The 57083-nt window shown below is 57.2% G+C and carries 54 protein-coding genes (1 of these 54 running past the window's edge); 15 read left to right on the top strand and 39 right to left on the bottom strand.

All coding sequences use genetic code 11. The features are described 5' to 3' along the window. Positions 1-250 precede the first annotated feature (250 nt). Both ABLU80_RS17420 and ABLU80_RS17425 read left to right on the top strand, forming a co-directional pair. The gene (locus ABLU80_RS17420) at positions 251-526 is read left to right on the top strand and encodes a DUF2574 family protein (protein WP_015368485.1); all 276 of its coding nucleotides are present in this window, start codon (positions 251-253) and stop codon (positions 524-526) included. A 323-nt stretch (positions 527-849) separates the two neighbouring features. Further along, positions 850-1167: a hypothetical protein gene (locus ABLU80_RS17425; protein WP_020079735.1), complete on the top strand. Its 318-nt coding sequence runs from the start codon at positions 850-852 to the stop codon at positions 1165-1167. 28 nt (positions 1168-1195) lie between these two features. Here ABLU80_RS17425 and ABLU80_RS17430 read toward each other — a convergent pair whose 3' ends face one another. Genes ABLU80_RS17430 through ABLU80_RS17440 form a run of 3 tightly spaced genes read right to left on the bottom strand, consistent with a single transcriptional unit; the run spans position 1196 to position 6140 of the window. Beyond that, positions 1196-2320: an ABC transporter permease gene (locus ABLU80_RS17430; protein ID WP_157195085.1), complete on the bottom strand. Its 1125-nt coding sequence runs from the start codon at positions 2318-2320 to the stop codon at positions 1196-1198. Next, complete coding sequence (gene rbbA / locus ABLU80_RS17435; protein WP_348850250.1) at positions 2320-5079, bottom strand: ribosome-associated ATPase/putative transporter RbbA; 2760 nt, start codon at positions 5077-5079, stop codon at positions 2320-2322. Before rbbA ends, ABLU80_RS17430 begins: the two co-directional genes overlap by 1 nt. Continuing rightward, complete coding sequence (locus tag ABLU80_RS17440; RefSeq protein ID WP_063446290.1) at positions 5076-6140, bottom strand: HlyD family efflux transporter periplasmic adaptor subunit; 1065 nt, start codon at positions 6138-6140, stop codon at positions 5076-5078. Before ABLU80_RS17440 ends, rbbA begins: the two co-directional genes overlap by 4 nt. A 370-nt stretch (positions 6141-6510) precedes the next feature. Here ABLU80_RS17440 and ABLU80_RS17445 point away from each other — a divergent pair, with 370 nt between their 5' ends. Then, entirely contained in the window at positions 6511-7905 is a 1395-nt protein-coding gene (locus ABLU80_RS17445) for a diguanylate cyclase (RefSeq protein ID WP_348850251.1), read from the top strand. 47 nt (positions 7906-7952) lie between these two features. On the opposite strand, the gene trpS is transcribed toward ABLU80_RS17445, so the two are convergent. The 24 genes from trpS to dagR form a co-directional block, all read right to left on the bottom strand. After that, the gene (trpS, locus tag ABLU80_RS17450) at positions 7953-8960 is read right to left on the bottom strand and encodes a tryptophan--tRNA ligase (RefSeq protein ID WP_163331744.1); all 1008 of its coding nucleotides are present in this window, start codon (positions 8958-8960) and stop codon (positions 7953-7955) included. 199 nt (positions 8961-9159) lie between these two features. Next, complete coding sequence (locus ABLU80_RS17455; protein ID WP_004204123.1) at positions 9160-9489, bottom strand: multidrug efflux SMR transporter; 330 nt, start codon at positions 9487-9489, stop codon at positions 9160-9162. A 17-nt stretch (positions 9490-9506) separates the two neighbouring features. Next, a complete protein-coding gene (locus tag ABLU80_RS17460) occupies positions 9507-9920 on the bottom strand; it encodes a multidrug efflux SMR transporter (RefSeq protein ID WP_063446271.1) in 414 nt (137 codons plus the stop codon). 31 nt (positions 9921-9951) lie between these two features. Next, entirely contained in the window at positions 9952-10620 is a 669-nt protein-coding gene (locus ABLU80_RS17465; RefSeq protein WP_047080333.1) for a hypothetical protein, read from the bottom strand. A 12-nt stretch (positions 10621-10632) separates the two neighbouring features. After that, positions 10633-11253 (bottom strand): phosphate propanoyltransferase, encoded by a 621-nt coding sequence (locus ABLU80_RS17470; RefSeq protein WP_015368476.1) that lies wholly within the window; start codon positions 11251-11253, stop codon positions 10633-10635. Further along, positions 11250-11648 carry a BMC domain-containing protein gene (locus ABLU80_RS17475; protein ID WP_047080332.1) on the bottom strand — a complete coding sequence of 133 codons (399 nt, stop codon included), beginning with the start codon at positions 11646-11648 and terminating at the stop codon, positions 11250-11252. Before ABLU80_RS17475 ends, ABLU80_RS17470 begins: the two co-directional genes overlap by 4 nt. 12 nt (positions 11649-11660) lie before the next feature. After that, positions 11661-12608: a choline TMA-lyase-activating enzyme gene (gene cutD, locus ABLU80_RS17480; protein WP_063446273.1), complete on the bottom strand. Its 948-nt coding sequence runs from the start codon at positions 12606-12608 to the stop codon at positions 11661-11663. A gap of 85 nt (positions 12609-12693) precedes the next feature. Then, positions 12694-16080, bottom strand: coding sequence for a choline trimethylamine-lyase (gene cutC / locus ABLU80_RS17485; protein ID WP_348850252.1), 3387 nt, complete (start codon positions 16078-16080; stop codon positions 12694-12696). A 25-nt stretch (positions 16081-16105) separates the two neighbouring features. Then, positions 16106-17260, bottom strand: a complete 1155-nt coding sequence (locus ABLU80_RS17490; protein WP_015704260.1) for a 1-propanol dehydrogenase PduQ — start codon at positions 17258-17260, stop codon at positions 16106-16108. A 17-nt stretch (positions 17261-17277) separates the two neighbouring features. Then, positions 17278-17535, bottom strand: a complete 258-nt coding sequence (locus tag ABLU80_RS17495; RefSeq protein WP_015368471.1) for a EutN/CcmL family microcompartment protein — start codon at positions 17533-17535, stop codon at positions 17278-17280. A 24-nt stretch (positions 17536-17559) separates the two neighbouring features. Continuing rightward, positions 17560-19161, bottom strand: coding sequence for an acetaldehyde dehydrogenase (acetylating) (locus ABLU80_RS17500; RefSeq protein ID WP_348850253.1), 1602 nt, complete (start codon positions 19159-19161; stop codon positions 17560-17562). A gap of 53 nt (positions 19162-19214) precedes the next feature. Next, positions 19215-19493 carry a BMC domain-containing protein gene (locus tag ABLU80_RS17505; RefSeq protein WP_348850254.1) on the bottom strand — a complete coding sequence of 93 codons (279 nt, stop codon included), beginning with the start codon at positions 19491-19493 and terminating at the stop codon, positions 19215-19217. 12 nt (positions 19494-19505) lie between these two features. Further along, a complete protein-coding gene (locus tag ABLU80_RS17510) occupies positions 19506-19790 on the bottom strand; it encodes a BMC domain-containing protein (protein WP_002442227.1) in 285 nt (94 codons plus the stop codon). A 17-nt stretch (positions 19791-19807) separates the two neighbouring features. Next, positions 19808-20086 (bottom strand): BMC domain-containing protein, encoded by a 279-nt coding sequence (locus ABLU80_RS17515; protein WP_012542984.1) that lies wholly within the window; start codon positions 20084-20086, stop codon positions 19808-19810. Between the two features lie 446 nt (positions 20087-20532). Further along, positions 20533-21051 carry a FidL-like protein gene (locus ABLU80_RS17520; RefSeq protein WP_015368469.1) on the bottom strand — a complete coding sequence of 173 codons (519 nt, stop codon included), beginning with the start codon at positions 21049-21051 and terminating at the stop codon, positions 20533-20535. After that, entirely contained in the window at positions 21048-21851 is an 804-nt protein-coding gene (locus ABLU80_RS17525; RefSeq protein WP_348850255.1) for a winged helix-turn-helix domain-containing protein, read from the bottom strand. The genes ABLU80_RS17520 and ABLU80_RS17525 overlap by 4 nt, the downstream gene beginning before the upstream one ends. 21 nt (positions 21852-21872) lie before the next feature. Then, positions 21873-22457: a TetR/AcrR family transcriptional regulator gene (locus ABLU80_RS17530; RefSeq protein ID WP_015704263.1), complete on the bottom strand. Its 585-nt coding sequence runs from the start codon at positions 22455-22457 to the stop codon at positions 21873-21875. Between the two features lie 166 nt (positions 22458-22623). Continuing rightward, complete coding sequence (locus ABLU80_RS17535; protein WP_348850256.1) at positions 22624-23370, bottom strand: 2-dehydro-3-deoxy-phosphogluconate aldolase; 747 nt, start codon at positions 23368-23370, stop codon at positions 22624-22626. Then, a complete protein-coding gene (locus ABLU80_RS17540; RefSeq protein WP_348850257.1) occupies positions 23357-24466 on the bottom strand; it encodes a DgaE family pyridoxal phosphate-dependent ammonia lyase in 1110 nt (369 codons plus the stop codon). Before ABLU80_RS17540 ends, ABLU80_RS17535 begins: the two co-directional genes overlap by 14 nt. A 3-nt stretch (positions 24467-24469) precedes the next feature. After that, on the bottom strand, positions 24470-25330 hold the full coding sequence (locus ABLU80_RS17545) for a PTS system mannose/fructose/sorbose family transporter subunit IID (RefSeq protein ID WP_162182316.1): 861 nt from the start codon (positions 25328-25330) through the stop codon (positions 24470-24472). Beyond that, positions 25327-26076, bottom strand: a complete 750-nt coding sequence (locus ABLU80_RS17550) for a PTS sugar transporter subunit IIC (protein ID WP_015368463.1) — start codon at positions 26074-26076, stop codon at positions 25327-25329. The genes ABLU80_RS17545 and ABLU80_RS17550 overlap by 4 nt, the downstream gene beginning before the upstream one ends. A gap of 25 nt (positions 26077-26101) precedes the next feature. Continuing rightward, positions 26102-26587 (bottom strand): PTS system mannose/fructose/N-acetylgalactosamine-transporter subunit IIB, encoded by a 486-nt coding sequence (locus ABLU80_RS17555; RefSeq protein ID WP_015368462.1) that lies wholly within the window; start codon positions 26585-26587, stop codon positions 26102-26104. Positions 26588-26597: 10 nt separating this feature from the next. Then, positions 26598-27026 (bottom strand): PTS fructose transporter subunit IIA, encoded by a 429-nt coding sequence (locus ABLU80_RS17560; RefSeq protein ID WP_020079721.1) that lies wholly within the window; start codon positions 27024-27026, stop codon positions 26598-26600. 119 nt (positions 27027-27145) lie between these two features. Further along, positions 27146-29947 carry a transcriptional regulator DagR gene (gene dagR, locus ABLU80_RS17565; protein ID WP_348850268.1) on the bottom strand — a complete coding sequence of 934 codons (2802 nt, stop codon included), beginning with the start codon at positions 29945-29947 and terminating at the stop codon, positions 27146-27148. Positions 29948-30124: 177 nt separating this feature from the next. On the opposite strand from dagR, the gene fosA reads away from it, so the two are divergent. Beyond that, positions 30125-30544, top strand: coding sequence for a FosA5 family fosfomycin resistance glutathione transferase (gene fosA, locus ABLU80_RS17570; protein ID WP_348850259.1), 420 nt, complete (start codon positions 30125-30127; stop codon positions 30542-30544). A 158-nt stretch (positions 30545-30702) separates the two neighbouring features. On the opposite strand, the gene ABLU80_RS17575 is transcribed toward fosA, so the two are convergent. From ABLU80_RS17575 to ABLU80_RS17585, 3 genes are all read right to left on the bottom strand, one after another. Beyond that, positions 30703-32046 carry an APC family permease gene (locus tag ABLU80_RS17575; protein ID WP_213796628.1) on the bottom strand — a complete coding sequence of 448 codons (1344 nt, stop codon included), beginning with the start codon at positions 32044-32046 and terminating at the stop codon, positions 30703-30705. Then, positions 32036-32953 (bottom strand): acetamidase/formamidase family protein, encoded by a 918-nt coding sequence (locus ABLU80_RS17580; protein ID WP_046883369.1) that lies wholly within the window; start codon positions 32951-32953, stop codon positions 32036-32038. The genes ABLU80_RS17575 and ABLU80_RS17580 overlap by 11 nt, the downstream gene beginning before the upstream one ends. A gap of 443 nt (positions 32954-33396) precedes the next feature. Then, a complete protein-coding gene (locus ABLU80_RS17585) occupies positions 33397-34809 on the bottom strand; it encodes a PLP-dependent aminotransferase family protein (RefSeq protein ID WP_015368456.1) in 1413 nt (470 codons plus the stop codon). Positions 34810-34986: 177 nt separating this feature from the next. Here ABLU80_RS17585 and ABLU80_RS17590 point away from each other — a divergent pair, with 177 nt between their 5' ends. From ABLU80_RS17590 to ABLU80_RS17620, 7 genes are all read left to right on the top strand, one after another. Continuing rightward, positions 34987-35151 carry a DUF1127 domain-containing protein gene (locus ABLU80_RS17590; protein WP_021468364.1) on the top strand — a complete coding sequence of 55 codons (165 nt, stop codon included), beginning with the start codon at positions 34987-34989 and terminating at the stop codon, positions 35149-35151. A gap of 147 nt (positions 35152-35298) precedes the next feature. Beyond that, positions 35299-35763, top strand: coding sequence for a MarR family transcriptional regulator (locus ABLU80_RS17595; RefSeq protein ID WP_015368454.1), 465 nt, complete (start codon positions 35299-35301; stop codon positions 35761-35763). 6 nt (positions 35764-35769) lie between these two features. After that, positions 35770-36837, top strand: coding sequence for an HlyD family secretion protein (locus tag ABLU80_RS17600; protein ID WP_015368453.1), 1068 nt, complete (start codon positions 35770-35772; stop codon positions 36835-36837). After that, on the top strand, positions 36827-37891 hold the full coding sequence (locus ABLU80_RS17605; protein WP_015368452.1) for a DUF2955 domain-containing protein: 1065 nt from the start codon (positions 36827-36829) through the stop codon (positions 37889-37891). The genes ABLU80_RS17600 and ABLU80_RS17605 overlap by 11 nt, the downstream gene beginning before the upstream one ends. A 420-nt stretch (positions 37892-38311) precedes the next feature. Beyond that, the gene (locus ABLU80_RS17610; RefSeq protein WP_348850260.1) at positions 38312-38995 is read left to right on the top strand and encodes a nucleoside recognition domain-containing protein; all 684 of its coding nucleotides are present in this window, start codon (positions 38312-38314) and stop codon (positions 38993-38995) included. Continuing rightward, positions 38988-39455, top strand: coding sequence for a YjiG family protein (locus tag ABLU80_RS17615; protein ID WP_063446285.1), 468 nt, complete (start codon positions 38988-38990; stop codon positions 39453-39455). The genes ABLU80_RS17610 and ABLU80_RS17615 overlap by 8 nt, the downstream gene beginning before the upstream one ends. Positions 39456-39475: 20 nt before the next feature. Further along, a complete protein-coding gene (locus tag ABLU80_RS17620; protein WP_047075879.1) occupies positions 39476-40579 on the top strand; it encodes a M20 peptidase aminoacylase family protein in 1104 nt (367 codons plus the stop codon). Between the two features lie 93 nt (positions 40580-40672). Here the strand turns inward: ABLU80_RS17620 and ABLU80_RS17625 are convergent, their stop codons facing one another. The 6 genes from ABLU80_RS17625 to ABLU80_RS17650 form a co-directional block, all read right to left on the bottom strand. Then, complete coding sequence (locus tag ABLU80_RS17625; protein WP_047080321.1) at positions 40673-40942, bottom strand: DUF3343 domain-containing protein; 270 nt, start codon at positions 40940-40942, stop codon at positions 40673-40675. Continuing rightward, entirely contained in the window at positions 40939-41706 is a 768-nt protein-coding gene (yjiL, locus tag ABLU80_RS17630; RefSeq protein WP_348850261.1) for a putative 2-hydroxyacyl-CoA dehydratase activator YjiL, read from the bottom strand. The genes ABLU80_RS17625 and yjiL overlap by 4 nt, the downstream gene beginning before the upstream one ends. A gap of 9 nt (positions 41707-41715) precedes the next feature. Next, positions 41716-42867 carry a double-cubane-cluster-containing anaerobic reductase gene (locus tag ABLU80_RS17635; RefSeq protein WP_042892564.1) on the bottom strand — a complete coding sequence of 384 codons (1152 nt, stop codon included), beginning with the start codon at positions 42865-42867 and terminating at the stop codon, positions 41716-41718. A 97-nt stretch (positions 42868-42964) separates the two neighbouring features. Further along, positions 42965-43204: a DUF2164 domain-containing protein gene (locus ABLU80_RS17640; RefSeq protein WP_015704280.1), complete on the bottom strand. Its 240-nt coding sequence runs from the start codon at positions 43202-43204 to the stop codon at positions 42965-42967. Between the two features lie 24 nt (positions 43205-43228). Continuing rightward, positions 43229-44473 carry a multidrug efflux MFS transporter MdtM gene (mdtM, locus tag ABLU80_RS17645; protein ID WP_171829956.1) on the bottom strand — a complete coding sequence of 415 codons (1245 nt, stop codon included), beginning with the start codon at positions 44471-44473 and terminating at the stop codon, positions 43229-43231. A 56-nt stretch (positions 44474-44529) separates the two neighbouring features. Next, a complete protein-coding gene (locus ABLU80_RS17650; RefSeq protein WP_161799876.1) occupies positions 44530-45822 on the bottom strand; it encodes a DUF445 domain-containing protein in 1293 nt (430 codons plus the stop codon). Between the two features lie 205 nt (positions 45823-46027). Between ABLU80_RS17650 and ABLU80_RS17655 the strand changes: the two genes are divergently transcribed. Then, positions 46028-46954 (top strand): Rpn family recombination-promoting nuclease/putative transposase, encoded by a 927-nt coding sequence (locus ABLU80_RS17655; RefSeq protein WP_047080319.1) that lies wholly within the window; start codon positions 46028-46030, stop codon positions 46952-46954. Between the two features lie 166 nt (positions 46955-47120). Next, a complete protein-coding gene (locus ABLU80_RS17660; RefSeq protein WP_059305227.1) occupies positions 47121-48491 on the top strand; it encodes an NAD-dependent succinate-semialdehyde dehydrogenase in 1371 nt (456 codons plus the stop codon). 57 nt (positions 48492-48548) lie between these two features. On the opposite strand, the gene yjiA is transcribed toward ABLU80_RS17660, so the two are convergent. The 3 genes from yjiA to ABLU80_RS17675 all read right to left on the bottom strand — a co-directional run bounded on the left by yjiA (position 48549) and on the right by ABLU80_RS17675 (position 51980). After that, entirely contained in the window at positions 48549-49505 is a 957-nt protein-coding gene (yjiA, locus tag ABLU80_RS17665; protein WP_063446289.1) for a GTPase, read from the bottom strand. Positions 49506-49516: 11 nt separating this feature from the next. Continuing rightward, positions 49517-49720: a YbdD/YjiX family protein gene (locus ABLU80_RS17670; RefSeq protein WP_002887451.1), complete on the bottom strand. Its 204-nt coding sequence runs from the start codon at positions 49718-49720 to the stop codon at positions 49517-49519. 109 nt (positions 49721-49829) lie between these two features. Beyond that, a complete protein-coding gene (locus ABLU80_RS17675) occupies positions 49830-51980 on the bottom strand; it encodes a carbon starvation CstA family protein (protein ID WP_348850262.1) in 2151 nt (716 codons plus the stop codon). Positions 51981-52481: 501 nt separating this feature from the next. Between ABLU80_RS17675 and ABLU80_RS17680 the strand changes: the two genes are divergently transcribed. Together ABLU80_RS17680 and ABLU80_RS17685 are read left to right on the top strand one after the other, a co-directional pair. After that, on the top strand, positions 52482-54164 hold the full coding sequence (locus tag ABLU80_RS17680; RefSeq protein WP_047080317.1) for a ShlB/FhaC/HecB family hemolysin secretion/activation protein: 1683 nt from the start codon (positions 52482-52484) through the stop codon (positions 54162-54164). Between the two features lie 87 nt (positions 54165-54251). Beyond that, positions 54252-57083, top strand: partial view of a hemagglutinin repeat-containing protein gene (locus ABLU80_RS17685; protein WP_348850263.1) — the 5' portion only. Its footprint extends 5073 nt past the window's final position; only the first 2832 of its 7905 coding nucleotides appear in the window; it begins with the start codon at positions 54252-54254; its stop codon lies beyond the right edge, outside the window.

Consider the following 57083-nt stretch of genomic DNA (forward strand, 5'->3'; position numbering starts at 1 on the left):
TTACCGGGGCTACAGACCCCGTAGCCCGGAAAAGGTGCGCAGCACCGCCTCCGGGAAAACATCCGGCCCGGTCGCCTGGTTCGTTAACATCAGTAATACCTATCACACTAATAGCTCTCAGTATAATTGTCCTTATTAATTATATGGATTATCTTTCCTGCGTGATGACATCAACGCATCACTTCTCCTGAGGGAGAAAAATAGAAAGCAAATCGCTTATTTCTCATCCTGTTAACTGGTTATAAATTCAATGAAAAAACCGCTAATTGGGATTCTGACATTAGCTTATGGATTGAGCTTGCCTGCATTCGCTGCTGATACCGCTACATTAACGATCTCCGGGCGTGTGGCTACACCTACCTGCAGCACCAATATCATTAACGAAAAAGCTCAACAGCGTTGTGGGCAAAATACTTACCTCATTAACACGCAAAATATGGCAGTCCCATCTCATGGGGTGATTACCCAAACGGTGAATTTACCGAATGATGCAAACAGGAAAATAATTATCAGCAGCTACGATTAATCACCCACTTATTTTTCCGCGCCATTATATTGCCCAGCGGCGAAATAATGGCGCGCTGCTATCAGCCATAAAAATCAGCCAGTTGTGGGCTTGAAAATTTATTCCCGTCGCTTAATACTCTCCTCCCGCTTATTTCCACCAACGACAGGGTTATCCACTCTTTTTGGTGTTGATGTTATACATCATTAACACTTTGTTAACTTGATCTGGTTTAAGTGACGGTAAATTTGATATACAAATAGGGTAGATTGCCTGTATGGATGATGCCCGGAATGCCTTGCGATGAATGTTGCAGGTCATCGGCTGGCAATATGAGAATATAAATGAAAATCCTGCTTAACTGGCCGCCGCTGCGCCAGATCGTTACTTACATTCAGGAGCGCTTTACCTTTCTGGTTCTGCTCTGCTGGCCGGCGATTATCTGGCTGTTTTGCCGGGTTGGCGTGTGGCTTACCGATAGCGCCTATCAACTGCTGGGAAAATCGCCTGCCCATTCTTTCACCGTTTATCTTCAGCCGTTTATGACGCCCGGCACGTTGCTACGCATTTCTATCAGCTGGATTGTGCTGTTATTCATCCTTTTCAGCATGGCAATGGCCTTCACCTGGGGTCTGCGCCGCTTTATGAATCGTCAAAAATAAGCAATCGGCGCAGCGCCTGCTCCAGGTTTTATGCCATCTCACCAATTGTCTTGCGAAAACGCAGCAGCGCAATGGTAAAGAAAGCGCCGCCGATAGCGAACAAAATTAAAAACTGCGGCCAGACGATGGTAAAGCTGGCGCCGCGGTAAAGTATCGCCTGCGCGAGGCTGACGAAATGGGTGGTCGGCATGGTCAACATAATGTCCTGAACCAGCTGCGGCATACTCTCCCGTGGCGTGGATCCGCCGGAGAGCATCTGCAGCGGCAGCAGCACCAGGATCATCAGTAGCCCCAGTTGCGGCATAGAACGGGCGAGCGTGCCCATAAAAATGCCAATGGAGGTGGTGGCGAACAGGCTGAGCGCAACCCCCAGCATAAACAGCGGAATCGACCCCTCAATCGGTACCTGCAAAACTCCCTGCACCATCAGCAGTAGCGACAGCCCGGAGACAACCAGTACCACCAGACCCATCGACCAGATCTTGGCCATCATTATCTCAAACGGCGTTACCGGCATCACAAGCAGGTGCTCAATGGTGCCGTGCTCTCGCTCGCGGATAAGCGCTGAGCCGGTGAGGACAATTGCCAGCATGGTGATGTTGTTAATAATCGCCATCACCGCGCCGAAGCGCTCTTGTTCAAGGTTAGGGTTAAAGCGCATCCTCACCGCCAGCTCTACCGGAAGCGCACTGTTGTCGCGATAACGGGCGACAAAGCTGTTCACTTCACCGCTGATAATATTCTGGATATAGCCGTTGCCGGTAAAGGCCTGGCTCATTCGCGTGGCGTCGACGTTGACCTGCACCTCCGGCTGACGGCCGGCCAGCACATCGCGCTGGAAGTTTGGCGGAATATTGATGGCGAATGTGTATCGTCCCGCATCCAGCCCGGCATCCATTTCATCGGCGCTGATCAACTCCGGCGTTAAAAACCACGGCCGATAAAAGCCGTTAATGATCCGCGATGAGAGCTGTGATTTATCCATATCGGCAATGGCGATAGGCGCCAGGTGCAGAGAGCCGGGCATTACCGTGGCCGAGGAGTAAACCGACACGGTAAAAGCAAACACAATCAGCGCCAGCATCGCTTTATCGCCGAGCAGGCTGCGCAGCTCTTTGACGCCGAGGTTATAAATATTGCGTAATCCGCGCATCACCCCTCCTGTTTTTTCAGCAGCAACACGCTCAGCCCGAGCACCAGCGGCACTGCAATCAATAGTGGAATGAACGAAACCCACAAATCGCTAATATTCAGCGCCTTGGAGAAGGTGCCGCGGGCGATGGTCAGGAAATGACTGGTCGGGTAGATTTGTCCGATCCAGCGACCTGGCCCCTCCAGAGATGCCACCGGGTCGATCATCCCGGAGAACTGGGTGGCCGGAATAAGCGTAATAATCGCGGTACCGAAAATAGCGGCGATTTGGCTCTTCATAAATGTCGAGATCAGCAATCCCAGTCCGGTAGCGATGGTGACATACAGCAGCGCCGCCAGGGTGAGGGTCAGGAAACTGCCCTTATGCGCGACGCCAAATACGAAGACCGATAAAGCGCATAGTAGAAAGAAGTTAAACATCCCCAACACGATGTAAGGCAGCTGTTTGCCGAGCAGGAACTCGCTGCGGGTGGTCGGCGTCACGTACAGGTTGATGATCGAACCGAGCTCTTTTTCACGCACTACGCTCAGCGCGCTGAGCATCGCCGGAATCATCATCAGCAGCAGCGGGATCACCGCCGGGACGATGGCCGGCAGGCTCTTTACGTCCGGGTTATAGCGATAGCGGGTCTCGATGGAAATAAGCGAGGTCTCACGATTCGGGCTACTTTGCTGCCCGGCCATCTCCTGCAGCCAGGCCAGATGCATCGCCTGTACGTATCCGCGCACCGTTTCCGCGCGATTTGGCATTGCGCCGTCCACCCACACGCCAATCTGCACCGGCGTACCGCGAGCGATATCGCGGCCAAAGTTCGGCGGGATTTCTATCGCTACCGCCAGCTCGCCGTTACGCATTCGACGATCCAATTCGTCATAACTCTGCAGTGGCGCCTGCTCGATAAAGTAGCGTGAGCCCGCGATATTCTGCGACCAGTTCTGGCTGCTGATCGTTTGATCGCGGTCGAGGACGGCAAAGCGCAGATCCTCGACGTCCATGCTGATCCCATACCCCATGATAAACATCAGGATCACCGTCCCCAGCAGCGCCAGCGTCGATCGTACCGGATCGCGGCGTAGTTCCAGCGCTTCGCGGCGGCTATAACTAAACAGGCGGCGCAGGCTGAATGACTGGCGTGGGGACGCGTTCTGCTGGTGTGATACGACAGCTGGCAGTGCGGGCGTGGTAGAGACAGAAACGGTCGGTTGCGCGGCATCCGCCGCTTCCTGCAGCCAGGCGATAAACGCCTCTTCGAGGCTGGCGGAGCCACGTTGCTCAACCAGCGCCTGCGGCGTATCGCTGGCCAGCACCTTGCCGGCGTGCATCAGCGAGATGCGATCGCAGCGTTCGGCCTCATTCATAAAGTGGGTAGAGATGAAGATGGTGACGCGATCCTGCCGCGCCAGGTCGACCATCAGCTGCCAGAACATATCGCGCGCCACCGGGTCAACGCCGGAGGTGGGTTCATCAAGGATCAGCATCTCCGGGCGATGGATTACCGCGACCGCTAATGACAGGCGCTGGCGGATCCCCAGCGGCAAATCAGCGGGAAGCGCGTCTTCAACCTCGGTCAGCATAAAGCGTTTGCTCATTTCTGCGACCCGGCCAGCTATTTCATGGTCCGGAATGTGAAACAAGCGGGCGTGCAGCTCCAGGTTTTGCCGTACGCTCAGTTCGCTATAGAGCGAGAAAGCCTGCGACATATAACCCACTCGTTGGCGGGTGGCGATATCTTTCGGGTCGACCGGCTGGCCGAACAGCCAGGCCTCGCCTTCGCTGGCGGGCAACAGGCCGGTGAGCATCTTCATGGTGGTGGATTTGCCGCAGCCGTTAGAGCCGAGGAAGCCAAAAATTTCGCCACGGGCGATACGAAAGTTAACGTGGTCGACGGCGACAAAGTTGCCGAAGCGCATGGTCAGGCCGCGCGCTTCAATAGCGATCTCTTCCTCACTGCTGTCGCGCGGCGGGATGACCACGTCTTTATGCGCCAGGCGCTGCGCTTCCGGCAGCAGGGCGATAAATGCCTGTTCCAGTGTCTGGCTGGCGGTCTGTTTTTTGAGCGCCGCCGCGCTACCGGTCGCCAGAATCTCACCGGCGTTCATCGCCACCAGCCAGTCGAAGCGCTCGGCCTCTTCCATGTAGGCGGTGGCGACCAGCACGCTCATTTCCGGCTGACGCTGGCGAATGCTGTCTATCAGATCCCAGAACTGTGCGCGGGAGAGCGGGTCGACGCCGGTAGTCGGTTCATCAAGGATGAGTAGCTGCGGGTCGTGGATCAGCGCACAGCACAGCCCAAGCTTTTGTTTCATTCCACCGGAGAGTTTACCGGCGGGGCGATCGCGAAACGGCGCCAGCCCGGTGCTCTGCAGCAGTTCGTTGATACGAAGTTCACGCTCGGCTTTATCGTGACCAAACAGGCGAGCGAAGAAGTCGACGTTTTCATAGACCGATAGCGTATGGTAGAGGTTTTTCCCCAGGCCCTGTGGCATCCAGGCGATTTTCGGACATACCTGCTGGCGGTGACGAACGTCGCGCATATCGCCGCCGAGCACCATCACGTTACCCTGCTCGATGGCCCGCGCCCCGGCGATAAGCGAGAGCAGGCTTGATTTGCCGACCCCATCCGGGCCAATCAGGCCAACCATACGCCGCGCCGGGATCGCCAGGTTGATATCGCGCAACGCGATGGTGGCGCCAAACTGCTGGCCAACGTTTTCCAGCAGAGCGACGGGAGGCGAAGTATCCTGCGGCGTCAGTTTCATTGCGGCAACCTCACCGTCAGCGCTTCAGGCCAGCTTTTCTGCTTATCCAGTCGTACCCAGGCCATCCCAGGCAGGCCGGTTTTGACATATTCCAGATGCTGCTCCAGTAGCTCTGGCGGAATGCGCGCCTTGACGCGGAACATCAGCTTGAGCCGCTCGTCGCTGGTTTCTACCGTTTTTGGCGTGAATTGCGCGACGCTGGCGACAAAGCTGATATTTGCCGGGATCACCAGCTCTGGCGCGGCATCCAGGATCAAGCGCGCTTCACTGCCGAGCGCCAGGAGACCCGCCTGTTCCGTTGGCAGGAAGAAGGTCATATAGACGTCAGCCAGGTCGACCATGTTTAATACCCGCCCTCCGGCGGCCAGCACTTCGCCTGGCTCAGCAACGCGATACTGGATGCGGCCGTCGCGCGGCGCTTTTAGTTGGCTATCGTCAATATCGGCGAGGATCCGCCGATGGGTCGCTTCGGCGGCTTCAACGCGGGTTTTAGCCTGTATAATGCTGGTACGAGCGGCTTCAATGGCGGCGAGGGCGGCAGAGACCTGCGCTTTCGCCGATTCCAGCGCCGCGCGGGCGCTTTCAGCGGCCGCGCGATCGTCATCCAGCTGCTGAGCGGAGACGGCGCCTCGTTGCGAAAGGGTACTGGAACGGACGTGGCGTTTAGCGGTGGAATCGAGCTCCGCCTGGCGCTGCTTCACCACCGCTTCGGTGGCCCGCATTTCGCTCTGCCGCTGGTCGAGTAACGCATTGGCGGCGGCAACCGCGCTTTGCGCTTCTTTGATTTGCGCGGCGGCTTCGAGGCGCTGCTCATTGAGTACCCGCGTATCCATCCGCGCCAGCACATCGCCTTTATGGACGAACTGCCCCTCTTTGACCAGAATCGTCTCGATACGCCCGGCAATTTTGGTGGCGATATCGACTTCCGTCGCCTCGATGCGGCCATTACTGGCGGCGAAGCCCGGCGGGAGCCCGGCCGGGCGCAACATCCACCATGCTGCGGCGATAACCACCGCTGCAACTACGATATACCCGGTCCAACGTCGTTTGTTCTTATCCATACGCGACTCGCTCTGTTCCATATTGCTGAGTGGTGCGCGTTTCGCTATTTCGCCCGGCGGGACGATAAAAAAGGGGAGATAAGGCCGTCCGGCGCAAAATCCTGTTACGTTGCCAACCGGTGGGGAAGATGTGCTTTTAGAGTGGTCATCATCAGCAATCCTGGCCTTAAATGAAACACGCATATTTATAATCTGGATACTAACATCGGTAGCGGCAAAGTCCATATATAAACTATGGAATTGCGAACCCCTCATTGTAATGGCTGAGAACTACGCTATCCCTATGATTTTCTTCGTCTGGTTGACCTGCGGCAACTCATGTATGATCGGCAACCCCGAAATAGACTAACGCCCGGCGAGCGCTTTATTCATGAACGATGAAAGCAAAAAATATATCTCTGTTATTTTTAAGGAGTGGCTACCGCTGTATGACAGCCTGACGCCAGCCGTTAAGGAGGTACTTAAAAATATCGCAGAGGAACAATCGGAAGCGTTAGCGGCCCGGTTTTATGATTTTATTTTTCAGGATCCGGATATTGCCCGCCACCTGACTTATGATTTAGTTCAGGAGCGTCTGAGCCGCTCGCTGGCGCTATGGGTGAAGGAGATCCTGACCAGCGACAAAGCGCAGTTGCCGGCGCTGGCGGAACGCCAATATCAGATTGGCAGCATCCACGCGCGGATCGGTATCCCGGCGGAGGCGGTGCTGCGCGGCGCCCGGCAGATTAAGGCCGGGCTTATCGAGTATATCCGCAGCCACGTAAACGACCGCCGGATTGCCGTCGATGCCATTTATTACGCTATTATGGCGATTAATATGGCCGTTGAGATGATGTGCCATGCCTATACCTTATCGCACTATCGGGCGACCAAAAACGAAGAGGCGTATCGCCTGTATAGTTTGATGGACAATGTTCCGATGGAATATGGCAAACAGCAGGCGGCGCTTTCCGGTTGGGAAAATACGGCGATTTTTAATATTGTTAGCGAAAATAAAGCAAATACTAACGCTACGTTATTATCTGAATCGGAATTTGGTCTATGGTTCCGCCATAAATGCGTACGCTATTTTAACAAAAATAGCCAGATGGACGAAATCGCCGCATTAATTTCGCAGGTCGACGACTTATTAATAGGTTGGCGAGCATCCGCCTCTGTCATGGATTATAAAAATACACAAAACCTGGTTCAGGGGATCCATATTCATTGCCAGCAAATAGGCAGCCAACTGGGGGTGATTTTTAGCAGCTTGTCGCAGATGCAAAATGGCAAAGATGCGTTAACCAGCCTACTTAACCGCCGCTATTTGCCGGTAGTGCTGAAGCATGAAGTGACGCTGGCAATGGAGCATGAGCTGCCAATGACGGTAGCGATCGTAGATATCGATCATTTCAAAGGCATTAACGATAACTGGGGCCATATGGTCGGCGACCGGGCGATTAAACATGTCGCGGAACTGCTCAGCGATAATATCCGTTCCAGCGACTATATCTTCCGCTACGGCGGGGAAGAGTTTCTGCTGGTGCTGGTGGAGACCGGCGTGTCAGAAGCGTTTACCATCCTCGACCGCCTGCGCAAGAAAATTAGCCAACTGGCGTTTAACGTTGGCGGCGACACGCAGATCCCGATCACCGCCAGCATTGGCTATGCCGTGCACTCCGGCCATCCCGATTACAACCTGCTGTTGCGCGATGCCGATAATGCGCTGTACGCCGCCAAACGCGAGGGGCGCAACTGCGTGAAAATGCACAAAGGCAGGGTATAAAACCGAGCCCCGGTAAACGTAGCGCGGTCGGGGCAGGGCTCTGAAGCTCAGAACAGTACCGGCAGCCCCAGCCCGCGCTTCACTTCATGCAGCGTCTGCTGCGTGAGCTGGTGGGCGCGTTCGCTACCCTGGCGCAACAATTCCAGCAGCATTCCTTTATCCTGACTGTAGGTAGCCCGGCGTTCGCGGATCGGCGCCAGTAGCTCCTGCAAGCAGGTTTCCAGTTCATTCTTACACTGGCGATCGCCCAGCCCGCCGCGCTGATAGTGGGCTTTCATCTCGGCAACCAGCGCCTTATTGCTATGGAAAGCGTCGAGATAGGTGAACACCACGTTGCCGTCGACATGCCCCGGATCGCTGACTCTCAGGTGTGTCGGGTCGGTATACATCGCGCTGACCGCGCGGTGAATCTCCTCTTCACTGGCCGATAACGTCAGCGTATTGCCCAGCGATTTCGACATTTTGGCATTACCGTCGACGCCCGGCAGGCGGCTCACTTCGCTGAGTAGCGCTTTGCAGTGGCGCAGTACCGGTTCGCCGGTGAGGCTATTCATTTTGTGGACGATTTCATTGGTCTGCTCAATCATCGGTAGCTGATCGTCGCCCACCGGCACCAGCTCGGCTTTGAAGGCGGTGATATCGGCGGCCTGGCTAATCGGATAGGCGAGAAAGCCAACCGGCAGCGAGCGGGCAAATCCCTTCTGGGCAATCTCATTTTTTACCGTCGGATTACGTTCCACGCGAGCGACGGTGACGATATTCATATACAGCGCGCTGAGCTCAGCCAGCGCCGGCAGAGCGGACTGCAGGCAAATAGTGGTGAGTCTGGGGTCGATGCCGACGGCCAGATAATCGGCCATGACTTCGAGGATATGGTGGCTGATTTTTTGCGGGTTGCTGCCGTTATCGGTGAGCCCTTGCAGGTCGGCGATCAGGATAAACTGCTGGTGGTCGTGCTGCAGCGCGACGCGCTGGCGCAGCGAACCGACGTAGTGGCCAAGATGTAGTTGGCCGGTCGGGCGGTCGCCGGTGAGGATGGTTTGTGGATGGTTCATCAGGGACTCCTTATCAGACTGTTCAGCCGAAAGACGTCCTGAAAATAACAAAGCCGCCTTCCGGCGGCTTTGAAAATGGAAACGTGTATCATGCCGCCTGTTATGCAGGCAGCCACCAACGACGGGGGTAGGTAACGATAACGTTTCTGTTCATCTTTTTATCCTGCCACGAAATCACGGCGGGGTAAACCTGCTTCGATTACATGGTCGAGAAGACGTTCATGATCACGCCGCCGGAGATAATCAGCGCCATGGCGATAATGGCCGCCAGGTCCGGCTTCTGCTTATAGAGGATCATGGAGCAGATCGTCACGCCGACGATACCGAAGCCGCACCACAGCGAGTAGGCTACGCCCACCGGAATGGTGCTCATCGCGCGGGTGAGGGCGAAGTAGCACAGGCCATAGGCGCAGACCACCAGCACCGAAGGCGCCAGCTTGCTGAAGCCGTTGGTTTTTTTGATCATCGAGGTGCCGGTGATTTCGGAGCCGATAGACAGCGCCAGCCATAAAAATCCGAGATTAAACATAGGGTGTTCCTTTCCTGTTAGTTGGCGATTTTCTTATCCATGGAGGCGACTGGCGCGGCGGGCGCGGGCTCTTCGCTCTCTTCGGAACCCATCTTCGAGAACAGGTTCATGATAACGATGCCGCTGGCGATCACCGCCATACCGATGATGGCGGCGGTATCCGGGTGCTGGCCGTAGAAGGCCATTCCCAGCGTCGAGACCACCAGGATGCCGGTGCCGGACCAGGTGGCGTACGCCAGGCCGACCGGGATATCTTTCACCGCCCTTGAGAGCGAGTAATAGCAGGTGCAGTAGAGCGCAATCAGCAGGCCGAGCAGCAGCATTTTTGTGCTGCCTTCGCTGTTACCGAACATTTTTAACGTCGAGGTTGCCGAGGTTTCGGAGAGGATAACCAACAGCATCCATAACCAGCATTTTGTTTTCGAAGACATCGTTAAGCTCCAGGTTCATAGTTGGGTAAGGTCATATCTTTCTGTTTTTTAAATAATCAATGGCCGCATCGGTCAGCTGCGCGTGCGGAGCCGCCGCCAGCGCCGGATTATTCACCACGTCTGTGACGGTGAGATAACGGCGCGGTTCGCTGCTGGCGGCGGCTGGCGCGGTGGGCGCGTCCAGCGTCGCCAGCAACTCATTCATGGTGCCGAGGAAGACGCCGCAGGCTTCCAGACGAGCCAGCGTGGCCTGCAGATGCCCGGTATAGGCGCTGTCGGCCTGCGCGCCGCGCAGTTGGTTGAGTTCGCTGAGCGGATCGCAGTGGTAGCGCAGCGCCAGCACTGGAATACCCGCCAGCAGCGCCTCGTGCGCGCAGCGGGCGAGCGGGCTGCTGAGCGTGCCGTTCAGCAGGTCTGAAGCCAGCGGATAATCGAGAAACGGCAGCAGTACCGCCCGCCACGGCGCCGACGGCAGGGCATCCTGCCAGCCCGAAGAGGGAATTATCTCGCCGACCTCCCGCCACGCGGCGGCGTCAGCGAGGCCATCCTCCAGCGCGAGGCGTAGCGGATAGCCGCTTCCCGCCAGGCGTTGGCGGATAGCCGCGCGATAGCCATCAGCGGCGGTCACCATCACCAGTACCGGCGGGCGCAGGCGCTGCAAAACACGCGCAACTAAACCTTCAATCTGTTCGTCGGTCATGGCGAGCCTCCGTTAGCCGATGAGCGTCACCTGCGCGCCGTTTTTCAACCCGGCGGCATTGGCTTCTTCGGTGTCAATGTGAAACTCCAGCGCGAAGTCATCGCGCACCCGCACCACCACTTCATCGAAAGTCAGCTGACGCTCGCCGTTGCTGCGCACGCTGACCTTCTGGCCATTGCTAACGTTGAGTCGGCGTGCGTCCTGAGGCGACATATGAATATGCCGCCAGGCGCAGATCACCTGCGAATGGAGTTCAACGTGGCCAGCGGGCCCAATCAGCAGCGCGCTACCGGCATTCTCCAGCTGGCCGGACTCACGAACTGGCGCCTTAATCCCGAGCGTGAAACAGTCGGCGCGCGACACTTCCAGTTGCGAAACCGGGCGGGTCGGCCCGAGGACACGGACGTTGGTCAGCGAGCCCTTCGGCCCGACAACGGTCACGCACTCCTGGGCGGCAAACTGCCCCGGCTGGCGCAGCGGTTTAAACGGCGTCAGGCTGTAGCCTTTGCCGAACAACGCCTCGACGTCCTGTTGCGCGAGATGGACGTGGCGGTTGGAGATCCCCACCGGGATCGCCGGCGCCGTTGCGCTCAGGCGGGCGGCGATTTTTTCGCGAACCAGGGTGTCGATCATGACTTCTTCCCTTTCTTCAGCGCCGGATGTTTATCTTCCGTTTCGTTCGGGGCGGCAGGGGGGACGATGGGTTCCGGGGCGGCGATAACCACCGGTTCGGCCGTTTTTTGCTCGCGCGGCGGGTTGCCTTTGAGGTTGCTTAACGCTTCAACCACGCAGCGCTCCGGGCGGGCAATCACCAGCGACTTCACGGTGTGCTCGGCGCCAGCCACCGCCACGCCGCGTTCAATGGCGGTGTGGATGGCGCTGATCTCCCCTTCAAAGCAGACGCTCACCAGCCCAGAGCCTGGTTTGCGATAGCCAATGCAGGTCACTCCCGCAGCTTTACAGGCGGCGTCGACGGCCTGAATGGCGGCGACCCATCCTCGCGTTTCAATTACGCCTAAACTTTTCATGGTCGGCTCCTGTTAATGGCGGACTAAGCGAATATCAAAATCAAATTGCTGGAAGAAGGTTTCCAGCCGGTCCAGTTCGTCCGGTGAATAAGACGGGTCCTGGGTAATCGGGTAGGGCATATCCAGGCGTTCGTACTTTTTGCGCCCCAACTGGTGGTACGGCAGCATGTCGATGCGGCGGATATTTCCACGCTTCGCCAGCTTCTGTACGTAATCAATGGCGCCGGTAATGGCGTCGAATGAGTCGTTGTAGCCGCGAATGAGCGGCATACGCACAATGACGTTGGCGCCGGAATCCACCAGCCATTCGAGATTGCGGCGGATCCCTTCGTTGCCGATACCGAGCATCGCTTTGTGGTGTTCGCTGTTAATCTGCTTTATGTCGAACAAGAAGGTGTCGGTGACCGGCGCCAGCTTCTGGTAGTTGGCAAGCGGGGTGGTGCCCTGGGTTTCGACGGCGGTGTTAATCATCATCTTTTTGCATTCGCTGAATAAGGCGACGGCAAAATCGGTCTGCAGGCTCATCTCGCCGCCGCCGATGGTGACGCCGCCGCCGGAGGAGATATAGAAGTCGTAGTCCTGCATGATGATTTCCATCAGCTCGCTGACGGTGACGTCCTTACCCATAATGTCCAGCGCGTTCTGGGTGCAAATCTCTTCGCATTTGCGGCAGCCGATGCAGTCTTTATTGCGGTCGACGAAGTGCTTCATTTCGCCGTTCTCTTCCGCCCGATAATGAATACCCGCCGGACAGACGCTGACGCAGTCGCCGCAGTTAATGCATTTGTCGTGCGAGAACATCACCTGGAACTGGCTGTTCAGCCCTTCCGGGTTGGCGCACCACGGGCAGCGAATGTTGCAGCCCTTAAAAAACACCAGCGTGCGAATGCCATCGCCGTCATAGATCGAATATTTCTGGATATTGAAAATTCGGCCCGTTAATTCTTGTTTTGCGATCACGCTTGCCTCCCGCTCCGTCCCGTTACGGGACGGAGAACTTCCGGTTATTTCTCAAATACAGCTCATTTAATTCTCTTTAAGAGAACTAGAACTTCTCAATCACCGTACGGCTGATGATCTCGTCCTGGACCTCTTTGCACAGCTCAACGAAGTAGGCGCTGTAGCCAGCGACGCGAACGATCAGGTCGCGGTATTTCTCCGGCTCCTGCTGCGCCTTCTTCAGCACTTCGTTATCGACGTAGCTGAACTGCATCTGGCCGTTGCCGAGAATCGAGGCGGTACGCAGCAGGGTAATCAAGCCGTGGCGACCTTCCGGGGTATCCAGCAGCCCTTTGAGGAACTTGAAGTTGTGCACCATACCGATGTTCATGGTTTCCACGTTCATCTTGCTGACCGACTTGATAATCGCCGTCGGGCCTTGTTTATCCGCGCCCTGGGTTGGGCTGATGCCGTCGGAGAGCGGCATCCACGCCAGGCGGCCGTTCGGCGTGGCGTTGGTCAGCTCGCCGATTGGCGTGTTGTTGGAGATAGATAGGGTGCCGTGGCTGAGGGTCGAGTAGAGCATCTTGTACTTACGGCACTCTTTCTCGGTCCATTCGGTAATATCCAGCGCGTACTGGTCGACGTAGTTATCGTCGTTACCGTATTTCGGCGCGTTCAGGCAGTCGCGGCGCAGCGCTTCGTAACCTTCAAAGTTGGCCAGTAGCGCATCGCGGATCTGCTCAAGGGTGTATTTCTTCTCTTCGAACACCAGCTTGCGGATCGCCGCCATCGAATCGACGTAGGTCGCCAGACCGGAGAAAATCAGCCCCGGGCCGTGGTTGACCATCGCGCCGCCGGCGGCGACATCTTTGCCGCTCTCCATGCAGCCCTCGACCAGCAGCGACATCAGCGGCTTCGGCGCCACATCGCGGTGGACGCGCTGGCTGATGACGGTGCCGATGGCCGACAGGCGCACGATATGGGCGATCTGCTGTTTCACCGCCGCATCGAATTCGTCGAAGGTGCGCAGGTCGCGCAGGTCGCCGGTGTCCAGCCCCTGATAGCTATCGAACAGCACCATCCGCCCGCGGTTGAGCACGAACTCGATAGCGATAGGCCACTGGGTGTAGCCGGTGGAGGTCCACTGGTAGATGCGCCCGGATTTCTGCGGCTCAACGCAACCCATCAGGCAGTAATCGCGGGCGTCTTCAAAATCGAAGCCTTTGCGCAGCATCATCTTGATGTGGGAGTCATCGAAGTGGCAGGCCGGGAAGCCCATTCCCGCTTTCACCACGTCGACGATTTTTTCCATGTATTTCTGCGGCGACTGGTTGTGAATACGGCAGGCCAGCGACGGCTGGTAAACCTTCACGAAGCGCACGGCGTCCATAATCAGATAAGTCAGATCGTTACAGGCATCGCCGCCGCTACGTTTCTGGCCGCCAACGGTGAGGTTGATAAACGGCTGATAACCCGCGAAATATTTCGCTCCCAACTCGCTCGACATCCACATCAGTTCGGCGCATTTGATGATGAATGCCTGCAGCAGCTCCAGCGCGGTGTCGTGGGTCAGGCGGCCTTCGCGGATATCGGCTTCGAACATCGGGTAGCAGTACTGGTCGACGCGCCCCAGTGACAGCCCGGTCTGGTTCTCTTCGATTTCAAACAGTGATTCGACGGTCCAGATACTCTGCAGCGCTTCCTGCAAGGTCTTCGGCGGATTGGCCGGCACGTTTTCGTTGACGTCGGCGATGGTCAGCAACTCGGCGCGGCGCTGGGCGTTTTGCTCTTTAGCCGCCAGTTCGCGGGCGTGGGCGGCGATGCGGCGGGCGTAGTTGACCACCCCTTCACAGGTTTCAATCGCCGCTTTGTAGTAGTAGATACGGTCGATATCTTCCGGGTTTTCCATGCTCAGGCTGGCCAGATGCGCTTCGGCATCGGCTTTAATGCCATTCATCCCTTTGGTGAATAGCAGCACGTCGTAGCCCGGACAGGTATCGCCGCCGCCGTTAATCTGGTGATAGGAGAGATCGCTGACGAAGGTCTCGCCGCTGAAGGCCCAGACGCCGGCCTCACGGTATTGCGCTTCGCAAATCTCATCCAGCGAACGCCCTTCCCAGAACGGGACGATCTCTTCGCGAATGGTTTTTTTATCCGCTTCGCTGATTTCAAACGGATCCTGCGGGCGGGTGCTCATGGTGTCGAGCTCGTCGCGCACCCAGCGCCAGGCGATATCCGGCGAGAAGGCGCCCGCGCGCGGCTTGCCGCACGGATGGCCGACGATCAGCTCATCGTCCTGAATCAGAATCGGCGCGGTTTCGCAGGCGTGGCGGAAGGCTTTCGCCCGTAGCAGAATGGTCGGCATGCCAGGGTTGGCTCTGACCACTTCGGTAAAGGCCAGCGCGCGATAAATAGAGACGCTCGGGCGCACCGTCAGGTAGTGGTTACGCAGGCGCTGCATACGCGGGGTTAAGCCTTCCATCGCCGGCGTGTCGGCGCAGGCGGCGAACGGCGCGTGGTTGACCTGCTGTACGCCGCTAAACAGACGTACCGGCAGATTCAGCGCGCTGAGGTTGCGCTGGGCGCTGATAAACATCGCCGAGAGTTCGTTCACTTCGGCGTTGTCAAAAGCGGCGCCGCGCAGCATGGCGTCGAGCATCGGATAGCCGTCAATGGCGCAGGCGGCGCGGACTTCGCTCAGTTCCGCCAGCTTGAACCACAGGCACTCCACGATTTCATAGGCCTGCTGGGTATTCAGCGCGCCGCTGTTGATATCGCGTTGGAAGTAAGGCAGTAGCGTGATATCCGCCCCTTGCGGGTTAACCGCATAGCTACCGTTATCCAGCTGTAGCGCCAGCTGGAACAGATAGAACGCCTGGCAGGCTTCTTTGAAATTACGCGCCGGATGGGCCGGAACGTGGTGCAGAATAGCCGCGCTATCGAGCAGCTCGGCTTTGCGATAAGCATTGGTTTCCGCGGCCGCCAGCTGTTCGGCGCTAGTGGCCAGATTTTGCGCCAACGCTAACAGGGCGTCACAGGCGTAGATGGCGGCGCGGCAGCCGTTGACTTCATCCATCCCGCTGCGGCTGACCGCGCTACCGAGGGCGCGGGTTTTCTCTTCCAACTGGTGCTTAATCGCCAGCACGCCTTTTTCGACGACCAGGTTGTAGTCCGGTGAATCGAGATCGCTGCTGAGGTTGAGGAACTGGAATACGGATGGGCGATGCGCGGCGCTTTCATCATGGAAAATCGCCCCGTGCGGTTTACGGGTCTGGTTACCGACGATCAGTTCGTCGGCGCTGATGGTCAGCGGCAGCTGGCGCATCAGTTCATAGAAACGGCGAGCCGGTTTGACGGCGGCGGGAATGCCCGCGATATCGCTATCCAGCGCGCTGAGGATCGCGGCGTGCTCGGTGCACAGGGTGCTAGCCTGGGAGCGTAAACGGTCTGCCAGCACTTTGACGCGCGGCGTTAAGCTGTAGTGTGCCATGGGTAAGGTTCTCCAAATCTTGTTATCAGTGGCCCTGTACGGGATGACCGGACCAGGCCCGGCGATAAAGCTCGGTTAACGTGTTAGCGTCCGGCGCGCGTGGGTTGGTAGGGGTACAGCTGTCGCGCAGCGCCTGGCCGACCATCTCCGGCAAACGGCGTTCGAATTCAGCCGCCTCAATGCCGGTGTCGCTAATGCCGGAGGGCATGCTCATCTCTTCTTTTAAAGCCTGAATGGCGACCAGCAGGCTGGCGACGCCCTGGCGCGGCGAGGCGGCTGGCAGATCCAGCAGATGCGCCAGACGGGCATATTTCGTTGCCGCAAGGGTGTCGCACTGACCGTCGAAATCGGCGTTCCAGGCGACGACTTGCGCCATCAACAGGGCGTTGGCGCGGCCATGTGGCACTCGGAAGACGCCGCCGAGGGCGTGGGCCAGGCTGTGGGTTATCCCAAGCGACGCGTTGGTGAAGGCCATCCCCGCCATGCAGGAGGCGTTATGCATCTTTTCGCGCGCCTGCAGGTTGTCGCCGCTGCGCCAGCAGGTCGGCAGATAGCGAAATACCTGCTGCACCACTTTCTCCGCCAGCGCGTCGGAAAAGTCGCTGGCGGCGCGGGAGACGTAGGCCTCAAGGGCGTGACACAGCACGTCCATGCCGGTGTCGGCGGTAATCGCCGGCGGCACCGAAGCCACCAGCGACGGGTCAAGAATGGCGATATCCGGCAGCAGCGACGCATCCACCAGTACCAGCTTTTCCGCGTTGGCTTTCACCACCGAAAAGGCGGTGACTTCCGAGCCGGTACCGCTGGTGGTTGGGATAGCGACAAAGCATGGACGCGGGCGGTCAGTCTGCGGACGGGTTTGCGCCAGGGAGAAAATAACCGCTTTGGCGGCATCGATTACCGAACCGCCGCCGAGCGCGATAACCAGATCCGGGTAGTGGTTATCCATTAACTTCATGCCGCGCACTACGGTGGCGATATCCGGATCCGCCACCACGTCGTCCCACATCTGCCAGGCGATCCCGCGCTGGCGCAACAGGGCGGTGACGCGCTCGGCGAGACCAAACTTGACCATCGCTTTATCGGTCACCAGCAGCACGCTGCGGGCGGAAAGTTCGTTCAGCACCGAGAGGGCGTCCTGACCGAAGCAAATCCGCGGTTTCAGTAAAAATTCACTCATTGGGCTACTCACTCCTGTTAGGCGTCCCGAAACACGTTCTCGACAATGGCGACCACCGACATCGCTTTGTAGCGGTCTTTATTGAGCGCGAAGTACTCTTCCGCCAGCACGATGTCGTGCATGCCGGCGCCGACGTTATCGACGGCAACCCAGGTCTGGTCTTTCATCGGCTGCTGTTTGTCATCTAAGCGGGTGATCAACAGCAGGTTGCTGCCGCGTAGCTCATCGCATTTCTGCGTGGCGACGACATGGCCGGTTACCTTTGCGAGAATCATCGTTTATCGCCTTATATCAGTGCGTTACTTAGCGAGGCGCTCCAGCACCTGGCGAATAACGCGTTCCACGTTTTGTTCGTTGATTTCACCTTCCATACTGGCGGCGCCTGCGCTGGCGAAACGGTCATCGTTGCCTGCAGTGCACGCTGGCGCGGCGCTGGCCGGGGCGTTGAAACGCACGTCATCAAGAATGCTGCGCTGCGGATCGCTCGCCGGAGTAACGATGGTCGGCTGGGGTTCAGGGCGGCTGCCCGGCGCGCGAAGCTCGTCAATCGAACGCACGCCATAGCCGACTTTGCGGATATTGAGCAGGTTCATCGGGCCGACGTTGTCGGAGCTGGAGCCGCCGCCGACCGCGCCGCAGCCGAGAGTCAGCGCCGGAGAGATGTTGGTGGTCGCGCCGATCCCGCCGAGCGCCGCCGGAGTATTAATCAGAATGCGGTTGACCGGTTTTTCGAGGCTGAACTGGCGGATGACATCCTGATTACGGGTGTGGATCACCAGCGTATGGCCGAGTCCTTCGTTGGTCAGCAGTTCCACCACGCGGTGGCAGGCGGCTTTCCAGTCCTCTTCCACGTACAGGCCGAGTACCGGGCACAGTTTTTCGCGCGAGTAGGGGTTTTTCGGCGATACGGTGGTCTGCTTGGCGATCAGTACTTTAGTGCTGGCCGGGACGCAGAATCCCGCCATCTGGCTGAGGTACAACGCGGTTTTGCCGACCACTTTCGGGTTGATCGTGCCGTTCGGGCGCAGCAACAGCGCCGCCATTTTCGCCGCCTCATCTTCATTCATGAAGTAGACGCCCTGCGCTTCCAGCTCGCGGTGGACCTCGTCGTAAATGCAGCGTTCGACGATGATCGACTGTTCGGAGGCGCAGATCACGCCATTATCGAAGGTTTTGCTGGTGACGATATCTTTCACCGCGTGGTGGATATCGGCGCTGCGCTCGATAAACGCCGGGCCGTTACCCGGGCCGCCGCTGATGGTCGGGGTGCCGGAGGCGTACGCCGCGCGCACCATGCCTTCGCCGCCGGTGGCGAGGATCAGCGATACGTCTTTGCTGTGCATCAGTTCGGAGGTGGCTTCGAGCGTTAACTGGGTGATGCCGTCGACGCTGCCTGCCGGCGCGCCGGCCGCTTCTGCCGCGCGTTTGACGATTTCAATCGCCTTCCAGCTGCACTGACGCGCGCCCGGATGCGGGGAGAAGATAATGGCGTTACCGGCCTTGAGGGCGATCAGCGCTTTGTAGATAACCGTAGAGGTTGGGTTAGTTGAGGGGACCAGCGCGCAAATCACGCCGAGCGGCACGCCCACGTCCATCACTTTTTTTACCGGGTCGTCATGAATGATGCCAACGGTCTTCATATCTTTGATGGCGTCGTAGACGCGCAGCGAGGCGAAACGGTTTTTCAGCACTTTGTCCTGCCAGTTGCCAAAACCGGTCTCTTCCGCGGCCATTTTCGCCAGCGCTTCGGCGTGGTGCGCTGCTTCCTGGGCCACGTTTTTCACGATGGCGTCGATTTGCTGTTGCGAAAAGGTGGCCAGAATCGCCTGCGCCTTTTTGGCGTTGCGCACCAGTTCCCGCGCGTTCTGCCGGGATTGCAAATCGTTATCCAGTTCAATCATGAGTCTATCCTTCATCAGACGAAAAGAGTGGAGACGGGGCGCGCCCTGTCAGGTCATGCTTTGTGCTGCGCCGCGATTTTTTCGATGTCGTTATGTGGACGCGCAATGACGCGAGAACTGACGACTTCGCCGATGCGTTTCGCCGCTTCCACGCCGGAGTCGACCGCCGCGTTGACCGCGCCGACGTCGCCTTTCACCATTGCGGTGACGAGGCCGGAACCGACGTTTTCATAGCCGATAAGCTCGACGTTGGCGGCTTTACACATCGCATCTGCGGCTTCAATGGAGGCCACCAGACCTTTGGTTTCGATAAGACCAAGCGCTTCTTTCATCAGGTTTCTCCATTAGTCCGCAATTTTGTAATGCGAGACGATTTTGTTGATGTCGTTATGCGGACGGGCGATAACCAGCGAGGTCACCACTTCGCCGATGCGCTGCGCCGATTCCACACCGGAATCCACCGCTGCTTTCACCGCGCCGACGTCGCCTTTCACCATCGCGGTGACCAGGCCGGAGCCGACGTTTTCATAGCCGATAAGCTCGACGTTGGCGGCTTTACACATCGCATCCGCCGCTTCAATGCAGGCCACCAGACCTTTGGTTTCAATCAGACCTAATGCATCACCCATTTGCGTTCTCCTGGCCTTCAGGCCTTGTGTTTAATGACGATTTTGTTGATGTCGTTATGTGGACGCGCGATGACCAGCGAGGTCACTACTTCGCCGATGCGCTGCGCGGATTCCACACCGGAATCCACCGCCGCTTTTACCGCGCCGACGTCGCCTTTCACCATCACGGTGACAAGGCCAGAGCCGACGTTTTCATAGCCGATCAGTTCGACGTTGGCGGCTTTACACATCGCGTCCGCTGCTTCAATACAGGCCACCAGACCTTTGGTTTCGATAAGCCCCAATGCATCACCCATCGTGATTTCCTCCAGAACAGGTTTTGTTATTCGGGAAAACCGTCCGCGTAACGGCATCAACACGCGGAAGCGGCGTTCGGGGTTCACTATAGGGAATGGGGAAAGAAGTGAAATTTAAATCCGTGAGGATGAATATTTTAGGTTTTTACTCTGTGATTTAGCCTTATTTAGCCTTCTGTTTATCTGTTCGTTCTGTTTTATGCGTATTGATTTTTATGATGATATGGCGCTTTTTTAGGCTATTTATCGGCGGGAGATGAATGTTAATAAGATGCTAATTACTTGCCAGCGGTTAGTAATATAGCCACGTGATAATTGTGGGTATGCTCATGTTTTGGCGTCGAAGCTAAATGCAAAACGTGCGCTTTTAGCATCGTGGAAAGAGGGGGCAATAATGGAACGTGAGCGAGGGCGCATTTTCCTCGCGGCAGTTCAGGGGGGACGGGTTAGTTAAGCGTGCTGCCTGACTTCAGCGTGCAGATGTAGAGCGGCGAGTTGATAGAACTCAGCAGGATAGCTTTGTCGTTAAGCTTCTGCGCGTTGAGGAACAGGCCATCGTGGCTGTCGGACATCTCGCGCATGAAGTAGTCGAAGATGACATTCGGCGATTCGTCGATGGATGAGGCGCTGGATTCCCATTTTTTAATGCGGTAGTGGCGTTCGGTTGCCGAGATGCGTTGGCTGGTGTAGCTGAATTTGACGTAGCGCTGCAGGTAGAGCCAGCCGGCGGCGGAATCGGTATAGCCTTCCACCACCATCGAACCGTTGCCGTTGGCGGCAAAATTAAAATGGATATTGCCATTCACATTCTCTTTTTCCATGTTCTCAAAACGCATGATCGCTTTGGTGGAACAGCTCATCACGCCGTCGTTGGCATCCGGCAGCAGGCGCCAGGCGCTAAACCCGGCGGCGGCGATAAATGCGAGGGCGGAGAGGGCGAAAAAGGGGCGGGGCGCGAGTCTCATTGCGGCTTCCAGGAGTAGTAAAAGTAGTTATCGCAATAGCTAAATGGGTTGTCTTCGTGCATCGCGCAGTGGGCGAGAAATACCCGGCCCAGGCCGTTAGTCTCCAGCCGGTCGCCGTAGAAGAAAACGAAACGCTCCCCCGGCTTGCAGCTGAGCTTCAGCCGCTGACGCACCTCATCAAAATTCTTACCGTAGGCCGTGGCGGAAACCGAACGCAGCATCTCATCGCTGGCCAGAAGTTCGCACTGGCTGTGGCTCATCAGCGTCAGATTGATTGGCCGGGCGACGTGGGTGCCGGCGAGACTAAATGCCACCAGCAGCAGGGCGATGAGCAGCAGACAGCCGCCGGCCAGATACCAGCACATACCGCGCGCATGTAGAGATGCGGTGGGCGGCGTTGGCGCCGTAGCGGGGGCGGCTTCATCAGGCGTAGCGCATGTGAGAACGGCATCGGCGAGCGTCGGCTCGGCGTCGAGCAGTTCGATGCTGAGATCCTGATTCAGCTGCAGCATGCCGCGCGACACGGTGACAATAATGTTATCGATATCGTAGTGGCGAAAGGTTTTGCGCAGCATGCTCAGGTATTGATTGAGATTGCTGTTGGATGAGGTTAAGCCGTTATCGTCCCAGACCTTTTTCAACACTTCATCGCGACTGACAACGCCGGTATGGCGAAGAAAAAAATAGAGCAGCGCGTTGGCGGTAATGGATAGCTGGCTATCCGGCTCATTGCCGCCCGGTAATGTTAGGGTGCCGTCCGTTGCGTCATAAATGAGACGGGCATTGATGTTGTAGCGCATCGCGGCCTCACTCTACTCGCTTCACGCGGGAAGCGTCATTTTTGTCAGATCGTTTACCAGCGCCTGGCGGTGTTCGCTGCTCATGGTACGCCCTTCGGTCAGTTCCGATAACCAGATGCCGTCGGCGGCATAGCGCACCAGCGTGCCGGTCGGGCCGTTATCGAGCGCATCGCCCTGCGCCAGATGATCCAGCATCCAGTCGCGCCAGCACTTTCGCAGCACCGGTTCGTCGGGCATCGCCAGAGACAGCACCATCAGTTGCCGGCTTTCGTGGGTATCCGTCAGCTCCGGGTTGGACAGATAGCGCAAATAGGCGCGGGTAAAGCGCCCGTAAGCGATGTTATCGGCGGCCATCAGCTCGCTAATCGCCTTTTCCATAATCGCCAACAGCCGGGCGAACAGGGCGAAAATTAGCGCCTGTTTATTGGGAAAATGGTGCATGAGCCCGCCTTTGCTGACGCCAGCTTCGCGGGCGACGGCGTTCAGCGACAGGGCGGCGATACCGTCCCGGCCGGCAATCATCGCCGCCGATTCAAGCAGTTGACGATGCAAACGGACGGGGTCTTTTTTACGATGCTGGGCTTCCATGTTCATGGCCCGGATCATACCGACCAGACGGTATGATTATTCTTGATCGCTATCAATATGAGAGGGCGCTTTGCACGGCGGGATGCGGTTATTGCGTGGAGGCTCACAGATTGACAGTGACCTTCAGCAGATCAGGCAGTTAGCGCGTGCGGTAATAGTGGCCTACATCGCACGCGCGGGGGGATTAATCGACCAGTTGCTTGACGATGTTCATCAGAGCATGGACATCTTGCGGGCGGGTATTGCCGCTTTGCGGATCGATAATGGAGCTGTACACGTGCGGCATGATCTGCGCGACGCCGGCCTGCAGGCAGGTTTGCAGAATCAGCGCAAAGTTATCGAGATCGATGCCCCCGGTGGGCTCAATCAGCGTCATACCGTTTTCTGCCGCGCTTTGGGCGAGCGCTTTCAGCTCCGCCAGCGACTTTTCGCCCCCCATCGGGAAAAATTTAGCCGCGTGCGCGCCCATATCCTGCATCATTCTGACCGCCGCATCGCAGGAAACCTGGGCCGGGATGCCCTTGGCGCTGCGCACGCCGGTGGAGATACGTACTTCACCGGGCGTGCCGCTGGGGCTGACCAGCGCATTAATAAAGGTTTGCTGGCCTCCGGTCGCCGCCAGCGCCCCGGCGGCAAAGCCGCTGCCGGTGAAGGTCTGGTTGACGTGAGCGGGGTGGAGCTTTGCGGCGATCATTGCCGCTTTGTAAAACTGCGCCGGATCGCCGGCGCCGAGACCGACGGAAATAGAAGGCACTTCCGCCATCCAGCGGCGCACTTCTGCAACGCCTTGCTCAACGTCGGTAAATTGCGCCGAGAGTACGCCAATCACCGCGTGCCCTTCAGCGGCGTCATAGATTTCCCGGGCGTTGGCGATATCCTTCGCCAGCACGTTAATCGCCACCCGCTGGCGATAAAAGTTAATCCGCTGCATGCTGCGTAATCTCCTGTAAGCGCGCGACGATGAGCGACATTTCTCCTTCGCCGACGGTGCGGGGGTCAAGGCTAAAATGGCCCTCATGCAGATAGTAGCGGCGGGCGTAAATAGCGATATCGCCGCCGCGTAGCTGGGCTTCAACCTCACGGGCGCTGAGTCCCAGTTCATTGGCGTCGACGCTGACCCGAATGCGCCAGATGGCGCGACCGGCTTCATCCTGCTCGATATCGGCGCACAGGCCGGGTAGCGCGGAAATCGCCTCGGCGAATGGACGCAGCGCGGCGGCGTCAGGCGCCGGCGCCGCCGTCCGGTAACGGTCCAGCGCGTAGACGAGACCGACCATATTCTCTTTGCCGATTTTCATCGCCCGTGCGATACCGTGGTGCTGGGCTTTACAGGCGGCGATCCAGTTGCGCTTGCCGCTAATAAAGCCTGAGGTTGGGGCGTTAAAGGCTTTCGCCCCGCTGTAGATAACCATGTCCGCGCCGCTGGTAACCCACTGGCGCAAGTCTTCTTCGGCGGCGGCATCGACGATCAGCGGCAGATTATGCTGGCGGGCAACCTGCACGAAATCGTCAATACCGAGCATGCCTTTCTGCACGCAGTGGTGCGATTTCACATACAGAAGCGCCGCCGTGCGTGCGTTCACCGCGCTCTCCAGCTGCCAGCGCGCCGCCAGATTGCTGGAGCCGACTTCGACAATGCGCCCGCCGCCGAGGCGGATGGCGCTGGTGATTGGCGCGCCGTAATCGACATTATGCCCGCGCAGTATCACTATCTCATTCGGGTACTGGCTGCTGTCCGGCATCTGCGCCACCTTTTCCGGCTCACCGCGGGTGATCGCCGCCGCGACGGCGATAGCGATCCCGGCGGAGGCGCAGGAGGTGATATAGCTGTCTTCCGCGCCGGTGTGGGCGGAGACCAGCTCGCCAGTGCGGTCGGTTAATTTATCGATTTCGACGAAGGCCCCCGCCGCCTGCGCGGTGGCTTGCATCACTTGCGGGTCGACGGCGGACACGCCGAGGATAGTCATTTTGCCGCAGGCGTTAATCACCCGTTTTAAGCCCAGTTGCTGGTAGATGTTGCCGTTCATGATTTACAGCACTCCCAACAGCGAGCAGACGATGCTGATAGCGACGATTGACAGTAAAATGGTGGTGTAGCGCGGCCCTTTTTTCAGTAAGTAGAAATAGATAGCGAACACCGCCGCCAGCGGCAGCAGGCCGGGGGCAATCGAGTCGAGGATCTGCTGGACCACCACTTCCGAGCCTTTAAGCGCGCTGATTTTCAGCGGGGTGGTGATTTTGACGTAGCTTGCCGACAGCGCGCCCATCATGATGAGACCCAGCACGTTGGCGCCGTAAATCAATTCTTTAATTCGCCCCCCTTGCAGCAGGCCGATAATGGAGTCACGGCCCAGGGTGTAGCCTTTATGCACCAGTCCGTAGCTTATCGCCATGGTGATCGCCGGGTAGAGGATCAGCGGGGCGATCCCGCCGAACGCGCTGCCGCTGGCTGCGAAGGGGATGAAAATGGCAATCAGCAACGGCATCACCGCGGCCCAGATAATCGAGTCGCCCATCCCGGCTAGCGGCCCCATCAGGCCGGTTTTGATCCCGGTGATTGAAGCATCGCTGATCGGCTCGCCGCGGGTTTTCTGCTCTTCCATGGCGATGGAGATACCCTGGATAACCGAGCCGAAAGTCTGTTCCGAGTTAAAGAAGTTCAGGTGGCGTTTGAGCGCCTCGGTCTGCTCCTCTTTTTCCGGGTATAGCTTTTTGATAATGGGCGTCATTGAGGCGCAGAAAATCAGGCTCTGCAGACGTTCGTAGGAGCTGGATACTTCCGCCCCCAGCCAGTAAATCAGCCAGGCCTTGGTGATATCGGCTTTGCTCAGCGCCTGGGTTTCGCGGGCGCGTTCAACCAGTTCATGTTCCATTACATCGCTACTCATCATGCAGCTCCTTCATTTTTGGCCAGGCCTTTAATCAGGAAGGCGACGCAGGTGCCGAAAATCGCCATCGCCATGATGTCCACCTTCAGGTAGAGCACCGCGAAAAATCCGCCGATAAACCACGGCAGCAGGCTCTTTTTGCCGATCACCATGATGGTGATGGCAAAGCCCAGCGCCGGCAGGATACCGCCCATAATTTCAAACGAGTGGGTCAGCCAGTGCGGCATCAGTTTGAGGAATTTTTCCACTACACTTTGGCCAAAGTAGTTGGCGGCGAAGACCACCGGGAAGCGCAGCACCAGCCCCAGCAGCGCCGGATAGATAAAGGCGCAGCGCATGATGCCCGCCATGTTGGCGCTTTCGGCGTGTTTGTCGGCCATATGCACCCACGCGGCGTTGAGCGTGCGGCGCAGCTGATCGAGGAATACCCCGATGACGCCAAACGGGATTGCCAGCGCGATCGCCAGGTTGGGCTCCATCCCGGCCTTCACGGCGATCGGAATGGCGATACAGGCGGCCAGCGCCGGGTCCGACGGCACGTTGCCGCCAGGCGTGGAGGTCACTCCAAGATAGACCAGCTGCATACCCGCGCCGATGATCATCGCGGTTTTCATATCGCCCAGCAGCAGGCCGACGAATACGGCGATCACCACGGGCTGCAGCAACATGGCGGAGAAGGTATAGCCTAAACGTAAGCGGGCGAACCAGTAATACAACCCCATCAGGCTCGCAAAAAGTAAGGTATCCATAGTTTTTTACCTTTTTATCAACTGGTTAGAATTTTTTCAGGATGTCGTCCAGTGACTGTGGTTTATCTTCCGGGATGGTCTGAAAGAACACCTGAATGCCGCTATCTTTCAGAGCACCGAGGATGCCGACGTCTTTTTCATCAAGGGTGATGTTCTGGAACACGGCCTTGCGGTTCGGCCCGCCGCCCAGCCCGCCAACCTGAATCGTCTGCACGTCAAAGCCCAACTGGACGGCTTCCTGAACGGCCGACAGCGACGGGAACAGTACCAGCACATTGCCATCGCCGAGCTGATTCTCTTTCCAGGCGGCGGCGAAGCTGGCGTTGCCGTAACAGTCGACTTTGATGTTCGGCGGCGCGGCCATTAAATAGATATTTTTCATAAACGGATCGGCATCCAGCTCGTCGCTGACCACGGCGATACGATTGGCCTGCGACTGGCCGACCCATTTGGTGACGACCTGACCGTGGATCAGACGGCTATCGATACGACATAAAACGATTTTTGCCATGATGGGCTCCTTAAGAAGTTAACTGGTTCACGTGAGCGACAACGTCGCGGCAGCTGCTGCGTCCTGCTTCAACCAGCGCATCAACGCAGCCGGTGAGCGGACCCTGTTCGCGCAGATCCAACGCCTCCAGCAGCAGCGAGGCGTTAAGCCCGCAGACGACGGCGATGGGATAATCCGCGCTCAAGCGCGCGGCGACGTTGGAGGTTGTGCCGCCGAGAAAATCGGTCAAAATCAGCGATCCTGCAGGCATCGCCTGCACGGCCGCTTCGACGCGCTGATAAAACTCGCCGAGGGTATCGACCGGCATAAGCGCGATTTCGCTGACGCCGGCGATTTCGCCGGTCACCATGCGCAGACTGTCGCAAAGTTGCGTGCCCCAGCCGCCGTGCGTCAGCAGCAGAATCTGGGGTAACTGGGTGGTAGGTTCAGTGGATGACAAAGTGGCCTCCTGGCGCCGAATCGTTGACGCACTAATAAGAGCAAAGCGCGTGCCACAATTTGTGTCATCTACCAAAGAGGAAAGGGCTGGCGGGCCGCAAAGCCGCGCCAGAACAGGCGTTAACTAAATAATAATTCGTAGATATAAATGTACTCGGCATCGGATAAACGGATGGCGTAGGCCTCTTCAACCGGATGGAAAGCCGATTTGATGACACTAAATGCCTGAGCGTCCATATCCGGCCGCGTTTCCAGCGCCATCTGTAACGGTTTACGGTTAATCACGATACGCTCGACCATACAGCAGCAGTGGATCAGAAAGCGTAGTGTCACCTGGCGGTTAGGCGCGATGGCCAGCGTGTTCCTGAGCTGATTCAGGATCCCTTCCATTTCTTTTAATATGCGCTGCGGATTGAGCACCGAAATATGGTTGATAATGCTTTCCATGGTCAGGGCGCTGATAAACCGTGAAGCGCTGCGCTCCATCTCCAGACGACGTTCACTGCTGGACAAATCGGGGGTCAGCAGGCTGAGCACCAGCTCCGGCCCCTGCTCGGAAAACAGCTCCTCCAGCGAGATAAACGGGATATCGGGCAGCCCCGGCTGGAATGTCCCGACAATACCCGCCAGCCGTTCATGCGCCCTGATCGCCTGCTGCAGGCGCTCCGGGCTGCGAACTTCGTTGTAATCGAGGATAACCATCCGGGTATCCTGCGACATCAGCTCGCCAAAGCTCTCCTCCAGCACCTTTTTGATTTTTTCCGCCGTACCCATGCCGGTAATGCAGGAGATCACCAGCACCTTGCCGGCGTTCTCCTGCTGCGGTGTGCACAGCTGGCTGGCGATGCCTTTTTCCTGCATCAGATTGACCAACCGCGGCAGATCGCCGGTTTCGTAGCTGAGATCGAGACCGATCTCCAGCAGGCTGGTCAGGGTGATATTCGGCATCAGCAGGACATCAATCTGGAACAGTTTGCTGATGGTGCTACCGAAATGGACCAGCGATCCGATGTCAACCATCAGGATCAGCCGCTGCCAGCCTTTGCTGTGGATCAGTTGGATCAGTTTTTCCAGCGTATCGTGCACCGATTGCTCGAACGGCATGTCGATAGCGTTGAACAATTCGCGCTCCAGCACCCGATTGACGTACTGCGCCATGCTGGTGGCCGTGGTGGCGCCATGGGCTATGAGGATCGCCCCGCAGTCCGGGCTGGCGTTGATGCGCTGGCGGTAATGGCGGCACTCTTTGAGGAACAGGCACAGCCAGACCACCTCGGTGGCCGGGCACTGGATATGCAGCAGATCGTTGATCTTCTTGCACAAGAGAGTGGCATTATCGTACTCATCTTTGCAGCGATCGAGGATCAGGCTCGAAGAGTATAACTGCGGGATCAGGCCGCGTTGTACGTAGCTGATGAGAGCGAGAAAGTGTTTACGAAGCGGGTTGACCAGGTTTTCCGGCAGGGCGAAGCCGAGTACCTGCTCAACGTAACCGATCAGCAGATCCACCCGCTCTTCAATCCGATCGCCATAGCGCGGGGCATGGCTGGCGTTATCGCGGCTATAGAGGCCATATTCAAAAATCGAGCTGAGCTTATTTTTAAGGATCGCCAGCGTCTCGGCGGGCGGCACGTTGCTGTTGCGCAGGTTAACGTACTCGCGAGTCAGGAAGCTGTAGAACAGGTCGCTCTCCTCGACGCTGTCATCGGCCTCTGAACTTTTCAACTGCGGAAGAGTACGGGCATCGATGTTTAGCAGGGGACGGCCGTTAAACAGCGCATCGACCAGCTGTCGCTGCTCCGGCGTGGCATTGATTGGGCCGTCCGCCAGTTTGCTATCCAGTAGCAATACTTCGTTATGGGCCGCCATCCCCGAGGCCCATGCCTGGGCGCACAAAAACTGGATATCGCTTTTGAGCTGGCCGATATTGCCCTCCAGCGGCTTGTTCAGCAGCCATAGCAGCAAGGTTTTATCGATACTCACCGTGCGTTCGATCTTGCGGCTTTCACGTTGTAAAAAGCCGATGATCAGCTCAATCTGCTCCTCTACCGAACGCTGGCGAATACCGGGTAGATCGATGGTGACCTGAATACGGCGCTGGAAGGTGCGTAATAGCGATGAACTGATGGGCTCGGTGGTGGCGCAAATCAGACGTACGGCGATATTGCGCGCCGGGCCGCTGGCGCCGAGCGGGCGATATTCGCCTTTATCCAACAGCGAGAAGAGCTTTTCCTGCCCTTCATAGGGCAGGCGATGCACTTCATCCAGCAGCAGATAGCCGCCGTCGGCCTGTTCGATTAGTCCGCTTTTGTTTTCCGTCGCCCCGGTAAAGGCGCCCTGACGGTGGCCAAAGAGATGCGATGACAGCAGTTCCGGGTTGTTGGCGTATTCGGCGCAGTTGAAGTAGACCAGCGGCGGCCGTTTTTCACCGGCATGCTCGCAGGCGTAGCGGTGCATCAGCTCGGCAAAAAAGGTTTTACCCACGCCGGAGGGGCCGGTCAGCAGGACGTGCAACCCATGGGGATACAATACCGCGGCTTTACCCTTTTCCACGGCATCGTGCAGGCTGCGATCGTGGCCGATCAGCATGGCGAACGGGTCGACAGCCTCATTGTTATCTTGTGGCTGCGGCAGGAGATCGGCGAGCGTTGCCGGCTCGCGTTCGCTTTCCGTCAGCGTACGGTCGAGCAGCGTTTCCGTCGTCCGGCGATGTAAAAAGAACACCGGGCGGCCGCGCGTTTTAATCACCAGCCCGTCGCTCCATAGCTGATTGAGATCTTTACTCACCGAGTTGCGCGCCAGCCCGAGGTTAAAGCCGATTTGCTCTGCGGTAAAGGCGTTCGAGCCCCTGGCTAAATCGTCCAGCGTCACGGCCTGGCTCAGCCTCTCCAGCTCCCGCAGTACTATCTCAATACGTCTCATCTCGTTACCGGGTTGTTCAATGTTGATAGTTGAGAACATACACTATTACGCGGCGTCAGAAAGAGACCGGGGGCGAAGTTGCCAGTCTTAGCGGCCAGCAGGATGTCCTTTCGCTGCCACAATGGTGGTTTAGGGTGGGATTGGGTATGGTTAGCGCATCTCACCGGAGGAACAGATATGTTGAGCGGATTAAATCATCTGACCCTGGCGGTCAGCCAGCTGGCGCCGAGTGTGGCGTTTTATCATCAGCTACTCGGCATGACGCTGCACGCGCGCTGGGATAGCGGCGCGTATCTTTCCTGCGGCGATCTGTGGCTGTGCCTGTCGCTGGATCCGCAGCGGCGCGTCACTCCGTCGGAGGAGAGCGACTACACCCATTATGCGTTTAGCATCAGCGAGGCGGATTTCGCCAGCTTTGCCGCCCGTCTTGAGGTCGCTGGCGTAGCGGTATGGAAGCTAAACCGTAGCGAAGGCGAATCGCACTATTTCCTCGACCCCGACGGCCACAAGCTGGAATTGCACGTCGGCAGCCTCGCCCAGCGCCTGGCCGCCTGCCGCGAGCAGCCGTATAAGGGGATGGTGTTTTTTGGCGAGTGATAGAGAGGCTCCCGGAGGCGGCGCTTGCCGCGCCTTGTCCGGGCTACCGGCCCGCAAACGGCTGTGAACCAGTAACCCCGCTAAGCGCAGCGCGAGCGGGGAAATACTCAGGGGCTACCGGGCCCGCAAATAGCGGCGAGCCCGACGCCCGGTGGTGTTTACCCTTCCAGATTCAGCTCCACGCTGCGCTTAAGCACCAGGCGCATAATGGCGTAATACACCACGCCGACGGCCAGCCAGCTCAGGCCGAGCACTTTGGCTTCAACATCCATCTCATAAATGACAAAGCCGATAATGCACAGCCCAATCACCGGGAAGAGCAGGTGCATCACCAGATTGCGCGACTTTTGGCGAATCAGATAGTGGTTGATCACCGCCACGTGCAGCACCAGGAAGCCCATCAGCGCGCCGAAGTTCACCAGCCGACTGAGGTTGTCGATATCGCCGTAGAACCAGAGACCGGAAACCAGTGAAATCAGCGCGACAAATAAGGTACTGACATACGGGGTTTTCAGGCGCGGATGCACCTTCGCCAGCAGCTGCGGGAGCTGCTTATCGCGGGCCATCGCAAACAGGATGCGTGAAACCGCCGCCTGAGCAACCAGCGCGTTGGCGATCCCCCAGGAAATCACCGTGGACCACATGGTGACGTATTTCAGCCATTGGCCGCCGGCCAGATTGGCGGTGTCGTAGAACGCGGTATCGAGGCTGCCAAATTTCATACCCTGCGCCAGGTCCGCGGCAATCCAGGTCTGGACAATGAACAGCGTACCCACCAGCATCAGGGCGCCTAACGAGGCCTTGCCGACGGTATCGACGCCGCCTTTGGTTTCTTCCGACAGCGTCGATATACCATCGAAGCCGAGGAAAGAGAGCACGGCAATCGAGACTGCGCCCATCACCAGCGGCAGGCTGAATTTATCGGCATTATACAAGGGGTCGAGCGTCAGGTGGCCTGCCCCGGCTCCGGAATAAAGCGCAATCAATCCCAGCACCACAAAAATAGTGAGCACCACGATTTCAGCAACCAAAATGGTATTATTCGCCCGCGCGGTAAAGGTAATGCCGCGTAAGTTAATCAGGCTGTTAATCGCGATGAAGCCGATAATCCAGACCCAGCCCGGAACGCCAGGCAGCATCGGCCCCAGCGCCGCCGCGCTGACGATATACAGCAGCGATGGCACCAGAATGTAGTCCAGCAAAATCAGCCAGCCGGCAAAAAAGCCGACGATAGGGTGTATTCCGCGCTGAGCGTAAGCGTATACCGAACCGGAAACCGGGAATGCGCGCGACATCGACCAGTAACTCATGGCGGTGAAAAACATTGCCACCATGCCGATCAGATAAGCCAGCGCCACCATGCCCTGCGCGCCATCCCAGACGTAGCCGAAGACGCCGAAAGGGGCGATGGGCACCATAAAAATCATGCCGTAAACCAGCAGATCGCGGAAGGTCAGCGCTCGATGGAGCTCCTGTTTATAGCCGAACTGTTCAACGCTCATGCTTGCCCCCATCAATCGACAGAGAAAGCTGTTCGGCGACCGTTTTCGGCAGCGCGTAGCGGCAGGTTTTCAGCGGATCAACGACCTGGCAAATTTGTAGGTCTCCGGCGATGCTCAGCACGTTGATCGCCTCAGCCAGCGTTAATGCGGTATTGTCGGCGATGAAATGGGCCATATTACGTGCCGCAAGGGCTGCCGCATCGTCGAGGGTAACGGCGGAGGCGAGGGTGAAAATCGTTTCGTTGTTTTCCAGCATCGGTAAGGGGAGCTGACGGTTTTTAACAACGGTTAACTCAACGAGGACTTCGCCCGGCACTTCCAGACCGCAGACAGACACTTCGCCATCCCCCATCGCGGCGTGTAAATCGCCCAGCCCGAATAGCGCGCCAGGCACGTTGACCGGCAACCACAGCGTGCTGCCGGCGGCGATCATTTTGCAGTCCATATTGCCGCCGTGACTATCCGGCGTGCCGCAGGAAATGGGTTCTCCTGCTGGAGCAACGCCAATGACGCCGATCATCGGCTTCAATGGCACGCGCACGTTCCCCGGGAGGACCGCATGATCCTCGACGATTGGGACGATGGTGACTGTGGGCTCATGCAGTTCATCGCCAATGACGCCGAGCTGCGGCGCGGTCACCATCACCGCCTGTTGAGCCGTCAGGGTGATGCGTTTGATGCTGACTTTTAAGCAATCGCCCGGCTCTGCGCCTTCAATAAAGACGGGGCCGGTTGCTGGGTTAATGCGCTGCCAGTCCAGTTCATTAAAGACGGCATCGGCTGAGGTAATTTGGTCGGAGAAGCAGTCGCAGGTTTCGAATAACACTTCACTTCCACTGTTGACGGTGGCGACAGGAACGTTATCGCGCGACATGGCGTAAACCACCCGATCTTTGGTTATTTTCATTAGATTCATCCCGATAATATTGTTGTGTTTTTTTATTTGGTATTTCCCGTCGGGGAAAGGGTGAATGTATCGGGAATATCGCAGGAAGGCAATTATGAGTGGCCTAAGAGTGTTTGCGGTGATTATTATTTAAAATCAAAACTTTATACTTAGTGTCTTAAATATAATAAAGTGGTGTATCTGATGTTTTTTTGTTTATTGTCTTATTCACTATAGCTAATTTCCTGATTTTTACTGCTCACCTGCTTATTTTGCAGCATATTATGCCAAGTATAATTAAATTGGCGATCCGCGAGATACACCCATAGTAATTATCAATAACTCTTACTATTTTCGCCAGCACTTCGACTGAGCAGAGAAGAAGATAGCACTCTCTTGCCTGGCAACGAACTGGCGCAGGGTGATAAACCCATCGCTCCGGTGAGTACAGCGTCAGCGGAAAATCACTCCATCGCCACCTTCACCGCTTCCCCCAGCTTCACCATCACCTCTTTATGCTTCTCGATCGGCGGCAGGGCGCAGTTGATCCTTAAGCAGTTACGATATTTCCCGGATGCCGAAAACAGCGATCCCGGCGCGACCTGGATCTTCAGCCGACACAGCTGCTTCGCAACGCAGACCATATCAACCTGTTCCGGCAGCTCGACCCACAGCATAAAGCCGCCTTTTGGCCGGGTGACGCAGATGCCGCAGGGGAAAAACTCCCGCAGCCAGCAGGTGTAGATCTCCATATTACGCTGATAGATCTGCCGCATCCGCCGCACGTGGCGGTGGTAATGGCCTTCGCGAATAAAGTTACAGGCCGCCAGTTGGGTGGAAGGGACGTTGGTGCCGCTGGCGGCGTACTTCATCTGTAGCAGGCGATCGTAGTAGCGTCCGGGGGCAATCCAGCCGATGCGCAGGCCGGGGGCGATAGTTTTGGTAAACGAGCTGCAAAGTATCACCCGACCGTCGATATCCCATGAATGAATCGTGCGCGGGCGCGGGTATTCGGTCGCCAGCTCGCCGTAAATATCATCCTCGAAAATCACGATATCGTGGCGCTGGGCAAGAGACAGCACCGCGCGTTTGCGCGCGTCAGGCATGATGTATCCCAGCGGATTGTTGCAGTTAGGCACCAGGATCACCCCTTTGATTGGCCACTGATCCAGCGCCAGCTCTAAGGCCTCAATGCTGATCCCGGATTCCGGATCGGTTGGGATCTCAATGGCTTTCAGCCCCAGGCCGCGCAGTATCTGCATAGTGCCGTAGTAGCAGGGGGATTCGACAGCGACGATATCGCCGGGATGACACACCGATAGCAGCGCCAGCGATAATGCGTTGTGGCAGCCGCTGGTGATCAGTAGATCGTCGGCGGTGACGACTGACCCGCCGTCGAGCATCAGGCGGGCGATCTGTTCGCGCAGTTCGCGACGCCCGGCCAGCTCGTCGTAGTTAAGCACTTCGCTCAGGTTGTGCTGAATTGCCCGGCTCAGTTCGCGCCAGATAGGCTTAAGGCTTGGTTGGGTGACGTCCGGCGAACCGCCGCCAAAGGTGATGATCGATTTATCGTTGCGCGCATCGAGCATGGTCAACACCTGGTCCCACTGGGTGATCTCCACCGGGCGCTGCACCGGGCGCGACATCGGCGGCACCGGCGCCTGGGCTTTGCGCGGGGCGACGAAATAGCCGGAGCGCGGCTGCGGCACGATCAGCTGTTGCTGTTCCAGCGTCTGGTAGGCCTGCTGAACGGTACTGATGCTGACGCCATGCTCCTGGCTCAGGTTGCGCACCGACGGCAACTTTTCGCCGTGGCGATACAGCCCTTGTTCGATACGCTCAGCCAGCAGGCTGGCCAGATGTTGATAACGGGTCATGCTGTATCCTTAATTATCGCCATACAGATAGATAAACCAGTACAGATGGCGGTCAAAAATGGGGCATGGTGTACGTTTTAGCCAATCTGTATGTTAAAGAAAAGTGTTTTGTGAATCTGTATTGTTCTGGCCCGGATCCGTGAAGATAAAGCCTCTGGCAAGGCGAGGAGGTAGAGGATGGAATTTCACGAGAATCGGGCAAAACAGCCGTTTATCGGCTGGGTATTTCTGGTGCGAGCGATTAGAAAATGGTGGCTTCGTGGGCAAACGCGCAAAATATTGCAGCGAATGAGCGACGAACAGCTGAAAGATGTCGGGTTGCGCCGGGATCAGATTAATTAAAAAGTGCGTTTTGTAGCCCCGGTAAGCGTCAGCGCTACCGGGGAATTACATTCACAAAATTTATCAATTGATGCTTCTACATCCTTCGTTTCTTGATACTTACCCTGATAAGTATTATTTTCCCCACAGCTAAGTGAGGAAAGTAACATGACCGAAGACGAACTGTTTGCCCGCCGCCCGATGGGGATGCGTATGGCGATGGTGGTGCGCCAGTGGCGCGCGATTATCGACAGCGCCATTACCGATACCGGCCTGACCCAGTCAAGCTGGACGGTGCTGATGCAGCTGCATCAGCTGGGGTGCAACGTCTCGGTAAGCGAACTGGCGGAAGTGCAGGGTATTGAACTGCCGCCGCTAATGCGCACCCTCACGCAGCTGGAAAAGCAGGGGTATCTACTGCGCTCAACATCGCCATACGACAAGCGCATCCGCCTGCTTACGCTGACGGCAGAAGGCCGTACCATCCTGGAAAAGCTGAACCGCGTCATTGAGACTTATCAACGGCGCGTGACGGAAACCATCCCCGATGCGGATCTCGACACCTTCAGCGCCACGTTAAATCAAATCGCCTGCAACTTGCGGACAATCCGCGAAGAAGATAACAAGATCTAAAACACTATGATGACGCCAGAACAAAAATTTGCCCGCTGGGTAAGGGTAAGTATTGCCGCTTTCCTGGTGATATTCGCCTGGTTTATCGTTGCCGATATCTGGATCCCGCTAACCCCGGATTCCACCGTGATGCGCGTGGTGACTCCGGTCTCGTCGCGGGTCTCCGGCTACGTCTCGCACGTCTACGTGCACAACAATAGCCAGGTGAAAAAAGGCGACCTGCTGTATGAGCTCGATCCCACGCCATTCATTAATAAAGTTGAAGCGGCGCAAATCGCCCTTGAACAGGCCAAACTGAGTAACCAGCAGCTGGATGCGCAAATCGCCGCCGCTCGCGCCAACCTGCGCACCGCGCAGTACACCGCGCGTAATGACAAAGTCACTCTCGACCGCTACCAGCGCCTGAGCACCATGCAAAACGTGTCGCAATCGGATCTCGATAAGGTGCGCACGACATGGCAGACCAGCGAACAATCGGTCAGCGCCCTGAATGCGCAGATTCAGAACCTGCTGATCCAGCGCGGCGAGCGCGACGACAAGCGCAACGTGACGCTGCAGAAATACCGCAACGCGCTGGAAGAGGCGCAGCTCAACCTCGGCTGGACCCAGGTGCGCGCTGAGACCGACGGTATGGTCAGCAACCTGCAGCTTAATCCGGGAATTTACGCCACCGCCGCTACCGCCGTGCTGGCGCTGGTTAACAACAATACCGATATCGTCGCCGACTTTCGTGAAAAAAGCCTGCGCCATACGGCGGTGAATACCGATGCGGCGGTGGTTTTCGATGCCCTGCCGGGTAAAGTGTTCCCGGCGCACGTGACCAGCAGCGACGCCGGGATTCTTGCCGGTCAGGAAGCGGTGAATGGCCAACTGTCGCAGCCTGAGCAGTCCACACGCTGGGTGCGCGATGCGCAGCGCATGCGGATTCACGTCGCGCTGGATCAACCTTTGGATAAGCCGCTGCCGACCGGCGCCCGCGCCACCGTCCAGTTGTACAATAGCGACGGCCCCTTCGCCCGCACCTTTGCCGGCCTGCAGATCCACCTGGTGAGCTGGTTGCACTATGTCTATTAACACCCTGGCGCACGTCTTTACCCCGCACGGCAATATCGTCTATACGGCCAATGATTTTCGTCAGACGGTACGCATTGCCGTCGCCGGGACCATCGCGCTGAGTATTTCGACCTTCTACGACGTGCAGTACGGCGTGTTTTTCGTCGTTTATCCGCTGATGCTGATGTCGTTGGTGCCGGTGTTCAACCGCCACGTCGCCCGGCAGTTTGTGTTCAGCGCGGCGGTCAATTGCGTCGAAATGGTGCTCATCGTTGGCTATCTGTCGCAGTGGCCGGTGATCATGACGTTAGTTGTGTTCGGCCTGTATGTGATGCGTTTTCGCTTCATGAGCCAGGGGCCGCTGTTCCTGCTGGGTTCGATGGGCGTGGTGTGCCAGAGCACGATGCTCAATTTTATGAGCTATCCCACCAGCAACTGGCACACGCTGATGTTCTCCAATATGGAGGCCTGCGTGATGGCGGTGGCGCTGAGCGCGCTGCTGCACTACCTGATCCCGGATGTCGAACCGCGTAAGCCGCCGCCGCGCATAGAGAAAGACGCCGCGCGGATCCGCCATGAATCGCTGCTTTCCGGCACGGTTGCGACCATTATCTTTGTGATCTTCCAGATCTGCGATCTGAGCGATTCGCTATCGGCGCTGATGGCCGGGGTACTGATCCTGTTCCCGATGCATTATCGCGGCGCGGTAATCAGCTCGATCTGGCGTGTGGCGGGGGTGGTACTGGCTTGTCTGTACATTCTGGTGGTGCAGCTGATTATCTATGATTTCAGCAACCACATGATCCTGATGATGCCGCTGATTGGTCTTGGTCTGGCCTTTAGCGCCCGCCTGCACGTGATGGAAAAAGTGGGCGCGGGCGTGGGATTCGCCAGCATCACCACTATCGGTATTATGTTTGGCCAGAATCTGCATCCGAATCAGGATCTGGTGTTCAGCGATCTGTACCGTATTACTTCAGTCACGGTATCGCTGGTGGCGACGCTGACCATGGTGTTTCTGGTCCATCGGGTACTGAACTGCTTCGCGCCGACTCGCTTTGTAGTGAGTGAATGATGTCACATCGTCAGGCCCTGCTGGCAATGGGATGATCGCCAGGGATAGCCCGCAAAATGCCGTGGGCTATCGCTTCCCGGGCGGCAAACTCAGTCATAATAGATCCCCACAATATCGGCTTCCCGGCTAGTTATAGATAATCATTATTCGTGCAGAAAATAGAAAAGGAGAAAAAACGGGAGTAAACCATCATGAAAATAAGGCAGTAGTCGCAGTGGTTGCCAAAAATAAGATATCGATATGCCACAAAAAAGATAAATAAGTAAGGCGCATGCATTCTGATGAATTTTCGGAAAAAGGGACGTGTCTTATTTATTGCAGGGTGTCTTATATCAACGTTATAAATCAAAAAGGCAATACATTAAAAAGCGGCCAAATTGCAAACAACTGAACAGATATTTCATGATGTGAGGATAGGGTATGAGTGAAAATAAAACGTTGGAACGTTCCTCCAACGACGCAACAACTGAGTGGCGGGTTGGGCCGGGAGCATGGATCTCGCTGGTCGTGGTGTTATTAGTCTTCTCCGGGCTGCTTTTTAAAGTGGAAGGAATGGCCTGGCTGGGGGCCTTTGACTTCACCACCTTGGGCGGCGCGTTTGGCACGATGAAGACCCCGGAAACCAATACTTTCATCGGTAGCGGCGGCATCAGCGCTAAGGCCGGTTTCCTGTTTGCGCTGTCGCTGGTTCCAACGGTGATGTTGGCGCTCGGGTTGCTGGAAATTTTTACCCACTATGGCGCAATACGCGCGGCGCATAAACTGTTGACGCCGCTATTACGTCCGTTACTGGGGATCCCGGGTTATACCGGTTTGGCGCTGATTACCGATCTACAAAGCACCGATGCCGGCGCCGCGTTGACCAAAGAACTGTATGACATTAAAAAAATTAGTCGTAAAGATGTGGTGATCATGGGGGCATGGCAATATTCCGGCGCCGGTCTGATTAATAACTATTTCTCAATTGGTTCAGCGCTTTTTGCATCATTAACCATTCCTATTATTATTCCGCTGCTTTTAATGTTTGTCCTGAAATTCGTTGGTGCGGCAATCACCCGTTTGGTTTTAAATACCGCCTACAAAGGGGACTTTGATAATGAATAATTCGCCAAAAGTCGCCAGTAACCCGTTTGATATTTTTGTTATTGGCGCACGTAAAGGATTTAATATCGCCATCAATAACCTGATGCCGAATGTATTAATGGCGTATGTGATTGCCGAAATGCTTAATTTGCTCGGGGTGATGCAGTTAATCGGCCAGCTGTGCGCGCCGCTGATGGGGCTGTTTGGCCTGCCGGGCGAAGCGATTACCGTGCTGCTGACTTCCTGGCTTTCCGCCTCGGCGGGGACCGGGGTTGCTGTCAGCCTGTTGAGTAAAGGCACCCTCAACGTGGTGGACATCACCATCCTGATCCCGGCAATCTTTCTGATGGGATCGCAGCTACAGTATATGGGGCGGCTGCTTGGGGTGGCGGATGTACCGAAAAAGTATTGGCCGCTGCTGATGGCGGTGAGCATTATCAACGCCGTCATCGCCATGTTGGTCATGCGCGTGATTGCATAATAAAAGGCAAGGAGTCAGTCGTGTCGCGAACGTTAGAACATTTCAATTATCTGCATCAAATTCCTGAGCTGGGCTTTGAGGAGTACAAAACTTCGGCTTACATCGGCGATACCTTAGAGGCGGCGGGATTCAGAGTTCACCGCCATGTTGGCGGGACCACCGGGATTGTCGCCGAAATCGATAGCGGCGAACCAGGGCCTGTGGTGGCGCTGCGGGCAGATATGGATGCGCTGGGCCATATTATCGATGGGCGCTTAGAGGCCCGCCATACCTGCGGCCATGATGGTCACTCCTCGGTGGTATTAACCGCCGCTGAAGAGATCCTCGCCGAGAGGCTGGTAAAACGCGGCAAGTTAAAAGTGTTGTTTCAGCCTGCCGAAGAGCTGGGGACGGGGGCGATGGCGTTAACGGAGGCCGGGGTACTGGATGACGTGGAAATGTTATTTGGCTTCCACCTCCGGCCACTGGAAGAGTGTCCGATGGGCAAGGCCGTTCCGGCGATGTACTACTCAGCCTCCGCGACGGTGATGGTTGATTTCCACGGCAAAGCCGCCCACGCCGCTCGCCCCCATCTGGGCATAAACGCGTTGGATGCCGCTTCGCATGCGGTACAGGCGGTGAATGGCATCCACCTGGCGCCTTCACTCACCTGGAGCGCGAAAGCGACGCGTTTTCTTTGCGATGCGGGCGTCACCAACTCTGTGCCGGAGAACGCGCACGTCTGTTGGGATCTACGCTGTGAGGAAAATGACGGCATGGCGACGCTCAAAGAGCGGGTGGTGAGAGCGATTGAGAGCAGCGCCGCAGCATATGGCGCCAGTGCGGATATCCGGATCGTCAAAGAGATGCCGGCGGCGATTATCGATGAAGACGCCACGGCTATCGTGAGCCAGGCGATTCGCGAAACCTTTGGCGAGGCTGGCTTAACGGCCGCGAAAAGTACGCCGGGTAGCGAAGACTTTTTTCACTATCTGCGTTTGCGCCCGGCGGTGAAAGGCGGCTTCTGGGGGCTGGGCTGCAACCTGCAGCCGGGCCTGCATCATCCGGAGATGCATTTCGATCGCGCCGCGCTGGCGGATGGCGTGCGGGTATTCAAATCCTGCGTTCGCCAGCTGTTGGGCTGAGGCTAAGCTGCCAGCCCCCGGGTAGCTGTTGGGCATTTGGTCGGTAGCCCCGGTAAGCGTAAGCGCTACCGGGGAAGAGTCCCGGATGTCGGCTTACGCCTCATCCGGGCTACCGCGGTGCGCATAGGTCGCCAACAGGTGATAGTCATTTCCGGCGACGCGAAACAGGGCTGCCGTTTCGCCGGGTATAACCCATCGTTGCTCATCGCCCGGCATGCAGCTCAGGTAAATGCACAACCCGCAGCCGCTGCGCAGCTGGCGGGGAATATCCTTCACCTCGAAGGTCATCGCTGCCGCCTGCAGGGCTTTGCGCATCCGCACGACGCCCGCCGTTGAATGGAATAAGAATAGATATTTGCTCATTCGCGTCTCCGCTGGCGCTGGCCGATCAGCGCCGCGCCGATCGCCCCGGCAAACTGAGCGTCGGGATGGGTCGCGACCGGCATGCCAACATGCTTCTCCAGCATGCGGGCGAAGGAGACGCAGTGGCTGACGCCGCCGGTAAACAGCAGCGGTCCCTGCGCCGATAAACGGCCAATAAAGTTCGCGCTGCGCCGCGCCATGGCGTTGATCACCCCGGCCAGAATTGACTCCGGCGCGACTCCGGTGGAACGCAGGCTGATGACTTCCGACTCGGCGAACACCGTACACATGCTGGTGATGGCGTGCGGTTCTACACCTTCGGTAATGGCGTCCAACTGGTCGACGCTGGCGCCGAGGGTCCGTGAAATCACTTCCAGAAAGCGCCCGGTACCAGCGGCGCATTTGTCATTCATCAGAAAATCGCTGAGGTTGCCCTGCGCATCCAGCTGAATGACTTTGCTGTCCTGGCCGCCGATATCAATCACCGTGCGGGTTTCCGGCGCCAGCAGGCGCGCGCCGAGCCCGTGACAGGAAATTTCGGTGACCTGTTTATCGGCAAAATCGACCAACTGGCGACCATAGCCGGTGAGGGTTAAGAAAGGCGTTGCCGCGAGGTCCGCGCGCAGCGTCTCCCAGGCCTCATGAATGGCATCGGCGGGGCGAAAGGGCGTCGGGCTGAGGAAACGGCGCACGATGGCGCCGTTTGCCAGCAGGATGCCTTTGGTGGCGGTGGAGCCGGAATCAATACCTACCGAGTAGATCACGCTTGCTCCTTATAGCATTTCGATAAACGCGGCGACGCGGGTACTGAGCTGGCCGAGATCCGCCGTCGAATAATCGGTCTCGATCGCGATATAAGGAATGTCGTGCCGCTGGCGAACGTGACGCTTAATCGCCAGCGATTCCACGGCGTAGGTATGGCAAGCCTGCAGAATGACATCGACCACGCCGTCGGCCTGGTATTCCTCAACCATCTGGCTTAGCAATTGCAGGCGCTGGTCGTTAGGTGAAATACAGGAGCAGCCGATGGCGAGATATTTATCGGTTAAGGCATCGTAGACGTCGCCATCTTCCGCCACGCAGCGCTCGGTGGCCTTCGCGCCGGTACAGTTCTCGTAGCCCACCACCCAGCCGCCGTTTTCTTCGATAGCGCGGACGACTTTTTCCGCCGCGCCGCCGATCGGGCAGCCGGTGATCAGAATGCGCGGGCGGGAGGCTAACCGGTTTCCCTCCTGCCATTGTCGGCGGATGTTTTCCGCCATGGCATTGAGTTCGTCAATCAACGCGGTTTTGTCGAAGCGGAAGGTAGCGCCATAAACCACCTTTAGAATATCGCCGCCGCTAAGCGCCGGCGGATTGAGCTGCCCGAGGCGATAGAAGTTGGCCAGCGCGCGGCGTTCGCTATTTTTCAGTACGATGGCTTCACGCAGCGCCGCTTCGCTAATGGGCGTGGCGAAGCGGGTTTCAATCACCTGCTGCAGGCGTTTGATTTCCGCTTTCCACAACGCGCGGGAGGCGGCATCGCTGGCGCTGTTCGGCAGTTGCATTACGTGTACCGCCTTGAATTCGGCCATGTACTCGTACATCTTCTTTTTGCCGTCGCAGGTGGTTTCGCCGACCACCAGATCGGAGAAATAAAAGTAGGGGCATTTATCGGTTTTGCCAAAGCCGTAGCTGCTTTTAATCAGCGGGCAGAGGTTGCGCGGCAGGTCTTTCTCCGCCTCTTCGATGGTTTCATCAGAAGTGGAACACAGTGAGACGACCACGGCGCCCGCCGCCATGGCTATCTCCTGGGGCATAAAAGTGCAGTAGGTACCGACCAGCGGTACGTTCTGCTCTTTGAGTTCCATTACGCTGAGAAAGCCTTTCTGGCGAGCTTCTGAGAATTGATCGAAGAGGGCGGGTAGATCGGTGATGAGCGACATGATTTTCCTTCCCCGTACACGGGAGATGATGAAAGAGTCGCCATTATAACCATGTTATTTGTATGTGTTTATTGATCTCCCGCCCATCCTGACGGCGTTAATAGACCTTCTTCAAATCCATCTCTTCCTGAATGCGCTCGCTCCATGCCAGATGGGTGCGGATGGCTTCTTCAATACCGGCGTTGTAAAACAAAGGCCCCAGCTCTTTGGCGATAAAGTCGACAAAAAACTCGGCGTCGAACTGTTCCAGCTCCAGGTTAAAGGTCTCTTCGCAGTACTTGCTTAGCCGCTCGCGCAGCAGATCGCGCTGCGCCGGGCTGAGTTCAATATCGCTCATGCGTGGTTATTCTCTGTGGGTTATTCAGGATTGCCGGGCTTCGATGACCGCCTCTGAACGCTGGCGTAAATTACGGAGTAACCCCGCCAGACAACAGGCGGCGACGATCCCGGCGGCTACCGCCAGCAGGTGGAACGGTAATCTGCCGCCATGGAACCACAACCAGCGCGCGCCTTCAATCGACAATGCGCTAACGCTAAGGATCACGATATTCAGCGAGGCGGACACGGTACCTTTCGGCAAATCATTGGAAAAAAGGGTAAAGCGGAACAGCGTCGGGAAAATCAGCCCGATGCCGAAGGCGTAGAAGCAGGTGCCGAGCACCGACCACAGCCAGACGTGCGGCCACGTCAGATTACCGATAATCAGGATCGCCAGGCCAACCATCTGGATGGGGACCGCGCTTAACACAAAGCGCGGGCGAGTCGGGTCTTTCACCCAGCGCGCCACCGACAGATTAGCGATAATCACCGCGCTGAAAACCGGCACCTGGCTCCAGGCAAACTCGCTGGTGGTGAGCCCGCCGGCGTCCATTAAAATCACCGGCGATACCGCCACCCAACTCATCAGCGGAATATAGCTCAGCGCCAGCGTGGCGGCGCCGAGTAAAAAGATGCGGTTGCGAAAGACGTCGCGAAAATCGCGCACCACGCCGAGCGGGCTGAATGGCACATCGCCGCGACGCACCGTCTCCGGCATGTTAAACAGTAAACCCAGCCAGGCCAGCAGCCCCATCGCGGCGATAATGCCAAACAGCGCTTTCCAGTGGATAAAATGCATCAACGCCGCGCCGGACAGCGGGCCGACGATCGGCGCCACCAGCACGATGGAGGTAATCACCGCCATCAGCTTGATCGACCGCTTTTCGTCATAGGCCTCCTGCACGGTGACATAGCCGACGGTGGCGATAAAACAGATGCTGGTGCCCTGCACAAAACGGGCAATCAGGAACTGGGTCATTGAGGTCGTCCACAGGGTGGCGAAGCAGGCGAGGGTAAAAATCAGCGCGCCGCTCAGCAGCACCGGTCGGCGGCCAATACGATCGGAAAGCGGCCCCAGCAGCCACTGTAGCGCCATCCCGCCGGCCATATACAGGCTCACCGAGGCCGGAGCCAGCGCCACATCGGCGTTAAAATCCCGCACTACGTGCAGGATCCCCGGCTGGATGAGATCGGTGGTCAGGTAGGCGGAAAAATCGTACAGGATCAGCGCCATCGGAAAGAACAGCGATGCGCAGTAGCGGGCGCTCAATCGCGAAATCCATGACATAGCCGTCTCCTTGCCGTCGGGTATTCATCGTTAGAATGGTTAAGATGCTACCATTGTCAGCCAATATGCAGATGCAGCAGCGCCGGAATTTGCGATAACAGCCACAGGCCGAGGCCGATAGTGCCGCCGACCAGCGTGCCGTTGATGCGAATAAACTGCAGATCCTTGCCGATGTTGAGCTCGATCTGTCGCGACATATCGCGCGCGTCCCAGCTTTTGACCGTATCGCTGATATGGCGAGTCAGGAAGGCGGCGAATTCCGGCGCGACCCGATGCGCTGCCTGCTCCAGATGCTCATTCAGCGATTCACGCAGCGCGTCGTCGCGCACCAGCGTTTCGCCGAACCACTGACCGGCCTCGGCGATCCGCTGCTTGATGCGCGAATCGTCACTGCTGATATCGTTTTTCACCCAGCCGCGCAGATCCGCCCACACCTCGCCGAGATAGCGATTAAAGGTCTCATCGTTTTTCAGATACGCTTTGATGTTATCGGCTTTTTGCGCCATTTGCGGGTCGGATTTCAGATTGTCGATAAGCTTCTGCGCCGCGCGGTCAAAGGCCTGGCGAATCTGGTGGCTGCGGTCCTGAGTGACCTCATCGAGCAGCGTATTTACCGCGTCGGTGACCATTTCGGCGCTGTGCTCGCCAAGCCACTCGGTGGGTAACAGTTTGGCCTTCAGCGGGTGTTCGGTCTCCAGCCAGTGCACGATACCGCGGGCGATAAAGGCACGTGAGCTGTCGCGCTGTAGCAGGGCGATCAGCTGGCTTATTAGTGAATCCAACAGCTTTTGATGACGGTTGTCGCGGGTTAGTCCCTCCAGCATCATGGCGCTGGTTTGCGTCAGGTCGACCTTATCGATAGCCTTGTGCACCGCGCGCCGCAGCAGACGCTGAATACGGGTATCATCGGTGAGCTCGAGAAAACCGCTCATCACCTGTAGCAGATGTTGGCCCACACGGCGGGCGTTTTCGGGCTGGCTAAACCAGTTACCGAGCATCAAGGCCGGTTCGTAGCGGCGGATCAGCGCCACCAGTGAGGGAGTATCAAGAAACTTCTCCTGCACGAAATGGCCAAGATTATCGGCGATACGGTCTTTATTGCGCGGGATGATCGCCGTATGGCGGGCGACAAACGGCAGCGGAATTCGGCGAAACAGGGCCACCACCGCAAACCAGTCGGCCAGCGCCCCGACCATCGCCGCTTCGGAAATAGCCTTCAGCGCGCTGACCCACGGCGTCGGCGGTAGCAGCAGCGTAGTGATAAACAGCGCCGCCGCAATCAGCAGCAGCGACAGCGCCAGCAGTTTGGCGCGTTTTAATTCAGCGAGTTTTTCCATAGGGTTAAGCATATAACCTGACGGCGAGGTCATGCAAAAATCGGCACAACTTCCTGTACGCGCGGGCCAATTTGCGAGTGGGCTGCCAAAGTCAGGTCACGTATGCAGCAAGCAGAAAATAGCTTTCGGCACGGCTCGTGAAAGCGCGATTTGCCAGGTGTCAGAGGAAAATCAGCAGCGTAAAGTCGCAGCAGAATTGGCTGGCAGAGGCGAACACATGGAAAAGTTCACAACGTCTACGCCGCATGATGCGGTTTTCAAAAAGTTTCTTACGCATGCTGATACCGCCCGTGATTTTCTGGCGATCCATTTACCGCCTGCACTACGTCAGATCTGCGATCTCAATTCGTTACAGCTGGAATCGGCTAGTTTTATTGAGGAGAACCTGCGGGCCTGGTATTCGGATGTGCTGTGGTCGCTAAAAACGGCTTCTGGCGAGGGTTACATATATGTAGTTATCGAGCATCAGAGTTCACCCGATGCGCAGATGGCGTTTCGCCTGATGCGCTATGCTATTGCCGCTATGCAACGTCATCTCGACGGCGGCCATAATACCTTGCCGCTGGTGGTGCCGATGCTGTTCTACCATGGCTGCGTGTCTCCGTATCCCGGGTCGCTTAATTGGCTCGATAGGTTTGCTGACCCGCAGCTGGCGAGGACGCTTTATTCGTCACCTTTTCCGCTGATAGATATCACCGTTATCCCGGACGATGAAATTGTGGGACATCGACGCGTGGCGCTATTAGAACTTATGCAAAAACATATTCGTCAGCGTGATTTAATGGGCATCGTCGAGCAGCTAACGTCAATTTTACTTAGCGGTTACGCTAATGACAGGCAGCTAAAAACGTTATTTAATTATTTGCTGCAAACTGGCAACGTGCGCCGCTTCGGCCGGTTTATTCGCGAAGTCGCGCATCGGGTTCCTCAGCATAGGGAGAGATTGATGACCATCGCCGAAAGATTACAGGAAGTTGGCCGCAGAAAAGGCAAACGTGAAGGGCGGCTTGAAGGATGGCAAGAAGGGCAGCACGCCGAGGCGCAGCGAATTGCGAGGATGATGCTTGCCGACGGTATTGCACCTGAAACCGTACTGAAGATCACCGGTCTGGCTGCCGAAGAGATAGCCACGTTACCACATTGATAAAGCCGTTATGCCGGGGCGCCCTCAAGGCGCCCTTGCTATCCATTCTCATGGAATATTCCGGATATACCTAACTTTACCCGCATCGTCAGCCATCTCGACTACCCTTAATATCCTTAGCGGCATTTTTGACTGCGTTAATAGCGATAACAAGGAGACATGCGATATGGCTTATCAGACAGTGAATCCTGCGAATAACCAGCTTATTAAAAGCTATCCCGCACACAGCGATGCTGACGTGGAGGCGGCGCTGCGGCAGGCCGATGCGCTTTATCATTCTGCGTGGGCGAAAGGCGATATTGCGCAGCGTCTGCCGGTGCTGCATAAGCTTGCCGACCTTATCGACAGCCGGACGGAGGAGCTGGCGAAAATCGCCAGCCAGGAGATGGGCAAGCTGATTAAACAGAGCCGCGGCGAGGTCAAACTCTGCGCGCAGATCGCCCGCTATTATGCCGACAACGCCGAACGGTTCCTGGCGCCGGTGAAGTATCCTTCCGACCTTGGCGAAGCCTGGGTTGAGCACCATCCCATCGGCGTCTTAATGGCGGTGGAGCCGTGGAACTTCCCCTATTACCAGCTAATGCGCGTGCTGGCGCCAAATCTGGCGGCCGGTAATCCGGTTATTGCTAAACATGCCAGCATCGTTCCGCAATGCGCCGAGACCTTCGCGCATCTGGTGCGCGAGGCTGGCGCGCCGGAAGGGGCGTGGACCAACCTGTTTATCTCCCAGGAGCAGGTGGCGAAAATCATCGCTGACGATCGGGTGCAGGGCGTGGCGCTGACCGGCTCGGAAAAAGCAGGGGGGATCGTGGCATCGCAGGCGGCGAAACATATCAAGAAAGCGACGCTGGAGCTGGGCGGCAATGATGTGTTTGTGGTACTCGACGATGCCGATCTGGAACGCGCGGTGAAAATAGGCGTACAGGCGCGGCTGAACAACGCCGGGCAGGTTTGCACCGCCGCTAAACGCTTCATTCTGCATGAAAAAATCGCCGAGTCGTTCCTGAGCAAGTTTAGCGATGCCTTCCGCCAGGTGAAGATCGGCGATCCGCTCGATGAAAGCACTACGCTTGGCCCGCTCTCCTCGAAAGAGGCGCTTGAAACCTTAAGTAAGCAGGTCGACGAGGCGGTGAAGCATGGCGCAAAATTACACCTCGGCGGCAAGCCGGTTTCCGGCGAAGGTAATTTCTACGAACCCACTATTCTGACGGGAATTACCCGTGAGAACCCGGCGTACTTCGAAGAGTTCTTTGGCCCGGTGGCGCAGATATACGTGGTGAAAGACGATGATGAGGCGATTGCGCTCGCCAACGACTCTCACTACGGCCTGGGCGGCGCGGTGTTTAGTCAGGACATTGAGCGGGCGAAGCGTATGGCCTCGGGGATTGAAACCGGCATGGTCTATATCAACTGGTTAACGGATACCGCGCCGGAGCTGCCTTTTGGCGGCGTGAAGCGCTCCGGCTTTGGCCGTGAGCTTTCCGACCTCGGTATCAAAGAGTTTGTGAATCAGAAGCTGGTGGTCGTTCGCCGCTAAACCATCCATCATGAAGTATCCCTCTCCCATCGGGGGAGGGATTCTTCCTTGCGGCGGCTATTTACGGAGCCCGGCAAACGCGGCGCGGATTTCTTCTTCCGGCAGTTGAATGCCGATAAACACCAGCGTGCTGTGCGGCGTTTCATCGCCCCATGGGCGATCCCAGTCGGCGCTGTAGAGGCGCTGCACGCCCTGGAACAGCAGGCGATTTGGCTCGCCGTCGATCCACAGCATGCCTTTATAGCGCATCAGTTGTTCGGCGAAGGAGAGCAGCAGGTTTTCCATCACCCGTGAAACTTCACTGATATCCACCGGATAGTCGAGCTCGACCACAATCGACGAGACGTCGTTCTGTTTTTCTGCCACAAAATGAAAGCGCGGTGTGGCGCTGACAACCTTCTCTTCCAGCATAAAACCGCTGGTATTAAAGAGCAGGCTTAAATCGATATCGCCGTGGATGACGGTATAAATTGGCGCCCGCGCGTTAATGCGCGCCAGCCGTTCGCGCAGCTTTTCGGTGTCGCCGGCGACGTCGGTTTTGGTTAACAGAATCCGGTCCGCGTAGCCGACCTGCGACTGGGCAATGGTAAACTGATCCATCTGCTGGTCGGCATGGACGGCGTCGACCAGGGCAATCACGCCGTCCAGCAGATAGCGTTCGCAAAGCGCCTCGTGGGAGAAAAAGGTCTGAATAATCGGCCCTGGGTCGGCCATGCCGGTGCATTCAATCACCAGTCGGTCGAAGGCAATCTCGCCGCGATCGCGGCTGTCGAGCAGATCGAGCAGGGCATCTTCCAGTTCGTTGGAGCGCGTGCAGCAAATACAGCCGTTGGTCAGGGTTTTAATCTGCGTGGCGCGGTCGCCGATCAATTGATCGTCAACGGAAACTTCGCCAAATTCATTTTCAATCACGGCGATTTTGAAACCGTGCTGCTCATTAAGGATGTGGCGCAACAGGGTGGTTTTTCCTGCGCCGAGAAAACCGGTTAATAGGGTGACTGCAATCGGTGCCATTATTGCCTCCATTAACAGCAGCGTACGCCGCCTTTGCCGTCGCCGCCGTAGCGGGCCTGCTGGCGTTCGCGGAAGAATTCTTCATAAGTCATGTACGGCTGATCCGGATGGTTGGTTTGCATATGGGTGACGTAGTTGTCGTAATCCGGAATGCCGATCAGCATTTTCGCCGCCTGACCGAGATATTTTTTTGCCTGACCTAAGTTACCAAACATTGTAAGTTCCAGATAACGAATAAAGCCGGATGGCGACTCGCGCCTTATCCGGCCTACGTTAATGCGCTTTTTGTAGGCCGGATAAGCGTAGCGCTATCCGGCATCAGGGTTAATGATGTGACGAGGTCTTCACGCCGCCTTCCGGTACCGGCACGTACGGGGTCTCTTTGTCGGTACGCACCTTATTGTTGCGAACATTGAGCCAGGTTTTGATGCCGTAGAAGATGATGCTGTACACCACCACCAGGAACAGAATGCTCAGGCCGGCGTTGGTGTAGTTGTTAACCACGATATGGTTCATGTTGGCGATCTGCTGTGCGGTCAGCTCGCCGCCGGCTGCAATCTTCTCTTTATACTGCTGAGCCATAAAGAAGAAGCCTTCCATCTGCGGATTGCTGCTGAACAGCTTCAGGCCCAGCGCCCAGGTGGTGCACAGCAGCAGCCATGCAGCCGGGATAACGGTGACCCAGATATATTTGGTGCGCTGCATCTTGACCAGCACGACGGTGCCAAGCACCAGCGCCACCGCGGCCAGCATCTGGTTAGAGATACCGAACAACGGCCACAGGCTCTTCACGCCGCCCAGCGGGTCGACCACGCCCTGATACAGCAGGTAGCCCCACAGCCCGACGCAGCCGGCGGTACCGATAATACCGGCGACCAGCGAGTCGGTTTTTTTCAGGAACGGCACGAAGTTACCCAGCAGATCCTGCAGCATAAAGCGGCCTGCGCGGGTACCCGCATCCAGCGCGGTGAGGATAAACAGCGCTTCAAACAGGATACCGAAGTGGTACCAGAAGCCCATATCCGCCATCGGGATGATTTTATGGAACACATGGGCGATACCAACGGCTAGCGTCGGCGCGCCGCCGGCGCGGTTCAGGACTGAAGGTTCGCCGATATCTTTCGCCGTCTGCAGGATCTGCTCAGGTGAAATCACGAAGCCCCAGGAGCTGACGGTCGCCGCCGCGTGGACGGTGACTTCTTTCAACTGCGCTGCGATCATCGCCACGTTTTCACCGCCCATTTCATGCAGGTTAGGCATGACGATGCCAAGGCCTGCCGGCGGGGTGTTCATCGCGAAGTAGAGGCCCGGTTCGATAATCGAGGCCGCAACCAGCGCCATGACTGCAACAAAGGATTCCATCAGCATCGCGCCGTAGCCGATAAAGCGGGCGTCGGTTTCGTTGGCCAGCAGCTTCGGCGTGGTGCCGGAGGCGATCAGCGCGTGGAAGCCGGAGACCGCGCCGCAGGCGATGGTAATAAACAGGAACGGGAACAGCGCGCCTTTCCACAGCGGGCCGGTACCATCAATGTACTGGGTCACTGCCGGCATTTTCAGGTCCGGGTTGAGGATAACAATCCCCAGCGCCAGGCCGACGATCACGCCGATTTTCAGGAAGGTGGCCAGATAGTCGCGCGGCGCCAGAATCAGCCATACCGGCAGCAGCGCGGAAATGAACGCGTAGCCAATCAGGGTAAAGGTGATAGTGGTATCTTTAAAGGTCAACGCCGGGCCCCAGTACGGGTCGTGGGCAATGATGCCGCCGAACCAGATGGATGCCACCAGCAGTACGATACCGATCACCGACACTTCACCCACGCGCCCTGGACGCAGGAAGCGCATGTAGATACCCATAAACAGGGCGATAGGCACCGTCGAGCAGACGGTAAAGACGCCCCACGGGCTTTCCGCCAGCGCTTTCACCACGATGAGCGCCAGTACCGCGAGGATGATGATCATAATCAGGAAGCAGCCGAACAGGGCGATAGAACCCGGTACCGGCCCCATTTCCTGTTTAATCATCTCGCCCAGCGAGGCGCCGTTACGCCGCGAGGAGATAAACAGTACCATGAAGTCCTGTACCGCGCCCGCCAGCACCACACCGGCCAGCAGCCAGAGGGTGCCCGGCAGATAACCCATCTGCGCGGCCAGTACCGGGCCAACCAGCGGGCCGGCCCCGGCAATGGCGGCAAAATGGTGGCCAAACAGCACGTAGCGGTTGGTCGGCACGTAGTTCAGGCCATCGTTATTAATGACCGCTGGCGTCGCGCGCGTTGGGTCAAGTTTCATCACCTTCTGCGCGATATACAGGCTGTAATAACGGTAGGCGACGAGGTACACGGAAACCGACGCGACGACGATCCACAGGGCACTGACGTGCTCACCGCGGCGCAACGCGACGACTGAGAGGCAAAATGCCCCGATGATTCCGAGAATCACCCAGGGTATGTGCTTGAGTAGTTTTTTGGTATCCATAGTAAAACCTGGCGTTAATTAGATTAATAATTGGCCGAAGCCGTCTGGTTTTGTGTTTGGGTTGGTGGAGGTATTGATTAGCTAGGCTGCCTCCGATCTTGCCAGAACGCCGCGCGCGTAAAGTTGGGTAAATCGGTGAGTGGTTATATGCGGGGTTAAGCGGTCGCTAGCCGGGGTAAGCGGTTGGCTATGAAGTGAGCAAGAGGGAAATATGTGATTGAGATCACGGGGTATTGTCGTGTGTCGCGAGGCATACCTGCGTCAGAATATATCAATTCAAACTCATTTTTCTCATTTCATAATGACTTCACATTTTATGTCGGTTACTGAAATATATTCACTAATCCGATGAAAATAGCCTGTCATTGATGAAATTTCCGCTGAATTATTGTTGCGGTGATTGCCTTGTTAATATGAGTTGATATTTATACACGTTTGAATGTATTTAAAGGCTATAACTTTTCGTTGTATCCAACATGGATGGTTTTGGCTTTAATAATAATGAATAAATGGAACTTAATTCATAAAGTTTTTATTATCTCTGTGCTACCTGTTTGGGTTTACGCCGCGCCTGTGGATACCGTACGTGAACAGCAGTTCATCAATCAGCAGCAGCGCCAGCAGGCGCTGGAAAACCAGCTCGCGCCGCCGTCACCGGATATTCATTTATCAGCGGAAGAAATAAATACCGATGATGGTTTATTTCCCGTGGAACAACCTTGCTTTGCTATTTCTCAGGTTATTTTGCAGGGCGCTGAAGCCTTACCGCATTGGCTTCCGCTCCAGCGCCAGACAAATAAAGCGATTGGGCGTTGTCTGGGAGGGAAGGGCATTAATCTACTGATGGCCCAGTTGCAGAATATATTAATCGATCGCGGTTATATCACCAGCCGGATCCTTGCCCCGCAGCAGGATTTAAAAAGCGGTGTTTTGCGCCTGGTGGTGATGCCGGGTTATATCCGTGAAGCCAGACTTACGGAGGACAGCGATGATTATCTGTGGCTGGCGAGCGCGTTTCCGGCGACTGACGGGAAACTACTGGATCTGCGCGATATTGAACAGGGGCTGGAAAACTTGCAGCGCCTGCCGACGGTACAGGCCAGCATGGAAATTGTTCCGGGCGAAACGCCTGGGCAAAGCGATATTGTCATTAACCGCCGACAGGAACGCTTCTGGCGCGTCGACGCCTCGCTCGATGATTCCGGCTCTAATGCCACCGGCCGCTATCAGGGGAACCTGACGCTGTCACTGGATAACCCGCTAGCCTTAAGCGATCTTTTTTACCTTTCCGGCTCACATAACCTCGACGGCAACGGCGGTAAATCCTCAAAGAACCTGACCGGCCACTATTCGATTCCGCTGGGTTACTGGCAGCTCGGATTAACCGCCAGCCAGTACGATTATGTGCAAACCGTGGCGGGGGCCAACGGCGATTACCAGTACAGCGGTAAAAGCAAGAACGTTGATTTCCAGATGAGCCGCGTACTGCACCGTAGCGGTAGTCAGAAGACCACGCTTAGCGCCGATGTGTTAGCCCGCGAGCAGCGCAACTTCATTAACGACACCGAGATTGCCGTTCAGCGGCGGCAGACGGCGGCCTGGAAGCTTGGTCTGCAGCATCGCCATTACCTGGGCAACGCCACTCTCGATGCCGGAGCGAGCTATCAGCGCGGTACCCGCTGGTTTGGCGCTCAGCCCGCGCCGGAAGAGCAGTGGGGAGAAGCAACCGCCCTCAGCAAAATCCTGCAATTCAATGCTCAGCTCAATTTGCCTTTTGCCCTGGGCGGGCAAAATTTTCGCTTTACCAGCCGCTATCAGCGGCAGATGAGCAGCACGCCGCTGACTTCGCCGGATATGTTTTCCATCGGCAACCGCTGGACGGTACGCGGCTTTGACGGCGAGCGCACCCTGACCGCCAGTCACGGCTGGTATGTACGTAACGATATCGCCTGGTCGACTCCGTTGCCGGGGCAGGAGTTTTATCTGGGGGCGGATTACGGCGAAGTCGGCGGCGCAGGCAGTGAAACGCTGGTGGGCAAACACCTCGCCGGGGGCGTGGCAGGGCTGCGCGGCCAGTACCAGCGCGCCAGCTACGACCTGTTCGCCGGTATCCCTTTAGCCAAACCCGATGGCTTTAAAACCGACCCGGCGACGTTTGGTTTCAGCGTCAGCTGGAGCTACTGACTTTACTCACGCGCCGCCCGGCGGCGCGTGCTGCGCACATGGACGATCTTCCGCGCCGCGGTGGACAACGGATGACGAGTAACGGCAATGAATAAACGCTTTTATCGAATCGTATTTAATAAGGCTCGCGGGATGCTGATGGTGGTGGCGGAAACGACCCGCTCTCATCGGGCTGGCGTGTCGCCGCAATCCGGCGCCGACGCGCGAACCGGGTCGACGCTGACGTCCACCCTGGCGCCGCTGGCCTTTAGCTTTCTGCTCGCTTTTTCCTGTCTCACTCCGGCTCAGGCGGCGATTGTCGCCGATAACCATGCGCCCGGCGGCCAGCAACCGCAGATCGCCAATAGCGCCAATGGCACGCCGCAGGTCAATATTCAGACACCGAGCGGCGCAGGCGTTTCACGCAACGTCTACAGCCAGTTTGATGTCGATGGGCGCGGCGTGGTGCTGAATAACAGCCACGCTAACACTTCAACCCAACTGGCCGGGATGGTCGCCGGCAATCCGAATCTGGCGAAAGGGGAAGCCAGAGTGATCCTCAACGAGGTGAATACCCGCGATCCGAGCCGGCTGAATGGCTATATCGAGGTTGCCGGACAAAAAGCGCAGGTGGTTATCGCTAACCCTGCCGGAATTAGCTGCGACGGCTGCGGGTTCATCAATGCCAACCGCGCGACGCTGACGACAGGCCAGGTGCAGTACGGTAACGGGCAGATTAGCGGTTATGATGTCAATCGCGGCGAAATTATCGTACAGGGCGGCGGCCTTGATGCGAGCTCGGTAGACAGCACAGACCTGCTCGCCCGCGCGGTGAAAATCAACGCCGGGGTTTGGGCGCAGGAGCTAAAGGTCACCGCAGGGCGTAATCAGATCGATGCGGCGCACAGCCGAACGACGGCAAAATCAGCCGACGGCAGTGCGCTGCCTGCGGTGGCGATAGACGTCAGCGCCCTGGGCGGGATGTACGCCCATAAAATTCGTCTTGTCGGTACCGAGCGCGGCGTAGGCGTTCACAATGCCGGCAATATCGGCGCGGCGGCGGGGGATGTAGCAATCAGCGCTGATGGCTCGCTCAGCAACAGCGGCGTGATTCAGTCCGCGCAGAATCTGCAACTGTCCGTTAAGGGCGATCTTCACAACCAGGGGCAGCTGTACGCCGGAAAAGATAGCGTGGTGACGGCCAGCGCGACGCTAACCAATGACGGCATGATCGCCGCGCAAGGCGATACGCGGATTGCCGCCAACGCTTTGCGTAGCGCGCAAAACAGTACGCTCGCCGCCGGATTAAATAGCGATGGTTCTACCGCCAGCAGCGGCGCGCTGACGCTGAATAGCCAGAGCTCGCTGGCGCTGAATGGCCGCAATATGGCGGCAGGAACGCTGACGGCGCAGGGCAGGACGGTGGATCTTGATAACAGTCGAACCTCGGGGGCGCGGATCGTGGTCAGCGCCGTGTCCGGCGATATCACCACCCGAGATGCGGTGGTGGCGGCCAGCGAAAAACTGCAGTTGGCCACCAGCGGCAAACTCAACAACCACAGTGGCCTGTTGACGGCCAGCCAGCTTGAGCTGAAAGCAATGGCGCTGGATAACCAACAGGGCGTAATCCAGCAGACGGGCGAGGACGATCTACGCCTTGATTTTCGTGCGGGATTGGATAACCGCGGCGGTGAGATTGCCAGCAACAGCCATGCTTTGACGCTCAGCACCAGCCAGTTGCTCAATCAAAACGGAACGCTGCTGCATACCGGCAGCAGCGGCATGTCTATTACCAGCGAAGGCGCGCTGGACAATGGCGAAGGCACTATTGCCGCTAACGGCAATATCGTTTTGCACTCCGATAACATTAATAATCGCAGCGGTAAAATCAGCACGACGCAGGGCAATGCTCAGCTCACTACGCGTCACGAGCTGGAAAATTCGCAAGGGAATATCGTTGCTGGCGGCAGCCTTTCTCTACAAGTGGCCAGCCTTCGGAACCAGCAGGGGCAATTGATTGCGGCGCAGGGCGACCTGGCCATGAGCGCTGAAGGAGGGCTGGATAACCGCGAAGGCGTTCTTGCCGCAAATGGCAATATCAAGCTTGATGCCGACAATCTGACCAACCATGACGGAAAAATCAGCGCGGCGCAGGGCGACATTCAGCTCACTGCGCGCCATGGGGTGGATAACTCGCAGGGGAATATCATCGCCAGCGGCGATATCCAACTCCAGGCTGAAAATCTTACTAATCGTCACGGGCAGATAGGCACGGCGCAGCGGGGCAGCGTCAACCTGACGACGAGCGGTTTACTGGATAACCAGCAGGGCACTATTACCGCCTTTGATGCCCTGGGTATTCAGAGCGCCACCGTTGATAACCGGCAGGGAGAACTGCAGTCCGGCGGTAATCTCAATATTACCATCCACAACCGGGGGCTGGATAACCGGCAGGGGCAGATCGTCTCCGCCGCCGCTCTGGAAATAGCAGGCGTCAACCTGGCGTTGGCTAATACGGGCGGAATGTTACTTGCCGCGAGCAAACTTAGCCTCGATGCCGATTCCCTCAGCGGCGATGGCGAGGTGCTCTCTCAGGGCGATATGTCGCTCACGTTGCGTCAGGCGTTTCATAACGCCGGGAGGATCATCGCCAACGGCAACCTGCAGTGGAATCTCTCCGGACTGGGACTGATTAATCAGGGGGTTATCAGCGCCGGCCGGGCGCTCAATATCTATGCGGCAAAGCTGGATAACCGTCAGGAAGGTGAAATCAGCGCTGGCGAGAACCATTTGACGGTCAGCGGCGAGTTGGTCAATCGGGGGCTGATTGACGGTGGTTTAACCCATATTGTCGCCACGACGTTAACCAATATCGGCAGCGGGCGCCTGTACGGCGACGCCGTCGCGCTGCAGGCGGCAACGCTGACTAACGCCGCGGAG

It is taken from the genome of Klebsiella sp. CN_Kp104 (genome assembly GCF_040064515.1).
Classification (GTDB): Bacteria; Pseudomonadota; Gammaproteobacteria; order Enterobacterales; family Enterobacteriaceae; genus Klebsiella; species Klebsiella aerogenes.

Excerpts from the sequence above, each read along its gene's own strand:
- ABLU80_RS17420 (WP_015368485.1), top strand. The coding sequence starts at position 251 with ATGAAAAAACCGCTAATTGGGATTCTGACATTAGCTTATGGATTGAGC.
- ABLU80_RS17425 (WP_020079735.1), top strand. The coding sequence starts at position 850 with ATGAAAATCCTGCTTAACTGGCCGCCGCTGCGCCAGATCGTTACTTAC.
- ABLU80_RS17430 (WP_157195085.1), bottom strand. The coding sequence starts at position 2,320 with ATGCGCGGATTACGCAATATTTATAACCTCGGCGTCAAAGAGCTGCGC.
- rbbA (WP_348850250.1), bottom strand. The coding sequence starts at position 5,079 with ATGAAACTGACGCCGCAGGATACTTCGCCTCCCGTCGCTCTGCTGGAA.
- ABLU80_RS17440 (WP_063446290.1), bottom strand. The coding sequence starts at position 6,140 with ATGGATAAGAACAAACGACGTTGGACCGGGTATATCGTAGTTGCAGCG.
- ABLU80_RS17445 (WP_348850251.1), top strand. The coding sequence starts at position 6,511 with ATGAACGATGAAAGCAAAAAATATATCTCTGTTATTTTTAAGGAGTGG.
- trpS (WP_163331744.1), bottom strand. The coding sequence starts at position 8,960 with ATGAACCATCCACAAACCATCCTCACCGGCGACCGCCCGACCGGCCAA.
- ABLU80_RS17455 (WP_004204123.1), bottom strand. The coding sequence starts at position 9,489 with ATGTTTAATCTCGGATTTTTATGGCTGGCGCTGTCTATCGGCTCCGAA.
- ABLU80_RS17460 (WP_063446271.1), bottom strand. The coding sequence starts at position 9,920 with ATGTCTTCGAAAACAAAATGCTGGTTATGGATGCTGTTGGTTATCCTC.
- ABLU80_RS17465 (WP_047080333.1), bottom strand. The coding sequence starts at position 10,620 with ATGACCGACGAACAGATTGAAGGTTTAGTTGCGCGTGTTTTGCAGCGC.
- ABLU80_RS17470 (WP_015368476.1), bottom strand. The coding sequence starts at position 11,253 with ATGATCGACACCCTGGTTCGCGAAAAAATCGCCGCCCGCCTGAGCGCA.
- ABLU80_RS17475 (WP_047080332.1), bottom strand. The coding sequence starts at position 11,648 with ATGAAAAGTTTAGGCGTAATTGAAACGCGAGGATGGGTCGCCGCCATT.
- cutC (WP_348850252.1), bottom strand. The coding sequence starts at position 16,080 with ATGGCACACTACAGCTTAACGCCGCGCGTCAAAGTGCTGGCAGACCGT.
- ABLU80_RS17490 (WP_015704260.1), bottom strand. The coding sequence starts at position 17,260 with ATGAGTGAATTTTTACTGAAACCGCGGATTTGCTTCGGTCAGGACGCC.
- ABLU80_RS17495 (WP_015368471.1), bottom strand. The coding sequence starts at position 17,535 with ATGATTCTCGCAAAGGTAACCGGCCATGTCGTCGCCACGCAGAAATGC.
- ABLU80_RS17500 (WP_348850253.1), bottom strand. The coding sequence starts at position 19,161 with ATGATTGAACTGGATAACGATTTGCAATCCCGGCAGAACGCGCGGGAA.
- ABLU80_RS17505 (WP_348850254.1), bottom strand. The coding sequence starts at position 19,493 with ATGAAAGAAGCGCTTGGTCTTATCGAAACCAAAGGTCTGGTGGCCTCC.
- ABLU80_RS17510 (WP_002442227.1), bottom strand. The coding sequence starts at position 19,790 with ATGGGTGATGCATTAGGTCTGATTGAAACCAAAGGTCTGGTGGCCTGC.
- ABLU80_RS17515 (WP_012542984.1), bottom strand. The coding sequence starts at position 20,086 with ATGGGTGATGCATTGGGGCTTATCGAAACCAAAGGTCTGGTGGCCTGT.
- ABLU80_RS17520 (WP_015368469.1), bottom strand. The coding sequence starts at position 21,051 with ATGAGACTCGCGCCCCGCCCCTTTTTCGCCCTCTCCGCCCTCGCATTT.
- ABLU80_RS17525 (WP_348850255.1), bottom strand. The coding sequence starts at position 21,851 with ATGCGCTACAACATCAATGCCCGTCTCATTTATGACGCAACGGACGGC.
- ABLU80_RS17530 (WP_015704263.1), bottom strand. The coding sequence starts at position 22,457 with ATGATCCGGGCCATGAACATGGAAGCCCAGCATCGTAAAAAAGACCCC.
- ABLU80_RS17535 (WP_348850256.1), bottom strand. The coding sequence starts at position 23,370 with ATGCAGCGGATTAACTTTTATCGCCAGCGGGTGGCGATTAACGTGCTG.
- ABLU80_RS17540 (WP_348850257.1), bottom strand. The coding sequence starts at position 24,466 with ATGAACGGCAACATCTACCAGCAACTGGGCTTAAAACGGGTGATTAAC.
- ABLU80_RS17545 (WP_162182316.1), bottom strand. The coding sequence starts at position 25,330 with ATGATGAGTAGCGATGTAATGGAACATGAACTGGTTGAACGCGCCCGC.
- ABLU80_RS17550 (WP_015368463.1), bottom strand. The coding sequence starts at position 26,076 with ATGGATACCTTACTTTTTGCGAGCCTGATGGGGTTGTATTACTGGTTC.
- ABLU80_RS17555 (WP_015368462.1), bottom strand. The coding sequence starts at position 26,587 with ATGGCAAAAATCGTTTTATGTCGTATCGATAGCCGTCTGATCCACGGT.
- dagR (WP_348850268.1), bottom strand. The coding sequence starts at position 29,947 with ATGAGACGTATTGAGATAGTACTGCGGGAGCTGGAGAGGCTGAGCCAG.
- fosA (WP_348850259.1), top strand. The coding sequence starts at position 30,125 with ATGTTGAGCGGATTAAATCATCTGACCCTGGCGGTCAGCCAGCTGGCG.
- ABLU80_RS17575 (WP_213796628.1), bottom strand. The coding sequence starts at position 32,046 with ATGAGCGTTGAACAGTTCGGCTATAAACAGGAGCTCCATCGAGCGCTG.
- ABLU80_RS17580 (WP_046883369.1), bottom strand. The coding sequence starts at position 32,953 with ATGAAAATAACCAAAGATCGGGTGGTTTACGCCATGTCGCGCGATAAC.
- ABLU80_RS17585 (WP_015368456.1), bottom strand. The coding sequence starts at position 34,809 with ATGACCCGTTATCAACATCTGGCCAGCCTGCTGGCTGAGCGTATCGAA.
- ABLU80_RS17590 (WP_021468364.1), top strand. The coding sequence starts at position 34,987 with ATGGAATTTCACGAGAATCGGGCAAAACAGCCGTTTATCGGCTGGGTA.
- ABLU80_RS17595 (WP_015368454.1), top strand. The coding sequence starts at position 35,299 with ATGACCGAAGACGAACTGTTTGCCCGCCGCCCGATGGGGATGCGTATG.
- ABLU80_RS17600 (WP_015368453.1), top strand. The coding sequence starts at position 35,770 with ATGATGACGCCAGAACAAAAATTTGCCCGCTGGGTAAGGGTAAGTATT.
- ABLU80_RS17605 (WP_015368452.1), top strand. The coding sequence starts at position 36,827 with ATGTCTATTAACACCCTGGCGCACGTCTTTACCCCGCACGGCAATATC.
- ABLU80_RS17610 (WP_348850260.1), top strand. The coding sequence starts at position 38,312 with ATGAGTGAAAATAAAACGTTGGAACGTTCCTCCAACGACGCAACAACT.
- ABLU80_RS17615 (WP_063446285.1), top strand. The coding sequence starts at position 38,988 with ATGAATAATTCGCCAAAAGTCGCCAGTAACCCGTTTGATATTTTTGTT.
- ABLU80_RS17625 (WP_047080321.1), bottom strand. The coding sequence starts at position 40,942 with ATGAGCAAATATCTATTCTTATTCCATTCAACGGCGGGCGTCGTGCGG.
- ABLU80_RS17635 (WP_042892564.1), bottom strand. The coding sequence starts at position 42,867 with ATGTCGCTCATCACCGATCTACCCGCCCTCTTCGATCAATTCTCAGAA.
- ABLU80_RS17640 (WP_015704280.1), bottom strand. The coding sequence starts at position 43,204 with ATGAGCGATATTGAACTCAGCCCGGCGCAGCGCGATCTGCTGCGCGAG.
- mdtM (WP_171829956.1), bottom strand. The coding sequence starts at position 44,473 with ATGTCATGGATTTCGCGATTGAGCGCCCGCTACTGCGCATCGCTGTTC.
- ABLU80_RS17650 (WP_161799876.1), bottom strand. The coding sequence starts at position 45,822 with ATGCTTAACCCTATGGAAAAACTCGCTGAATTAAAACGCGCCAAACTG.
- ABLU80_RS17655 (WP_047080319.1), top strand. The coding sequence starts at position 46,028 with ATGGAAAAGTTCACAACGTCTACGCCGCATGATGCGGTTTTCAAAAAG.
- ABLU80_RS17660 (WP_059305227.1), top strand. The coding sequence starts at position 47,121 with ATGGCTTATCAGACAGTGAATCCTGCGAATAACCAGCTTATTAAAAGC.
- yjiA (WP_063446289.1), bottom strand. The coding sequence starts at position 49,505 with ATGGCACCGATTGCAGTCACCCTATTAACCGGTTTTCTCGGCGCAGGA.
- ABLU80_RS17670 (WP_002887451.1), bottom strand. The coding sequence starts at position 49,720 with ATGTTTGGTAACTTAGGTCAGGCAAAAAAATATCTCGGTCAGGCGGCG.
- ABLU80_RS17675 (WP_348850262.1), bottom strand. The coding sequence starts at position 51,980 with ATGGATACCAAAAAACTACTCAAGCACATACCCTGGGTGATTCTCGGA.
- ABLU80_RS17680 (WP_047080317.1), top strand. The coding sequence starts at position 52,482 with ATGAATAAATGGAACTTAATTCATAAAGTTTTTATTATCTCTGTGCTA.